Annotated in this window: 59 protein-coding genes, 1 tRNA gene and 1 pseudogene (2 of these 61 cut by a window edge); 28 read left to right on the top strand and 33 right to left on the bottom strand. The window is 74.2% G+C overall.

Features of this window, described 5'->3' with window-relative positions; translation table 11 throughout:
• Positions 1-499, top strand: partial view of a DUF433 domain-containing protein gene (locus tag DQ239_RS16420; protein ID WP_158544862.1) — the 3' portion only. The gene continues 188 nt to the left of window position 1, outside the view; the window shows 499 of its 687 coding nt (coding positions 189-687); its start codon lies off the left edge, out of view; the stop codon is at positions 497-499.
• 3 nt (positions 500-502) lie between these two features.
• Positions 503-940, top strand: a complete 438-nt coding sequence (locus DQ239_RS16415) for a hypothetical protein (RefSeq protein WP_113835488.1) — start codon at positions 503-505, stop codon at positions 938-940.
• Between the two features lie 73 nt (positions 941-1013).
• Here the strand turns inward: DQ239_RS16415 and DQ239_RS16410 are convergent, their stop codons facing one another.
• Both DQ239_RS16410 and DQ239_RS16405 read right to left on the bottom strand, forming a co-directional pair.
• Positions 1014-1370 carry a carboxymuconolactone decarboxylase family protein gene (locus tag DQ239_RS16410; protein ID WP_113835487.1) on the bottom strand — a complete coding sequence of 119 codons (357 nt, stop codon included), beginning with the start codon at positions 1368-1370 and terminating at the stop codon, positions 1014-1016.
• Between the two features lie 15 nt (positions 1371-1385).
• Positions 1386-2117 carry an SDR family oxidoreductase gene (locus DQ239_RS16405; protein ID WP_113835486.1) on the bottom strand — a complete coding sequence of 244 codons (732 nt, stop codon included), beginning with the start codon at positions 2115-2117 and terminating at the stop codon, positions 1386-1388.
• A gap of 338 nt (positions 2118-2455) precedes the next feature.
• On the opposite strand from DQ239_RS16405, the gene DQ239_RS16400 reads away from it, so the two are divergent.
• The 3 genes from DQ239_RS16400 to DQ239_RS16390 all read left to right on the top strand — a co-directional run bounded on the left by DQ239_RS16400 (position 2456) and on the right by DQ239_RS16390 (position 5247).
• Positions 2456-3421 carry an alpha/beta hydrolase gene (locus tag DQ239_RS16400; protein WP_113835485.1) on the top strand — a complete coding sequence of 322 codons (966 nt, stop codon included), beginning with the start codon at positions 2456-2458 and terminating at the stop codon, positions 3419-3421.
• A gap of 170 nt (positions 3422-3591) precedes the next feature.
• Positions 3592-4473, top strand: a complete 882-nt coding sequence (locus DQ239_RS16395) for a helix-turn-helix transcriptional regulator (RefSeq protein WP_113835484.1) — start codon at positions 3592-3594, stop codon at positions 4471-4473.
• Between the two features lie 117 nt (positions 4474-4590).
• Complete coding sequence (locus DQ239_RS16390; RefSeq protein WP_113835483.1) at positions 4591-5247, top strand: hypothetical protein; 657 nt, start codon at positions 4591-4593, stop codon at positions 5245-5247.
• Positions 5248-5385: 138 nt separating this feature from the next.
• Here the strand turns inward: DQ239_RS16390 and DQ239_RS16385 are convergent, their stop codons facing one another.
• The 3 genes from DQ239_RS16385 to DQ239_RS16375 all read right to left on the bottom strand — a co-directional run bounded on the left by DQ239_RS16385 (position 5386) and on the right by DQ239_RS16375 (position 8607).
• On the bottom strand, positions 5386-6015 hold the full coding sequence (locus DQ239_RS16385) for a response regulator transcription factor (RefSeq protein WP_113835482.1): 630 nt from the start codon (positions 6013-6015) through the stop codon (positions 5386-5388).
• A complete protein-coding gene (locus tag DQ239_RS16380; protein ID WP_113835481.1) occupies positions 6012-7367 on the bottom strand; it encodes an ATP-binding protein in 1356 nt (451 codons plus the stop codon). The genes DQ239_RS16385 and DQ239_RS16380 overlap by 4 nt, the downstream gene beginning before the upstream one ends.
• A 187-nt stretch (positions 7368-7554) precedes the next feature.
• Complete coding sequence (locus DQ239_RS16375) at positions 7555-8607, bottom strand: hypothetical protein (RefSeq protein ID WP_113835480.1); 1053 nt, start codon at positions 8605-8607, stop codon at positions 7555-7557.
• 181 nt (positions 8608-8788) lie between these two features.
• Between DQ239_RS16375 and DQ239_RS16370 the strand changes: the two genes are divergently transcribed.
• Entirely contained in the window at positions 8789-9280 is a 492-nt protein-coding gene (locus DQ239_RS16370; protein ID WP_147252148.1) for a hypothetical protein, read from the top strand.
• 33 nt (positions 9281-9313) lie between these two features.
• Here DQ239_RS16370 and DQ239_RS16365 read toward each other — a convergent pair whose 3' ends face one another.
• Complete coding sequence (locus DQ239_RS16365) at positions 9314-11134, bottom strand: potassium channel protein (protein ID WP_199583073.1); 1821 nt, start codon at positions 11132-11134, stop codon at positions 9314-9316.
• Positions 11135-11146: 12 nt separating this feature from the next.
• Positions 11147-11533 carry a DUF6394 family protein gene (locus DQ239_RS16360; protein WP_113835478.1) on the bottom strand — a complete coding sequence of 129 codons (387 nt, stop codon included), beginning with the start codon at positions 11531-11533 and terminating at the stop codon, positions 11147-11149.
• 118 nt (positions 11534-11651) lie between these two features.
• Here DQ239_RS16360 and DQ239_RS16355 point away from each other — a divergent pair, with 118 nt between their 5' ends.
• Positions 11652-12809: an MFS transporter gene (locus tag DQ239_RS16355; protein ID WP_113835477.1), complete on the top strand. Its 1158-nt coding sequence runs from the start codon at positions 11652-11654 to the stop codon at positions 12807-12809.
• Between the two features lie 50 nt (positions 12810-12859).
• Here DQ239_RS16355 and DQ239_RS16350 read toward each other — a convergent pair whose 3' ends face one another.
• The 5 genes from DQ239_RS16350 to DQ239_RS16330 are packed head-to-tail and all read right to left on the bottom strand — an operon-like array spanning position 12860 to position 17879.
• The gene (locus DQ239_RS16350; protein WP_113835476.1) at positions 12860-14104 is read right to left on the bottom strand and encodes an ABC transporter substrate-binding protein; all 1245 of its coding nucleotides are present in this window, start codon (positions 14102-14104) and stop codon (positions 12860-12862) included.
• A complete protein-coding gene (locus DQ239_RS16345; RefSeq protein ID WP_113835475.1) occupies positions 14101-15330 on the bottom strand; it encodes a branched-chain amino acid ABC transporter permease in 1230 nt (409 codons plus the stop codon). Before DQ239_RS16345 ends, DQ239_RS16350 begins: the two co-directional genes overlap by 4 nt.
• Positions 15323-16213 carry a branched-chain amino acid ABC transporter permease gene (locus tag DQ239_RS16340; protein ID WP_113835474.1) on the bottom strand — a complete coding sequence of 297 codons (891 nt, stop codon included), beginning with the start codon at positions 16211-16213 and terminating at the stop codon, positions 15323-15325. The genes DQ239_RS16345 and DQ239_RS16340 overlap by 8 nt, the downstream gene beginning before the upstream one ends.
• Positions 16210-17076 carry an ABC transporter ATP-binding protein gene (locus tag DQ239_RS16335; RefSeq protein ID WP_113835541.1) on the bottom strand — a complete coding sequence of 289 codons (867 nt, stop codon included), beginning with the start codon at positions 17074-17076 and terminating at the stop codon, positions 16210-16212. Before DQ239_RS16335 ends, DQ239_RS16340 begins: the two co-directional genes overlap by 4 nt.
• A complete protein-coding gene (locus DQ239_RS16330; RefSeq protein WP_113835473.1) occupies positions 17073-17879 on the bottom strand; it encodes an ABC transporter ATP-binding protein in 807 nt (268 codons plus the stop codon). The genes DQ239_RS16335 and DQ239_RS16330 overlap by 4 nt, the downstream gene beginning before the upstream one ends.
• Positions 17880-18032: 153 nt before the next feature.
• Here DQ239_RS16330 and DQ239_RS16325 point away from each other — a divergent pair, with 153 nt between their 5' ends.
• The 4 genes from DQ239_RS16325 to DQ239_RS16310 all read left to right on the top strand — a co-directional run bounded on the left by DQ239_RS16325 (position 18033) and on the right by DQ239_RS16310 (position 21385).
• Complete coding sequence (locus DQ239_RS16325; RefSeq protein WP_113835472.1) at positions 18033-19112, top strand: NAD(P)-binding domain-containing protein; 1080 nt, start codon at positions 18033-18035, stop codon at positions 19110-19112.
• A 123-nt stretch (positions 19113-19235) separates the two neighbouring features.
• Entirely contained in the window at positions 19236-20165 is a 930-nt protein-coding gene (locus DQ239_RS16320) for an ABC transporter ATP-binding protein (protein ID WP_113835471.1), read from the top strand.
• A complete protein-coding gene (locus DQ239_RS16315; protein WP_113835470.1) occupies positions 20162-20992 on the top strand; it encodes an ABC transporter permease subunit in 831 nt (276 codons plus the stop codon). The genes DQ239_RS16320 and DQ239_RS16315 overlap by 4 nt, the downstream gene beginning before the upstream one ends.
• Positions 20993-21040: 48 nt before the next feature.
• Complete coding sequence (locus tag DQ239_RS16310) at positions 21041-21385, top strand: hypothetical protein (RefSeq protein ID WP_113835469.1); 345 nt, start codon at positions 21041-21043, stop codon at positions 21383-21385.
• On the opposite strand, the gene DQ239_RS16305 is transcribed toward DQ239_RS16310, so the two are convergent.
• Positions 21342-22556, bottom strand: a complete 1215-nt coding sequence (locus DQ239_RS16305) for an MFS transporter (RefSeq protein WP_233489378.1) — start codon at positions 22554-22556, stop codon at positions 21342-21344. The genes DQ239_RS16310 and DQ239_RS16305 overlap by 44 nt on opposite strands.
• Before the next feature lie 70 nt (positions 22557-22626).
• On the opposite strand from DQ239_RS16305, the gene DQ239_RS16300 reads away from it, so the two are divergent.
• On the top strand, positions 22627-23154 hold the full coding sequence (locus DQ239_RS16300; protein ID WP_113835468.1) for a DUF488 domain-containing protein: 528 nt from the start codon (positions 22627-22629) through the stop codon (positions 23152-23154).
• 94 nt (positions 23155-23248) lie between these two features.
• Here DQ239_RS16300 and pruA read toward each other — a convergent pair whose 3' ends face one another.
• Positions 23249-24874, bottom strand: a complete 1626-nt coding sequence (gene pruA, locus DQ239_RS16295; RefSeq protein WP_113835467.1) for an L-glutamate gamma-semialdehyde dehydrogenase — start codon at positions 24872-24874, stop codon at positions 23249-23251.
• 11 nt (positions 24875-24885) lie between these two features.
• The gene (locus tag DQ239_RS16290) at positions 24886-25812 is read right to left on the bottom strand and encodes a proline dehydrogenase family protein (protein WP_113835466.1); all 927 of its coding nucleotides are present in this window, start codon (positions 25810-25812) and stop codon (positions 24886-24888) included.
• Between the two features lie 148 nt (positions 25813-25960).
• On the opposite strand from DQ239_RS16290, the gene DQ239_RS16285 reads away from it, so the two are divergent.
• Positions 25961-26599, top strand: a complete 639-nt coding sequence (locus tag DQ239_RS16285) for a biliverdin-producing heme oxygenase (RefSeq protein ID WP_113835465.1) — start codon at positions 25961-25963, stop codon at positions 26597-26599.
• The gene (locus tag DQ239_RS16280; protein WP_113835539.1) at positions 26596-28944 is read left to right on the top strand and encodes a SpoIIE family protein phosphatase; all 2349 of its coding nucleotides are present in this window, start codon (positions 26596-26598) and stop codon (positions 28942-28944) included. Before DQ239_RS16285 ends, DQ239_RS16280 begins: the two co-directional genes overlap by 4 nt.
• A 3-nt stretch (positions 28945-28947) precedes the next feature.
• Here the strand turns inward: DQ239_RS16280 and DQ239_RS16275 are convergent, their stop codons facing one another.
• From DQ239_RS16275 to idi, 4 genes are all read right to left on the bottom strand, one after another.
• Positions 28948-29217 carry a hypothetical protein gene (locus DQ239_RS16275; RefSeq protein WP_233489376.1) on the bottom strand — a complete coding sequence of 90 codons (270 nt, stop codon included), beginning with the start codon at positions 29215-29217 and terminating at the stop codon, positions 28948-28950.
• 10 nt (positions 29218-29227) lie between these two features.
• Complete coding sequence (locus DQ239_RS16270; RefSeq protein WP_113835464.1) at positions 29228-30001, bottom strand: SDR family oxidoreductase; 774 nt, start codon at positions 29999-30001, stop codon at positions 29228-29230.
• A gap of 70 nt (positions 30002-30071) precedes the next feature.
• On the bottom strand, positions 30072-30896 hold the full coding sequence (locus DQ239_RS16265) for a polysaccharide deacetylase family protein (protein ID WP_113835463.1): 825 nt from the start codon (positions 30894-30896) through the stop codon (positions 30072-30074).
• Positions 30897-31035: 139 nt separating this feature from the next.
• Complete coding sequence (gene idi / locus DQ239_RS16260) at positions 31036-31578, bottom strand: isopentenyl-diphosphate Delta-isomerase (RefSeq protein ID WP_113835462.1); 543 nt, start codon at positions 31576-31578, stop codon at positions 31036-31038.
• A gap of 95 nt (positions 31579-31673) precedes the next feature.
• Here idi and DQ239_RS16255 point away from each other — a divergent pair, with 95 nt between their 5' ends.
• The 6 genes from DQ239_RS16255 (at position 31674) to DQ239_RS16230 (ending at position 37479) form a co-directional block, all read left to right on the top strand.
• Positions 31674-32510 (top strand): alpha/beta fold hydrolase, encoded by an 837-nt coding sequence (locus DQ239_RS16255; protein ID WP_113835461.1) that lies wholly within the window; start codon positions 31674-31676, stop codon positions 32508-32510.
• A 42-nt stretch (positions 32511-32552) separates the two neighbouring features.
• The gene (locus DQ239_RS16250) at positions 32553-33914 is read left to right on the top strand and encodes an MFS transporter (RefSeq protein WP_113835460.1); all 1362 of its coding nucleotides are present in this window, start codon (positions 32553-32555) and stop codon (positions 33912-33914) included.
• 195 nt (positions 33915-34109) lie between these two features.
• Complete coding sequence (locus tag DQ239_RS16245) at positions 34110-34694, top strand: helix-turn-helix domain-containing protein (RefSeq protein ID WP_113835459.1); 585 nt, start codon at positions 34110-34112, stop codon at positions 34692-34694.
• Positions 34691-36079: an MFS transporter gene (locus tag DQ239_RS16240; protein ID WP_113835458.1), complete on the top strand. Its 1389-nt coding sequence runs from the start codon at positions 34691-34693 to the stop codon at positions 36077-36079. Before DQ239_RS16245 ends, DQ239_RS16240 begins: the two co-directional genes overlap by 4 nt.
• Positions 36051-36320: a cytoplasmic protein gene (locus tag DQ239_RS16235; protein WP_233489373.1), complete on the top strand. Its 270-nt coding sequence runs from the start codon at positions 36051-36053 to the stop codon at positions 36318-36320. Before DQ239_RS16240 ends, DQ239_RS16235 begins: the two co-directional genes overlap by 29 nt.
• 43 nt (positions 36321-36363) lie before the next feature.
• Positions 36364-37479, top strand: a complete 1116-nt coding sequence (locus tag DQ239_RS16230) for an NAD-dependent epimerase/dehydratase family protein (RefSeq protein ID WP_113835456.1) — start codon at positions 36364-36366, stop codon at positions 37477-37479.
• Between the two features lie 7 nt (positions 37480-37486).
• On the opposite strand, the gene DQ239_RS16225 is transcribed toward DQ239_RS16230, so the two are convergent.
• From DQ239_RS16225 to DQ239_RS16215, 3 genes are all read right to left on the bottom strand, one after another.
• A complete protein-coding gene (locus DQ239_RS16225) occupies positions 37487-38167 on the bottom strand; it encodes a PaaI family thioesterase (RefSeq protein ID WP_113835455.1) in 681 nt (226 codons plus the stop codon).
• Complete coding sequence (locus DQ239_RS16220) at positions 38160-39314, bottom strand: acyl-CoA dehydrogenase family protein (protein ID WP_113835454.1); 1155 nt, start codon at positions 39312-39314, stop codon at positions 38160-38162. Before DQ239_RS16220 ends, DQ239_RS16225 begins: the two co-directional genes overlap by 8 nt.
• A 128-nt stretch (positions 39315-39442) precedes the next feature.
• Complete coding sequence (locus tag DQ239_RS16215) at positions 39443-40297, bottom strand: aldo/keto reductase (RefSeq protein WP_113835537.1); 855 nt, start codon at positions 40295-40297, stop codon at positions 39443-39445.
• A gap of 59 nt (positions 40298-40356) precedes the next feature.
• On the opposite strand from DQ239_RS16215, the gene DQ239_RS16210 reads away from it, so the two are divergent.
• The gene (locus tag DQ239_RS16210; protein ID WP_233489371.1) at positions 40357-40962 is read left to right on the top strand and encodes a histidine phosphatase family protein; all 606 of its coding nucleotides are present in this window, start codon (positions 40357-40359) and stop codon (positions 40960-40962) included.
• Positions 40963-41013: 51 nt separating this feature from the next.
• The gene (locus DQ239_RS16205) at positions 41014-41526 is read left to right on the top strand and encodes a GNAT family N-acetyltransferase (RefSeq protein WP_113835452.1); all 513 of its coding nucleotides are present in this window, start codon (positions 41014-41016) and stop codon (positions 41524-41526) included.
• Between the two features lie 12 nt (positions 41527-41538).
• Here the strand turns inward: DQ239_RS16205 and DQ239_RS16200 are convergent, their stop codons facing one another.
• Positions 41539-42654 (bottom strand): EAL domain-containing protein, encoded by a 1116-nt coding sequence (locus DQ239_RS16200; RefSeq protein WP_113835451.1) that lies wholly within the window; start codon positions 42652-42654, stop codon positions 41539-41541.
• Between the two features lie 136 nt (positions 42655-42790).
• Here DQ239_RS16200 and DQ239_RS16195 point away from each other — a divergent pair, with 136 nt between their 5' ends.
• Positions 42791-43411, top strand: a complete 621-nt coding sequence (locus tag DQ239_RS16195) for a TetR/AcrR family transcriptional regulator (RefSeq protein ID WP_113835450.1) — start codon at positions 42791-42793, stop codon at positions 43409-43411.
• Between the two features lie 27 nt (positions 43412-43438).
• Here the strand turns inward: DQ239_RS16195 and DQ239_RS16190 are convergent, their stop codons facing one another.
• Complete coding sequence (locus DQ239_RS16190; protein ID WP_113835449.1) at positions 43439-43933, bottom strand: DUF427 domain-containing protein; 495 nt, start codon at positions 43931-43933, stop codon at positions 43439-43441.
• A gap of 4 nt (positions 43934-43937) precedes the next feature.
• Positions 43938-44168: a DUF3618 domain-containing protein gene (locus tag DQ239_RS16185; RefSeq protein WP_113835448.1), complete on the bottom strand. Its 231-nt coding sequence runs from the start codon at positions 44166-44168 to the stop codon at positions 43938-43940.
• 87 nt (positions 44169-44255) lie between these two features.
• Between DQ239_RS16185 and DQ239_RS16180 the strand changes: the two genes are divergently transcribed.
• Positions 44256-44336: transfer RNA gene (locus tag DQ239_RS16180), tRNA-Leu, on the top strand.
• 27 nt (positions 44337-44363) lie between these two features.
• On the opposite strand, the pseudogene DQ239_RS21020 reads toward DQ239_RS16180, so the two are convergent.
• The 4 genes and pseudogenes from DQ239_RS21020 to DQ239_RS16160 form a co-directional block, all read right to left on the bottom strand.
• Positions 44364-45548, bottom strand: a pseudogene (locus DQ239_RS21020) (low temperature requirement protein A).
• Positions 45549-45710: 162 nt separating this feature from the next.
• On the bottom strand, positions 45711-46361 hold the full coding sequence (locus tag DQ239_RS16170; RefSeq protein WP_113835447.1) for a dihydrofolate reductase family protein: 651 nt from the start codon (positions 46359-46361) through the stop codon (positions 45711-45713).
• Between the two features lie 68 nt (positions 46362-46429).
• Positions 46430-48412, bottom strand: coding sequence for a bifunctional diguanylate cyclase/phosphodiesterase (locus DQ239_RS16165; RefSeq protein ID WP_113835446.1), 1983 nt, complete (start codon positions 48410-48412; stop codon positions 46430-46432).
• A gap of 194 nt (positions 48413-48606) precedes the next feature.
• Positions 48607-49527, bottom strand: coding sequence for a hypothetical protein (locus DQ239_RS16160; protein ID WP_113835445.1), 921 nt, complete (start codon positions 49525-49527; stop codon positions 48607-48609).
• Positions 49528-49644: 117 nt separating this feature from the next.
• Here DQ239_RS16160 and DQ239_RS16155 point away from each other — a divergent pair, with 117 nt between their 5' ends.
• Positions 49645-49833, top strand: a complete 189-nt coding sequence (locus DQ239_RS16155) for a hypothetical protein (RefSeq protein WP_147252147.1) — start codon at positions 49645-49647, stop codon at positions 49831-49833.
• 3 nt (positions 49834-49836) lie between these two features.
• On the opposite strand, the gene rdgB is transcribed toward DQ239_RS16155, so the two are convergent.
• Both rdgB and rph read right to left on the bottom strand, forming a co-directional pair.
• Positions 49837-50439 (bottom strand): RdgB/HAM1 family non-canonical purine NTP pyrophosphatase, encoded by a 603-nt coding sequence (rdgB, locus tag DQ239_RS16150; RefSeq protein WP_113835443.1) that lies wholly within the window; start codon positions 50437-50439, stop codon positions 49837-49839.
• A complete protein-coding gene (gene rph, locus DQ239_RS16145; protein WP_113835442.1) occupies positions 50436-51158 on the bottom strand; it encodes a ribonuclease PH in 723 nt (240 codons plus the stop codon). Before rph ends, rdgB begins: the two co-directional genes overlap by 4 nt.
• Before the next feature lie 76 nt (positions 51159-51234).
• Here rph and DQ239_RS16140 point away from each other — a divergent pair, with 76 nt between their 5' ends.
• The 3 genes from DQ239_RS16140 (at position 51235) to DQ239_RS16130 (ending at position 52757) form a co-directional block, all read left to right on the top strand.
• Complete coding sequence (locus DQ239_RS16140; protein WP_113835441.1) at positions 51235-51639, top strand: YjbQ family protein; 405 nt, start codon at positions 51235-51237, stop codon at positions 51637-51639.
• Positions 51640-51701: 62 nt separating this feature from the next.
• Positions 51702-52193 carry a thioredoxin-dependent thiol peroxidase gene (bcp, locus tag DQ239_RS16135; RefSeq protein WP_113835440.1) on the top strand — a complete coding sequence of 164 codons (492 nt, stop codon included), beginning with the start codon at positions 51702-51704 and terminating at the stop codon, positions 52191-52193.
• A 132-nt stretch (positions 52194-52325) separates the two neighbouring features.
• Positions 52326-52757 (top strand): GNAT family protein, encoded by a 432-nt coding sequence (locus DQ239_RS16130; protein ID WP_199583083.1) that lies wholly within the window; start codon positions 52326-52328, stop codon positions 52755-52757.
• Positions 52758-52857: 100 nt separating this feature from the next.
• Here the strand turns inward: DQ239_RS16130 and DQ239_RS16125 are convergent, their stop codons facing one another.
• Together DQ239_RS16125 and DQ239_RS16120 are read right to left on the bottom strand one after the other, a co-directional pair.
• Entirely contained in the window at positions 52858-53808 is a 951-nt protein-coding gene (locus tag DQ239_RS16125) for an ATP-dependent DNA ligase (RefSeq protein WP_113835439.1), read from the bottom strand.
• Between the two features lie 103 nt (positions 53809-53911).
• A protein-coding gene (locus DQ239_RS16120; RefSeq protein ID WP_113835438.1) for an MBL fold metallo-hydrolase crosses the window boundary here: on the bottom strand, positions 53912-54634 show its 3' portion. 21 nt of this gene lie beyond the right edge of the window; the window shows 723 of its 744 coding nt (coding positions 22-744); its start codon lies off the right edge, out of view; it ends in the stop codon at positions 53912-53914.

The raw sequence follows: 54634 nt of genomic DNA, 5'->3' as shown, positions 1-54634 counted from the left end.
GGCCAACCTGCTCAAGGGCTACCGCCGTGACGCCAACGTGCCCATGCGCGAGCTTCGGACGTTCATCGAGAAGCTGCGCGACAGCCTGGGCGTGCCCTACCCACTGGCGCATCAGAAGCCATACGTCACCAGCGGCCGGCGTCTCGTCATGGAAGCTCAGCGCCAAGCCGATCTCGCTGGCGACTGGTGGCTGGTCGGCGAAGCCAGCGGTCAGCTCGCTCTCCTGCCTGCCGCTGATGCGTTCTACAGACAAGTCGTCTGGGACAACGACCTGGCCGCTGGCTGGCGCATCGCCGGGGCGGACTCCCCCGTCCTCGTCGACCCTGACGTCCGCTTCGGGCGCCCCCAGGTCGGAGGCGTGAGCACCGAAGTGATCTGGGAGCACAACCGCGCTGGCGAGAGCGACGAGGAGATCGCCGAGGCCTTCGATCTCAGCACCGCCCAGGTGTGGGGTGCCCTGGCCTACGAGCTGGACAGCCGGGTCAAGCGAGCGGCGTAGGCGGTGCCGCCGCGCCCAGCCGACGTCCGGTTCTACTTCGACGAAGACGTACTCGGCTTGGCCAAAGTGGTCGGCGCCCTTCGCCCGGAGGTGACCTATCCCGGCGACCTCGGCGCCGTGATGTTCCGTCGCGAGCGCCCGCCCTGCCCCATCGCGGCAGGAGCCAAGGACCCCCAGTGGATCCCGATCGTCGCCCAACAGGGCTGGGTGATCGTCACCCGCGACTCGAACATCCAGCGGCGGCGCGCTGAGGTGGTGGCCGTTCGCGACAACGGCGCCCGCATGGTCGCCATTGCCGGCCCCGATGCTCGGGGGACGTGGGAGCAACTCGAAGTGCTGATGGTCAACTGGCGCCGCATCGTGGTCTGGGCTGACGAGCCGGGACCGTTCATCTACAGCGTCACGCGTACGGGTACGCCGCGACAGATCGACCTGGGGTAGGCCGAGGCGTGTGCGGGGCGCCTCGACCTACCCAGGACGGACTCGCGGTCGCAGCCGCTCTAAGGACGGGTGCTCACGCCTCCGGTCGATCCCGGTCCGCGGCGAAGACCTGCTTGGCCACGAGCGTCGCGGACACGGCACGGGGCCAGCCGGCGTAGAAGGCGAGGTGCGTGATCGCCTCGACCAATTCGGTCTCGCTCAGCCCGTTGGCCTTGGCGAGCTCGAGGTGTCCCACGAGCTGCTCGGTGCTGCCGTTCGTGACGAGAGCGGCGACGGTGATCAGGGAGCGGTCGCGGGCGGCCAGCTCGGGCCGTGCCCAGACGTCGCCGAAGAGCACGTCGTCGGTCAACTCGGCCAGCTTGGGGGCAATGTCTCCGACGAGGCGCTGCGCGGCCGAGGGTTCGGGTGCTCCCTCAGGAGTTGTGCTCACGGTGTCTCCAGCGGGTCAGAGCGCCTGGGCGCTCGGACGGACGAGGATCTCGTTCAGCGAGACGCTGCGCGGACGCGACAGCGCGAAGGCGATGACCTGCGCGACGTCATCGGGGCTGATGGCGGTGGCCGCGTAGAACTGCTCGACGCCCTGCTTGGTGGCCTCGTCGGTGATGTGGTTGGTCAGCTCGGTTGCGACCGCACCGGGCTCGATCACGGTCACCCGCACGTCCGGCTGCAGCTCCTGGCGCAGCGCCTCCGACCAGCCGTTCACGCCCCACTTGGTGGCGTGGTAGACCGCGCCGCCGGCGTGCGCGACCCGGCCGGCGACCGAGGAGAGGTTGACCAGGTCCCCGCCGCCGGGGCGCAGCTGGTCGAGGAACACCTCGGTCGCGGTCATCGCGCCGAGCAGGTTCACCTCCACCATCTGGCGCTGCTCGGCGCGCTGCTCGGAGGTGAACGACGCCAGCAGCATCACGCCGGCGTTGTTGATCAGGACGTCGGCGCCACCGAGCTCGTCGGCGACGCGCTGCGCGGCGGCGACGAGGGAGTCGCGGTCGGTGACGTCGGCGGCGATGGCGATCGAGCCGTTGCCGAGCTCGTCGGCCAGCGCCTGGATGCGGTCGGCGCGGCGGGCCAGCAGCGCGATGCGGTAGCCGTCGGCGGCCAGCGCGCGGGCGGTCGCCGCACCGATGCCCGAGGAGGCGCCGGTGATGACCGCGACGCGGCCGGAGGAAGGGGTGCTCATGAGGAACTCCGTGTGCTCGTGGGGAACGACAGACGCCTCCGCGGCCCTCAGCGGAGCCTCGCTCGGTGCGTCGTGAGCTCCACCATGCGCGCCCGTCCAGGGGCGTGCGAGGCCCTGTAAGAGGGGGATCAGCAGGGCCCCTCATGCGCCCCGCGTCGCGCCTAGCGTCTGTTGCACGGTCCGTCCGGACGACGGCCGCTCACCGCCGACCGGCGGTGGACGTCGGTGACTCCCGCAGCCACCACACCGGTTCAAGCGCCGTCGCGGCCTCACCCAATGCGACCGCTGACCCGCACGGAGCCCTCCCGCAGCTCCCTCACCAGAACAGGAACGTCCCCATGCCGCTCCAGCCTGACGGTCTGACCTTCGTCCTCTCCCCGAAGGTCGATCGCACACGCGTCACCTACACGAACCGCTACGGCATCACCATCGCCGCCGACCTCTACACCGCGAAGGACCTCGACAAGAGCGTCCAGCATCCCGCCCTCGTCGTCGGCCCCAGCCACGGCGGCGTGAAGGAGCAGATGTCGGGCTTCTGGGCCAACCAGCTCGCCGAGCGCGGCTACGTCGCTCTCGCGCACGATCCCTCCTACAAGGGCGACTCCGGCGGCGAGCCCCGCTTCGTGTCCTCGCCGGAGATCTTCATGGAGGACTTCAGCGCCGGCGTGGACTTCCTCGGCACCCTCGACTACGTCTCCCGCGAGCGCATCGGGCTGGTCGGCATCTGCGGCTCGGGCGGCTTCGGTCTCGGCGCTGCGCGCATGGACACCCGCATCAAGGCCGTCGTCACCGCCTCCATGTACGACATCGGTGAGAACTACCGCAACGGGTGGCAGCACTCGTGGAGCGACGCCGACCGTCACGCCGAGGCCGAGCGCCTCAACGCGCAGCGCTGGGCCGACGTCGACGCCGGCACGGTCAGCTACGACCCGGTCTTCCCGCCCGAGGTCCCCGAAGGTGTGGAGCTGGACCCGGTCACGAGCGAGTTCTTCGACTACTACGTCAAGAGCAACGACCGCGGTTACCACCCCCACTCCCAAGGCGGACACATCGCCGTCAGCCACCTCGGCTACATGGGCTACGGCGGCCTGCGCTACCTCGAGGACATCGGCCCCCGGCCCGTGCTGATGATCGTCGGCGAGCAGGCCTTCTCACGCTGGTTCTCCGAGGAGGCGTTCGAGCAGCTGGGCGAGCCGAAGGAGCTCGTCGTCGTGCCGGGCGCGCGGCACATCGACCTCTACGACCGCCTCGACCTCATCCCGTTCAACCAGGTCGACGAGTTCTTCACCAAGAACCTGTCGTAGGTCGTCTGCCCCTGAGTGGGTGCCTGTGCTCGGCGCCTACCCCAGGGAGATCGGGCCGCCCGATCCCTAAGGTGCAGGTCCCCACGCACGTCCAGCAACCAGACTGGTACCGAGCCGTGCCGTCCCTCGCCCACGCGGGATGCGCGACCGGTGAGAAGGAGAACTGAACTGTGGACGCCGCAGCCGACATCGCCGAGTTCCTGGCCAGCCGCCGGGCGCGGATCACCCCCGAGCAGGCCGGGCTGCCCAGCTACGGCCAGCGCCGGGTGCCCGGCCTGCGGAGGGAAGAGCTCGCGGCTCTGGCTGGAGTTTCTGCCGATTACTACCGGCGGCTGGAGCGCGGCCAGGTGACCGGCGTGTCCGAGCAGGTGCTCGAGGCGCTGGCGCGGGCGCTGCAACTCGACGATGCCGAGCGCACCCACCTGTTCGACCTGGTCCGGGCCACCAGCCCGGTCGCCCGTCGGCGCTCCCGCCCGGCAAGCCGGCGCATCCGCCCAGTCGTGCAGCGCCTGCTGAACCAGATCCAGGCGCCGGCGCTCGTCGCCAGCGTCCACGGGGACCTGCTCGCGGCCAATCCGCTCGGCCGGGCGCTGTACGCGCCGATCTTCGACAGCCGCGAGCAGCCCGCCAACTTCGCCCGGTTCACCTTCCTGGACCCCGCCGCCGCCGACTTCTACCCCGACTGGGCGCAGCTGGCGTCGGAGAGCGTCGCCTCCCTGCGCTCGCGGGCGGGGAGGAACCCCTACCAGCGGGACTTGCAAGACCTCATCGGCGAGCTGGCCACCCGCAGCGACGAGTTCCGGGTCCGATGGGCCGCCCATGACGTGCGGTTCCACCGCACGGGCCACAAGCGGCTGCACCACCCGATCGTCGGCGACCTGGAACTCGACTACGAGACGATGGCCCTCGAGGCCGACGAAGGCCTGGGCATGACCCTGTACGCCGCCGAAGCCGGCTCACCCTCCCAGCACGCTCTGGACATGCTGGCCAGCTGGACGGCGACCGCCGACCCGCTCGGGCGGCGCCCGGTCGGCGAGGTCCGCGACCTGTAAGGCGACCGCGCGGCACGTGACCGCATCCGGCCACCTGGCGTCAGCCGGTGAGATGTCGGATCTGTGCATCCACCAGCTGCGTGTCCGGCTCGGCTGCCGATCCCCGAGGAGCCACCCATGACCGCGGACACCCTGCTCGGCGTGTGCGCCCTCACCGCGACCGCGATGGTCGCGCTGGTGCTTGTCGCCGAGTCCGGCCTGCTAATCGGCATCGCCCTGCCCGCCGGTTCTCTGGTGCTCGGGCTGGGCGTCCTGGCCGGCGCGGGGAACGTGTCGCTGCCGCTCGCTGCGCTCAGCGTCGCCGTCGCCACCGTGCTCGGTGCAGCAGTCGGGCACCACACGGCCCGCCGACGGTCCGGCGACGCGTCGTCCACCGGAGTCCTCGGCCGCCGCTTGCCGCAGCGGGTCACCCGCCTGGCGGACCGGACCATGACGCCGTGGCGGGAGGCCATCGCGCGCCGGCCGGTCCGAGCTGCGGCAGCGGCTCAGTTCGTCGTCGGCGCCCGCACCCTCGCGCCCCGTCTCGCCGCCTCCGAAGGTGTTCCGCTTGCGACGATGCTGCGTGGCACGGCACCGGCGGCCGTCGTCTGGTCCACTGCGCTAATCGCGACCGGCGCACTCGCCGGCGCCGCCCTGCCGCTGATTCGCGACATCCTCACCGTCGCCGGCATCCCGCTGGCTGTGGCCGTGGCCGGCTGGCCACTCGTCCGCTCTCGCGCCCGGCGCGGGCCGGGGCCCCGGAGATCACAGGGGTTGTCCGACCGTCCGGTCTAGACCCCGCGGATGAGCCGTGACAGGAAGCGGATCGCGCCTTCGACGCGTGACTTGACCGCCCGGAGCGTCGAGAGGTCGAGAGGTAGGACGTGCAACCCTTAATCAGCGGGTTCGGGTTTCGACTCCTCGAGGCCCCCACTACGTCGCCTCGCTGCCCAGGTGCGCCCGGGCCCACAGGGCCGCGGAGGTCCGGTCGGACACCCCGATGCGCTGGAAGACATGGCTCAGGTGCGCCTTCACCGTTCCTTCGCGGATGCCCAGCCGGGTCGCGATCTGCTTGTTCGCCAGCCCCTGCGAGACCAGGCGCAGGACCGCGCGCTCTCGGTCGGTGAGCTCGGGGCGGGCCGCGAGCACCGGACCGCTGCGGAGGACCTCCCGGGCGACGCGGGGGTCCAGCGGGGACTCCCCCCGGGCCGCTGCCCGCAGGGCCTTGAGCAGGTCGTCCGGCTCGCTGTCCTTGAGCATGTAGCCGACCGCGCCGGCCTGGAAGGCGTCGACGATGCGCTCCCGGTCGGAGAAGGACGTGAGCACGAGGACGTAGGACGCCGGACTCAGGGCGAGGACGCGACGGGTGGCTGTCACCCCGTCCACCCGGGGCATGGACAGGTCCATGAGCACGACGTCCGGCAGCGTCCGCGCCGCCAGGTCCACGGCGACGTCCCCGTCCGGGGCGAGCCCGACGACCTGCATGTCCTCGGCCGCATCGATCACCCGCGCGAGCCCGGCCAGGACCACGCGGTGGTCGTCCACGACCAGCACCCGGATCATCTCGGCAGCACGAGCCGGAGCTCCGTTCCCTGCCCGGGCGCCGAGGTCACCGCGAGCGTGCCGCCGAGCACCTCCGCCTCGTCGGCGAGCCCGCGCAGGCCCAGGTGACCGGCCGCGACGGGTGCCGCCGGGTCGAAGCCGTCGCCGTCGTCGCGGACGGTCAGCGTCACCCGGCCGCCGGCGGGCCGGACGGTCAGCCGGATCTCGGTCGCCCGACCGTCGTGGACGGCGTTGCGCACCGCCTCGCGGGCGGCCCGGTACAGCGCGACCTCCAGGTGGTCGGGGAGCTCCAGGTCGTCCGGCAGGTCGAGGTGGACCTGGACCCCGCGGGCCCGGACGGGGTCGACGAGGTCGAGGAGCGCGGCCCGCAGACCGGAGCTGCGCAGGTTCGCCGGATAGAGGTCGATGAGCAGCGACCGCAGGCTGCGGACGCTGGTGCGGATGCTGGCCTCCGCGCCGTGCAGGTCCTCGGCGGCGTCGTGGTGCCCCGCGGCCCGGAGCGGGCCGGTGCCCGCGTTGATCAGGTAGCTGGCGCCGACGAGGTCCTGGACGACGCCGTCGTGCAGGTCTCGCGCCATGTGACGACGCTGGTCCTCGACCGCCTCCGCGCTGCGCCGCGACATGCGGGCGCGCTCGCGCTGCAGCCAGTGCAGGTTGGCCGAGGCGAGCCAGAACTGCAGCACCGCGAGGAGGCCCAGCGCCACGAGCCCGACCGCCGTGAACGACAGCAAGATGTCGCGCTGGCGCTGCTCGAGGATGTCGTAGCGGACGTAGGCCTCGAAGAGCATGCTCTCCCCGCCGTCGGTGCTGACGGCGGTGTAGACCTCGAGGAGTCGCGTGTCGCCGCCGCTCCGCTCCAGCCGGTTCTCCTCGGCGCTCAGGTCGCTGACACCGGTCCGGGAGCCCTCCGCCGCCCGGAGGACGTCGAGCAGCGCCTCGGCCAGGGGGAACGTCTGCCCGATCAGCTCCGCCTCGTCGCTGTAGACGATCCGCCCGTCCCCCGTCCAGAGCTTGACCCGCTCCACCGCCGTCTGCGGCAGGAGGTGGCCGCGGACGGCGTCGTCGAGAGCGGCGAGCGCCTCCGGGTCCCCGGCCAGCAGGCGGTCGCCCGTCGGCTCGACGAGGGTGCGGGCGACCGACTCGTTGAGCGTCCGGATGTCGATGAGCACCTCGTGCCGGGCCAGGCGGGCGCTCGCGAAGTACCCGCCGGCGACCACGACGGCGAGGATGACCAGGGTCCCGACCGTCATCCGGACGAGCACGCGGCGCGCGACGTTGGTGTCCCCCAGCGTGCGGCGGCCGTCCGCGAGCACGACGGTCCGGAGCTCGCTGACGTCGAGGTGGGCGCTCACGGAGTCCTCGGGGTCGGCCTCGGGAGGTGGCGCTGAGGCAGAGAAAGTGTGGCCTGCGTCACAGCCGTTGTCGAGGGTGTCGATCACCGGCGTCCTCGCAGTCCGACCCCGACCCGGGCGCGGATGAGGCTCCTCGCACCGCAGCGGAGGAGCCTCATCGCGGGTGTCACGCAGCGGGGGTCATCCGTCAGGGCGCGGTCAGCGGTGCGGAGACCGGCAGGCTCGGCGGGGTCAGCCGGTTCGCCGCCGGCACCGGGGACGGGAAGCCGAGCACGGCCAGCCGCCCGCGGACCTGGTTCTGCGCCTGGCAGTTCTGCGTGCAGTTCGTCGGCGGGTTGGCCACCTCGACGGCGTCCTCACCGGTGACGAAGCCCATCCGACCGCCGCTGGCGACGTCCCAGATCGACTGCCGGCCGCAGTGGTCGACGTCGGTGACGTACCGGCCGGCCGGATCGCAGTCCGGCTGGTCGATCCGGGTGGCGACCTGGGCGCTGTCCCGGGCGACGAGGTTGCGGGCGCCGGGGCCATCGCTGGCGATGTTGACCCGGGGGCTCACCTGGACGCAGAACTGCCCGGCCGGCCCGGTGGTGGCACTCGTGCACCCGGAGCCGAGGAACTGACCGATGCGGGCGCGGAAGTTCGGGTTGTCGAAGTACAAGGACTGCCCGCCGAGGGTGTGCACGATGCGGGTGCGGGTGCCGTCACCGCGCTCGGGCTCCATCTGGAAGATCCCGCCCTGCGCGCAGTCCTTGCTCTGGATCTTCATCGACAGCCCGGCACCCGTCCGCTCCAGCTCGATCGCCTCCCGGTCGAACTGGACGGAGATCGCGCTCGTGAGCCGCAGCCCCCGGTGGTCGGGGACCTTGCTCTCCCACACGACCGTGGGGGTGGTGACCATCTGCTCCCGGTTGGGCGCCCCGGTGAACAGGTGGTCGAAGACGGCGAAGTCGCTCGCCCGGACGGTGAACTGCTGGTGCCGGCCCCGCACCACGAAGCGGTCCCCGAGGCTGGCGGCCGTGATCGTGGCCCTCAGCCGCGTGCCGTTGCGCCCGTCGGCGACGACGGCGTTCGTCGTCGCGTTCACCAGCTGGTACCCCCCGCCCTCGCAGGCCTTGGACGACGCTGCCTGAGCCGGCGCCGCGAGCGCGATCACCCCACCCAGCAGCAGGGTGAGCGCGACCAGCCCCGCACGGACGCGGTGGGTGAGGTGCGGTCTGCGGCGACTGCGCCGTGCGGTCATGGGTCCTCCCGGGGTGTGGTGGGTGTGCACGGGAACCCTGGGAGGCCGCTGATCGCCGTCGCCAGTGAGCGTTGGGCCTAGGTCGCTCGACCTACGACGTTCGCTTACGGACCGCCGCAGGCGGCGGGATGGCCGCGTCCGGCCGGCGGGTATTGGATCGGGGACGAGCAGAGGAGGGCAGGTGCCTGTTGTCCGCGTGACCTGGATCGAGCCACCGGACGAGCTCGCCGGCGTGGTGGCCGAGGTCGCCGGCGCCGCGCTGGCCGCCGGTGTGGTCGAGCCGCGCGCAGGCACGGGGTTCCCCGGGCCACCCGGGCGGTACCGCCTCCTGCCCGAGGAGCTCTGGCGCACCATGGGCGCCGACGACCCGGTCCCGGTGTTCCTCCACGAGTCCTACGAGGCCGGCCTCGAGCGGTGGACGAGCATCCTCCCCGACGCGGCCGCGGAGGTGGCGATCGTCGCCCGGGTCCGCGACGCCGTCATGCACCTCGTGCAGACCAGGCTGGCGGCCGATCCCGAGGCCTTCTCGGCGAGCCCGACCGTGACCACGACCGAGCCCTCCCCCCGGGGCATGGTCGTGGTCGGCCGCTCCGTCGTCCTGCAGCCCAGCCGCCGGCGGCACCGCCCGGCGTCACCCGCAACCGGGAGCACGGACTGCGGCCGGGCGCCCTGATCCCGTCCTGGTCCGGTCGGCCGGCCCCGTGGGTCAGCGCAGGCTGGTCGCGTCGGCGACCGGGGTCCGCGTGAGCTTCCGCCAGATCCAGCTGGCCGGCACCCGCCGGTCGTGGACGACGTACTCGAGGACCGACGGGACAAGCAGCGTGGTGCCCAGCGCCCGGCGCGCGCCCGGGCGACCGGCCAGCAGCAGCTCGTCCCCGGGAGCGAGCACGAAATCTCCCTCGGGAGCGAGCGTGACCTCGCCGTCCCGCAGCACCATCAGCGGCACGGCGTGCAGGTGCTCCTCCCGGTCCTCCGGGTTGCGCAGGAGGTCGCCCAGGCGCGCGGACCCCGACGCGAGCCACCCGGCGAGCGCCGGCGCCTCCGTGCGGGTCAGCCGCACCTTCCACATCGCCTGCAGGCGGGTGCCGCACATCTGGGTCAGCCGGTCGATCAGGGCGGCCGCCCACGCGTCACCGCGCGCGGGCATCTCCCGCAGGAACCGCCACAGCAGCGGGGTGGACAGCTGCGCGTAGACCTCGTGGGCGATCAGCTCGCTCGGCACGAGCCGGGCGTCGATGCGCATGGACGCGAACAGCGGCGCGCTGGCCGGGCGGTTCTGCCGCGCCGCGATGAACAGCGAGGACGTGCTACGCCGGGCCGCGGCGACCAGGGACAGGTTGGTCGTGTCGTTGTCCGTGCCCGCGACGAGTCCGACGGCACGGTCGAGGTCGGCCTGCGCCAGGGTCCAGGGGTCCGACCCGTCACCGACGAGCAGTCCGGGGTCATCGACGTCCTCCGGGGAGTCGTCGATGACGGTCACCTCGAGACCCGCGGCCCGCAGGTCGGTGGTCAGCTCCCGGCCCATCCGGCCGTAGCCGCAGACGACCCAGCGTCCGTCCCGGGGCGGTGTGCCGCGGGCGCCCAGCTCCCCACCCGGACCGCTCTCCAGCCAGGTCAGCAGCTGGTAGGACGCCGGCGCTCGCAGCGCCAGCCGCAGGTGGTCGCCGAAGCGGTCGAACGGGTTCACCAGGCCGGGATTGCCGAAGGCCTGCATCCGCTCGGCGAGCACGCGCGAGGTGACCCGCGCGATCACCGGGAGCTCCGGACGCAGCAGCGCCGCCGCCATCACGATGGCGAGGTTGGCCTCCTCGTCGTCGGTGAGGGCCACGACCGCCTCGCACGACGGGTGGTCCAGCCCGGCGACGGCGAGGTGCCCCGGGTCGCGGGCGTCGGCGGTCAGCCCGGGCACATCGGCGTGGTACGAGTCCTGCTCCAGGCCGTCGATCCGGTCCGCCACCTTGTCCAGGACGACGATCCGCCGTCCGAGTTCGTCGAGCGAGTGCCCGAGGAGTTCTCCCGTCTGCCCGTAGCCGGCGATCAGCACGAAGGGCTCCCGCAGCCGGGACACCTTGCGGCTGAAGTGCTGCAACGCCAGGGCCGAGCGGAAGGCGCGGTCCTGCAGCAGCGCCAGGAGGGAGCCGATGGCGTAGGCCCAGCCGATCACGGTCAGGTAGATCGAGATGGTGACCCACATCCGCTGGCTGTAGGTGAACGGGTACGGCAGCTCCCCGAAGCCGATCGTCGACGCCGTGTAGCTCATGAAGTAGAAGGCGTCGAAGAACCCCATCCGGGTCGGCCGGCCGGCGGGGTCCACCCCGGGGATGAGCGTCAGCCCGAGCACGCTCACGGCGAAGATGACGATGAGGACGATGAGCGGCGTCCGCATGCGGCGCAGGATGAGGAAGATCGTCGCCGTCGCCTGCGCGGAGGACGCGGCCGCGACCCGGAGCGTGGCCCGGCGGTCGCGCCGCTCGTCGTCCTCGGTGTCGAAGAGGGACTTCCAGATGAGGAGCAGGGGGTTGCCCACGACGGCCTCCGGTCACCCGCGGTGGAAGGACGCCGTCTCCACGACGAGCAGCACGACCGACACGAGGTTGGCGAGCAGCGCGCCGCCCGACAGCGAGACGACGCTCGCCGTCCAGCCCGCGTCCATCCCGGCGGTGGACACGTACTCGGCGTAGCCGTAGGCCAGCGCGGCGGCGACCAGCTGGAGGACGGCGACCAGGCTCGTGGCCAGGTGGAAGGCGCCGATCTGCGTGCGGTCGCCGAACTTGAGCACCGTCGCGATCAGGTTGACCACGACCGCGGCGAACAGCTCGTACGGGTTGTGCAGCACGGGATCGTCGATGTCGCCGATGAAGAACCCGAAGTTCAACGTCGCCGCGAGCACGACGAAGAAGCCGAAGACCACCTTCTCGAGGTTCACCGCGCCTCCCTCCCTCGCGTCGTCGCACTGATCGTGGTGGCCGGGCGCCCGGTCCGCGCGTCGAGCGACGATCCCGGCATCGCGCGCGGTCGACGTCCGCCGTCCGTAGGGTGCCCCGGTGGCGTGGAAGCGGGCGGCGTTCGCCCTGTTCGCGGTGGCGGCAGGCACCAACGTCCCGACGCCGCTGCTGCTCGTCTACCAGGAGCGGCTGGGCCTCTCCCCCGAGGTGCTCACCAGCCTGTTCGGGGTCTACGCCGCCGGCCTCGTGCCCGCGCTGCTCGTCGCCGGCCCGCTGTCGGACCGCCTCGGCCGCCGCCGGGTCGCGCTGCCCGGAATGGTGCTCTCCGCACTCGCGTCGGTGGCCTTCGCCGCCGCGGGCGACGCCCTGGCGCTGCTCTTCCTCGCCCGCTTCGCGCAGGGCGTCGTGAGCGGCATGGTCTTCAGCGTCGGCAGTGCCTGGCTCGGTGAGCTGTCGAGCGCCTCCGGGGACGGCGCCGGCGGTCGGCGCGCGGCGTTCGCCATGACGGCGGGCTTCTCGCTCGGCCCGCTCACCAGCGGGCTGCTCGGCCAGTACGGGCCGGCGCCCACGGTGCTCCCCTACCTGGTCCACGTGGTGCTGGTCGGCATCGGGCTGGTGCTCGCCGTCGGGCTGCCCGAGACCGTCGACCTCCGGCGCGCCGGTCCCCGCGGGCCCGACCGCCCGGCCGGCGCCCCGCTGATCCGTCGCGGCGACGGCCTCCTGGTGGTCACGGTGATGGCGCCGGTCGCGGTGTGCGTCTACGCGTTCCCCTCGACGGTCATCAGCGCGGTGCCGCTGCTCGTGGACCTGCCCTACGGCGGGGTGGCGGTGACCGGCGTCCTGGCCGGGGTCACCCTCGGCGCCGGCACGCTCGTGGCCGGCCTGCAGCGGCGGCTGCTCGCGTGGACCGCCGTCGTCGGCGCCGGTCTGGGCGCGCTCGGCTTCACCGCCGCCGTCGCCTTCGCGACGACGGAGGCTCTCGCCTGGCTCGCGGTCGCCGCGCCGCTGCTGGGCGCCGGGGGCGGGCTGAGCCTCGCCGCCGGGCTGACGCTCACCGCCCGGCTGGCCGCACCGGCCCGGCTCGGCGCGCTGACGTCGCTGTTCCTGGCCTGCGCCTACCTCGGCTTCGCCGCGCCGTTCGCGATGGCCGTCGCCGCACGCGCGTCGTCCGCACCCGTGCCGCTGGCGGTGGCCGCCGCGCTCACCGCGGCGCTCGCGCTGCGCCTCGTGCCGGTCGCCCGCAGCGGCCGGCTGTAGACGACGACGGCGCCCCCTCCCGAGGGGAGGAGGCGCCGCCGTGTTCTTCGTCAGCCGGCGATGTCCGCGGCGAACTCGCCCTCGAAGGCGTCCTGGGCCACCTTCGCCCCACCCGGCTCGTCGGCCGGCACGAGGACGAAGCTCTCCAGGCTGGGCGACTTGCCGTTCTCGAAGCCCCGGATCGGGACGACGAGGCCGCCGGTGTCGACGTCCTCCAGGCCGTCGAACGCCTCCACCAGGCCGGCGCGGGTGAGGTCACCGTTCTCGCACGCGGCGTCCAGCACCTGGTTCATCAGGGTGGCCATGCCGTAGCCCACGAGCACGCCCAGGCTGGGCGTCACGTCGGGGTAGGCCTGCTGGTAGGCGTCCAGCAGATCGGCGTGGTCGGCGAAGGACGAGACCGGCGAGGCGACGTAGAGGTGCGTCTTGAGCCAGTCCGCCGTGGGACCGTCCAGCAGACCCGGCGCGAAGACCGGGTTGTTGCCCAGCATGGGCACGTCCAGCCCCTGGGCCTGCGCCACCGCCGCCACCGACGTCGTCTGGGCGGGGGCGACGGTCAGGGCGATCGCCTTGACGCCCGCCGCCTTGAACTGGGTGACCTGGGCACTCATGTCCGTGTCGGTGGACTTGATCTGGGCCTCGACGATGTTCAGGCCCTTGGCCTCCGCGACCGCCTGCGAGCCGGCCAGTCCGTTGGCTCCGTACTCGCCCTCGAAGTAGATGTGCCCGACGGTGTCCCCCTCCTTCAGCAGGCCCTGCTGGAGCAGGTAGTCGTAGCCGTTGGAGATCTCCACGTCGTACGTGGCGCCGACGACACCGGTGCCGGGGATCTCGGTGAGCGTCTTGGACCAGGCCGAGGGGAAGTTGACGATCTGGTCGGACTCGTACTCGGGCGCCAGCGCGGTGTTGATGGGCGAGCCGATGGTCTGCTGCATCGCGAGGATGCTGTCCTTCATCCCGCTGTAGAGCTGGACACCTGTCTGCGGCACGTAGCCGGTGTCCTGGACGTCGAGCTCCACGTCGTAGGTGTCGCAGACCTGGTTGTCCTCCCAGTACAGCGTGTTGGCGTTCGTGAGGTCCTTGCCGAGCGCGGCGAACACGCCCGTCAGGTCGGTGAGGACGCCGAGCTGGATGGTCGTGCCCTCGACCCCGACGTCGGTCTGGACATCGGCGGCGTCGCCTCCCCCGCCGCCTCCTCCGCTGGACTCCGGAGCCTTGGTGCTGCACCCCGCGGTGGCGGCGAGCAACACGGCTGCCAACGCTGCCGCGCTGCGCGAGACCGGACCGAGATTCATGACGTGCTCCCTTGGGCTGGTGGGTCGGACGGAACAGAGGTGGTGGAGTCGCTGGTGGCCGATGCGGACCGGTCGGCCGGGCCCCCGCCGGGGTCGCGGCCCCTCCGGCGGAACCGCGCAGCCAGGCCGGCCAGACCGGTCGGCTGGAAGAGGACGACGAGGATGATCGCCAGCCCGAACAGGTAGCGGGCCGCCTCGCCCGGGGCCAGGCCTCCCTCACCGGCTCCCCCGACCAGCGGGAGTGCATCGGCGTACCGCTGGAAGACCAGCGGCAGCGCGCTGACGAAGAGCGCGCCGAGGGCGGCGCCGCCCACGGAGCCCAGCCCGCCCAGCACGATCATGGCCAGGTAGAGGACCGACAGCTCCAGCCCGAACGACTCCGGCGCGATGCTGCCGATGGACAGGGCGTACATCACCCCCGACAGCCCCGCGTACATCGAGCTGACGAGGAAGACGCGGCCCTTGTAGCGCTGCACGTTGACGCCCATCACCGAGGCCGCGACCTCGCTGTCGCGCAGCGTCTCCAGCGCCCGGCCGGGGCGGCTGCGCAGCAGGTTGCGCGCGAACACGTAGGCGGCCAGAGCCAGGGCCAGACCGAGGTACCAGAGCCGCTCCGCCTCGCGGAAGGGCACCTCGAGGACGAACAGGTCGGGGTCGGTGTTGCCGAACGTGAACCCGAACAGCGAGAACTCCGGCGTCGAACGGCCGTTGAACCCGCCGGTCACCTGCGTCCAGCTGTTGAGCACGTGCTGGCCGATGAAGACCAGCGCCAGCGATGCGACGCCGAGGTAGATCCCGCGCAGCCGGGCCGCGATCGGGGAGAACAGCAACCCCGCGAGACCGGCCAGCAGGACCCCGGCGACCATGCCGACCAGCGGCGGCCACCCGAGCCCGCGGAGGTCGGCCAGCCCGATGCCGCCGGACTCGCCCGCCACGAACGTGTACGTGACGGCGCCGACGGCGAGGAAGAACGCGTGCGCCAGGGACAGCTGGCCGGTGGTCCCGACCAGCAGGTTCAGCCCGATCGCGCCGACGATCGCCCCGGCCACGGCGAAGCCGGTGCGCAGCCAGAACTCCTCGACGTAGAGGGGCAGCGCGAGCAGCACCAGCAGCGCGACGGCGAGCAGCAGCGGGCGCAGGTACGACCGGCGGGGAGCCGGTGCGGTGCGGCCGGCCCTGCGGGTCGCACCCCGGGTGGCGGTGGCGGTGGCGGTGGACTCAGACACGGGTCAGCTCCCGGGTGCCGAAGAGGCCGGACGGCCGGACCAGCAGGACCGCGATCATCACGATGTACGGGACGACGTCGCCGAACCCACGGCCCAGGAACAGCAGGTCGTCCTGGTAGCCGGCGGCGAGGGACTCGGCCACGCCGATGAGCAGCCCGCCCACCAGCGCGCCCCCGGTGGAGTCCAGCCCGCCCAGGATGGCGGCGGGGAAGGCGCGCAGCGCGACCGTGTACGCCGACGGGCTCACCCCCGGTGTCGGCGAGCCGACGAGGAACAGCGCCGCGACGCCGGTCAGGATGCCCGCCACGACCCACGCCAGCGCCGAGACCCGGCCCAGCCGGATGCCCATGAGCGCGGCCGTCTCGCCGTCCTCGGCCGACGCGCGCATCGCCACGCCCCAGCTGGAGAACTTGAAGGCCAGGAAGAACAGCGCGATGAGCAGGCCGGCCACGATGATGGCGATCAGCCGGTTCTCGCTGATGCCGACGTCGCCGATCTGCACCGAGTCGCCGCCCCACGGGTGCGGCACGTTGAGGATGTCGGAGCCGATCCGCCGGATCAGCTCGGTGAGCAGGATGATGTCGACGCCGATGGTCACGATCGCGAGGCTGATGACCGGCGCACCGCGCAGCCGGTTGATGATCAGCCGCTCGATGACGAACGCGGCCAGGGCCGTGATCGCGATCCCCACCAGGGCCGCGAGGTAGAAGCCGAGCGGGTCGGACAGCCGGGCGATGGCGTACGCCCCGAGCAGCAGCAGCGAGCCCTGGGTGAAGCTGACGACCTCGCTGGCCTTGAAGATGACCACGAAACCGAGGGCGATGAGCGCGTAGATCGCACCCAGGGAGATGCCGTTCAGGAGCAGCGACAGGAACTGGGTCACGACGTCGTCCCGGGGGTCTCGGAGGGGTGGGCAGCGGCGGCGGCCTCGGCGGCCTCGGAGGGGTCGATCTCGTCGCCGGAGCCGAGGTAGGCCCGGATGACCTCGGGATCGCTCTGCACCTCGGCCGGGGTGCCGTCGGCGATGCGGCGGCCGAAGTCGAGGACGGTCACCCGGTCGGCCAGGGACATGACCATGCCCATGTCGTGCTCGACGAGGATCACCGAGATCCCCAGCGCCGAGCGGATCTCGAGAACCGCCTCGGCCATGCGGTCGGTCTCCTCGGCGTTCATGCCGGCGACCGGCTCGTCGAGCAGCAGCAGCCGCGGCTCGGTGCACAGGGCCCGGGCGACCTCGACCCGCTTCTGGTCGCCGTAGGAGAGCACGCCCACCGGGGTGTGCAGCTTGTCGCCGAGGTCCAGGAACTCGGCGATCTCGGCCACCCGCCCGCCGTGCACCCGGCCCTCGCGGGTGGCCCGCGGGAGCCGGAGGCCCGCGGCGACGAACCCGGCGCGGGTGAGGTGGTGGCGTCCGAGCATCAGGTTCTCGGCCACGCTCTGAGCCGGCGACAGCGCGATGTTCTGGAAGGAACGGGCGACCCCGATGCCGGCGATCTGGTACGGCCGCATCCGGTCCAGCCGGTGCTCGCCGAACCGGACCTGGCCCTCGGCGGCCTTGTAGACGCCGGACAGGACGTTGAACATCGTCGACTTGCCGGCGCCGTTGGGCCCGATGATCGCGTGGATGGTGCCGGGCTCGACCGTGAACGAGACCTGCGACAGGGCCGTGATGGCGCCGAAGCGGACGGTGACGTCCTCCACGAGCACCGGGGGGACGTCCGAGCGGACGTCCGCGGCCGCGCTCACGCCGTCCACCGCGAGAGCTTCCGGCCCGACGTCGCGCGTCGCCGGGGTGCGGCACCGGCGGTGGCGTCGCCGTCGTGCCCGTCGTGGCCGAGGTAGAGGCGCTGCACCTCGTCGGTCTGCGCCAGCTGCCGGGCCTCCCCCGACAGCGACACCTCGCCGACGTCGAGCACGTAGGCCAGGTGGGCGACGCCGAGCGCCATGGTCGCGTTCTGCTCCACCAGCAGCACCGACGTGCCCTGCCGGTTGATCTCGGCGACGACCTCGCCGATCTGGCCGATGATCCGCGGCGCCAGCCCGAGGGAGGGCTCGTCGAGCAGCAGCACCTTGGGCTCGGCCATGAGCGCCCGGCCGATGGCGAGCATCTGCTGCTCGCCCCCGGACAGCAGGGCCCCGCGCTGCGACCTCCGCTCGCGCAGGACGGGGAACAGGTCGTAGACGCGGTCCTGGGCCCGGGCCTTCGCGGCCTTGTCCCGGCTGGCCATGCCCCCGGCGCGCAGGTTCTCCTCGACGGTGAGCCGGCCGAAGATCCGCCGTCCCTCCGGTACCTGGACCAGGCCCATGCGGACGGTCTGCGCGGGGTCCCGGGTGCCGATGTCGGTGCCGTCGAAGCGGATCGCGCCGGACTCGATCCGCCCGCGGTGCAGCCGCAGGGTGCCCGAGATGGCCCGCAGCAGCGTCGTCTTCCCGGCGCCGTTGCTCCCGAGGACGGCGACGACCTCGCCGTCGGGGACCTCCATGGACACGCCGCGGACCGCCTGCACGGCACCGCCGTAGGTCACGTGGACGTCCTCGATGCTCAGCACGGGCACCCTCCCTCTGGCTGTGATCCAGACCACATGCGGGGGACTCTAGGGGCAGGGTCACCCATTTCGCGGAACCGGTGCTCACGGTTCGATCACGTCTTGCGGGCCGCCCACCTCGGGGAAGGCGCCGGAGCCACCCGTCGTTGACCGGGCGTGCAGGTCTCCCGCGAGCTCGACGTCGTCGTCATCGGCGCGGGCCAGGCGGGGCTGTCCACCGCCCACGGGCTGCTGCGCCAGGGCTTCGCGCCGGGCACCGGGTTCGTCGTCCTGGACGCCGACGACGCACCGGGCGGCGCGTGGCAGCACCGCTGGCCTTCGCTCACCCTGACCACCACCCACCGGGTGCACGACCTGCCCGGCCTGGCCTTCACCCCCGACGACCCCGCCGCGCCCGCCGTCGAGTCCGTGCCCGCCTACTTCGCGGAGTACGAGCGGCACTTCGACCTGCCCGTGGTGCGGCCGGTCCGGGTCACCGCCGTGCACCGCACCGACGACGGCCGGTTCCGCGTCGAGAGCGACGCCGGGACCTGGACCGCACGTGCGGTGGTCAACGCGACCGGCACCTGGACCCGCCCGTTCGTGCCCCGCTACCCGGGGCAGGACCGGTTCCGCGGGCGGCAGCTGCACACCGTCGACTACCGCACCGCCGAGGAGTTCCACGGCCGGCACGTCGTCGTCGTGGGCGGCGGCGCCTCGGCCACCCAGCTGCTGGGCGAGATCAGCCGGGTCGCCTCGACCACCTGGGTCACCCGCCGGGAGCCGGTGTGGCGCGACGACGTCTTCGACGCCGACGCCGGTCGCGCCGCGGTCGCCCTGGTCGAGGAGGCGGTGCGCGAGGGCCGCCGTCCGGGCAGCGTCGTCGGCGTCACCGGGCTGCTGACCTCCACCCCCTACGTGCGCGACGGCCTCGACCGCGGCGTGCTGCAGCGCCGGCCGATGTTCGACCGCATCACCCCCGACGGCGTCGCCTGGGACGACGGCACGACCGTCCGCGCCGACGTCCTCCTCTGGGCGACCGGCTTCCGCGCCGCCGTCGGCCACCTGGCCCCGCTGCACCTGCGCACGCCGGGCGGCGGCATCCGGATGGACGGCACCCACGTCGCGGGCGAGCCGCTGCTGCACCTCGTCGGCTACGGCCCGTCGGCGAGCACCATCGGCGCCAACCGGGCCGGTCAGGCCGCCGCCCGGGAGCTGCGCCGGCTGCTCCGCCCGGACCTCGCCCGCACCGCATGACGAGGGCATGCCCGTAGGGGGAGGTTCAGGGTCCGCTCAGGGCGCTCCCCGATGTGCCGGGCACCCCCGCGCCGCGAGGCTTCCGGCCATGACTCCTCCGATCCCGTCCCCGGGCCCGCGGCCATGATCACCGTCTCGGGCCTCACCAAGACGTACGGCGGCACGGTCGCCGTCGACGACGTCTCCTTCACCGTCGCCGACGGCCGGGTGACCGGCTTCCTCGGCCCCAACGGCGCCGGCAAGTCGACGACGATGCGCATGCTGCTCGGCCTCGACCGGCCGACCGCCGGCAGCGTGACCGTCAACGGCCGCCGCTACCAGGACTCCCCCGCCCCGCTCCGCGAGGTCGGCGCCCTGCTCGAGGCCAGGGCGCTGCACCCCGGCCGCTCCGCCCGCGACCACCTGCGCTGGCTGGCCGCGAGCAACCGGATCCGCACGAGCCGGGTGGACGAGGTGCTGGAGCTCGTCGGGCTCGCGGCGGTCGCCGGCACCCGCGTCGGCGCCTTCTCCCTGGGCATGGGGCAGCGGCTGGGCATCGCGGTCGCGCTGCTGGGCGACCCGCCCGTCGTCGTCCTCGACGAACCGGTCAACGGCCTGGACCCCGAGGGCATCCGCTGGGTGCGCACCCTGGCCCGGCAGCTGGCCGCCGAGGGGCGCACCGTGTTCATCTCCAGCCACCTCATGTCGGAGATGGCGCTGACCGCCGACCACCTGGTGGTCATCGGCCGGGGCCGGATCCTCGCCGACTGCTCGATGCGCGACTTCATCGCCGAGCACGCCGCCTCCTACGTGCTGGTCCGCTCGCCGCAGCACGGGCAGGTCGCCGACCTGCTGCGCGGTGCGGGCGCGGAGGTCACCCCTGTCGACGGCGAGCTGCACGTGCAGGGCCTGGACGCCGCGGCCGTGGGCGAGCTGGTCGGCGACAAGGGCCTGTACCTGCACGAGCTGACCCTGGTGCGCTCCTCGCTCGAGGACGCCTTCATGACGCTGACCGCCTCGAGCGTCGAGTACGCCGCCCGCCCCCGGACCGAGCTGGCAGGAGCCTCCCGATGACCGTCACCGCCACCAGCAGCACCGTCACGCTGGACCCGCGGCGCAACGTACCGGGGACGCGGCCGGGCTTCGGCTCGACGCTGCGCGCCGAGTGGATCAAGTTCTGGACGGTCCGCTCCACGACGTGGTCGGTCGTGATGCTGTTCGTGCTGGGCGCCGGCATGACGGCGCTCATCTGCGCGACCAACGCCGAGTGGCTGGCCAGCGGCGAGGCCGACGAGGACCCCGGCTCCTTCCTCACGTTCGGCATGACGTTCGCCCAGATCACCGCGATCGTGCTCGGCACGCTGGCGGTCACCAGCGAGTACGGCACCGGGATGATCCGGGCGACCCTCGCCGCCACCCCGCGCCGCGGCCGGGTCCTCGCGGCGAAGGCCGTCGTCCTGACCGGCACCCTGTTCGTGGCCGGCACCGTCACCGCGTTCGCCGGGTACTTCGCCGGCAACTGGTTCCTCGACCGGGAGGGCGTGGGCCTGGCCCTGAGCGACGACGGCGTGCTCCGCGCGATGCTCGGCGGCGGTCTCTACATGGCCGGGCTGGGGCTCTTCGCCGCCGCCGTCGGGCTGCTGGTGCGGCACACCGCCGCGGCCCTGTCGGTCGTGCTGGCGCTGGTCTTCGTGCTCGGGAACATGGCCTTCCTGCTGCCCGGCGCGTGGGGCGAGTGGATCGCGAAGCTCATGCCGGGCAACGCGGGCTCCTCGGTCGCCGTCCCGGTCAACTTCAACCCCGAGGCGCTGGCCCCGTGGACCGGGTTCGCCGCCTTCGCCGCCGAGACCGCCGTCCTCCTGGTCGTGGGCTGGTTCGCCTTCCAGCGCCGCGACGCCTGAAAAACACCCCCTGCCCCCCGGCCGCCCCGGCCGGGGGACAGTGGTGCGGTGACAGCTGCAGACCCGGCCGCCGAGGGGCGCCGCCGCGCCGACGACTTCCTGACCCTGCTGACGGCGGAGGACCCCGCCGCCGACGCGCTCCTCGCCGACCTCACCGAGGTCCGCGACCTCGTCTTCCTGGGCGCCGGGCTCACGGCGATCGCCCGCGCCGAGGGCCGGGCGCTGCCCACCGCGCAGCGGGCGCAGGCCAGCACCCGCCAGACGAACCTCGGTCAGCTGCGGGACCGGTCCCGCGGCGACGTCGAGGGCCTGCGCGCCTGGCTGCGGAAGTCCGGTGAGGAGATCCTCTTCATCCGGTCGCTGCACGCCGCCGCGCAGCAGCTCCCGGGCTGAGGTCCCGGGAGCGGCTCGGCCGGGCCGCCGCCGCGGCCACGGGCAGCAGCGCGGCGAGCGCGGCCGCGACCACCACGTAGGTCCAGTCCAGGCCGATGCCCGCGGCCACCAGGCCGAGCGCCAGGGCACCGGCGGCCGTCCCGGCGTCGAAGAAGGCGTTCCACATGGCGCTGGCCGCCGTCGTCCCGGACTCGCCGGCACGGGTGAAGGACGTCAGGAGCGTCAGGTTCTGGACGGCGCCGAAGCCGGTGCCGAACACCGCGGCACCGGCGAGCACCCACGCGTCGCCGGCTACCAGCCCGAGGGCGATGGCGAGCAGCCCGACGGCCACGAGCACGACGGCGAGCGGCAGCAGCAGCCGGACGCCCAGCCGGTCGGCGAGCATCCCCGCGCGCCAGCGGCTCACCGCGCCGGTCGCGCCGAACAGCAGCAGCGCCGCGGTGGCCAGCGCGCCGTCCGGCCGCTCGATGGGCAGGAACGTCACCACGCCGCCGCCGGCCATGGTCACCACGAACAGGACCGCGGACGGCGCCACGGCCGCGAGCACCGCGGCACGGTTGGTGCCGGCCGCCCCGGCCCCGGGCTGCGGCCCCACCTGACGCATGAGCAGCGGCACCAGCGGGATGCCCAGCAGCGGCGACGCCCCCAGCCAGGACAGCGCCGCCACCGAGTCGCCCAGCACCAGCGCCACCCCGCCGGGCACCGCGACCAGGTTGGGGACGGCGATGGCCAGGCCGTACAGCCCGATGGACTCCCCGCGCCGCTCGGGCGGGGCGACCTGCGCCGACAGCGTGGCACCGAGCACGGTCAGCACGGCGAAGCCCGCGCCCCGGACGGCGGACAGCGCGCTGATCCAGGCCACGCCGTCGTCGAGCGCGTACAGCGGCGACGGGATCCCCATGGCCGCGAGCCCCACCGCGAGCACCGGGCCGACCCCGAACCGGGCGGTGAGCGCCGGGACGGTCGCCTGCACGGCGATCGTGCAGACCAGGAACACCGCGGTGACCACCCCGGCGGTGCTCTCGTCGGCCCCGCCCCGGACGGCGTACACGGGCAGCGAGGCGAGGGTCAGGCAGTAGCTGGCGAACCCCAGGAACGTCACCCCGATCAGGGCCTGCATCCCCCGCGACCGCCACAGCGACGTCCGCACCTGCGTTCCTGCCTCGCTCACCTGCAGAGGATCTCAGAGGACTCCGCTCCTCCCGGACGACGGCGCCGGGTGGGTGCGGTAGGCAGGAGCGGTGCCGCTGCTCACGGTGGGCCACGGCCCGCGCGACCGCTTGGCGCTCGGCGCCGCCCTGGTCGACGCCGGGCTGGGCCTGCTGGTCGACGTCCGTCGCTTCCCCGGCAGCCGGAGCAACCCCGACGTCCGCCGGGAGGCGCTCGAGGAGTGGCTGCCACCGCTGGGCATCGGCTACCGCTGGGACGCCCGGCTCGGTGGCCGCCGCAGCCTCCCGGCGGACGCCCCGGTCAAGGACGGCTGGTGGACCGTGCGCCAGTTCGCGGCCTACGCGGCGCACACCCGGACGCCGGAGTTCGCCGCCGCCCTCGACGAGCTGCTGGCCGCCGCCGCGACGGCCACGGTGGCCGTGATGTGCAGCGAGAGCGTGTGGTGGCGCTGTCACCGGCGGCTCATCGCGGACGTCGCCGTCCTGGGCCGGGACGTGCCGGTGACCCACCTGATGCCCGACGGCCGCCGGGCGCCGCACCGTCCCTCCGAGGGTGCCGTGGTCGGTGCCGACGGCCTCGTCCACTGGCCGGCTCGCTGACGGACGACGCGTCCTCCCTCACCGCAGCGCGTCCTCCCTCACCGTCCACCGCCGGGTAGGACGCGCTGGGATCAGGTGACCTGATCCCAGCGGCCTAGCGCATGTGTGGGTAGCGGTGGTCGGTCGCCGGGACGAACGTCTCCTTGATCGACCGGGTGCTCGTCCAGCGCAGCAGGTTCTGCGCGGCGCCGGCCTTGTCGTTCGTGCCCGACGCCCGGCCCCCGCCGAACGGCTGCTGCCCGACGACGGCGCCGGTGGGCTTGTCGTTGACGTAGAAGTTGCCCGCGGCGTGGCGCAGCACCCGCTGCGCGAGCGCGATCGCCGTGCGGTCCTGCGCGATGACCGAGCCGGTGAGCGCGTAGGGGGCGACCGATTCCAGCTGCGCCAGCACCGCGTCGTAGCCGGCGTCGTCGTACACGTGCACGGCGAGCACCGGCCCGAAGTACTCCGTGGTGAAGACGTCGTGGCCCGGATCGGTGCCCTCGACGATCGTCGGCCGCACGAAGAAGCCCTCGCTGTCGTCGGCGGTGCCACCGGCGATCACGGTCAGCGCGTCGTCGTCCCGGATGCGGTCGAGCAGGCCGGCCAGCCGGGAGAACGCCCTCCGGTCGATGACCGCACCCAGGAAGTTCGACAGGTCGGTGACGTCGCCCATCGGCAGCGACTCGGTGACGCCGACCAGCTCGTCCCGCAGCCGCGCCCACACCGAACGCGGCACGTAGGCCCGCGACGCCGCCGAGCACTTCTGCCCCTGGTACTCGAAGGCGCCCCGCACCAGCGCGGTCCGCAGCACGTCGGGGTCGGCCGAGGGGTGCGCGACGACGAAGTCCTTGCCGCCGGTCTCGCCGACGATCCGCGGATAGGCCCGGTAGCCGGCGATGTTCTCGCCGACCGTCCGCCACAGGTGCTGGAACGTCGCGGTGGACCCGGTGAAGTGGATGCCGGCCAGGTCGCGGTCGGCCAGCGCGACGTCGGACACGGCGGCACCGTCGCCGGTCACCATGTTGATCACCCCGTCGGGCAGCCCCGCCGCCTCGAGCAGGCGCAGCACGAAGTGCGCCGCGAACTGCTGCGTCGGCGACGGCTTCCAGACCACCGTGTTGCCCATGAGCGCCGGCGCGGTGGGCAGGTTGCCGGCGATCGCGGTGAAGTTGAACGGCGTGATCGCGTAGACGAAGCCCTCGAGCGGCCGGTGGTCGACCCGGTTCCACACGCCCGGCGAGGAGACCGGCTGCTCGGCCAGCACCTGCCGGGCGAAGTGCACGTTCCAGCGCCAGAAGTCCACCAGCTCGCAGGCGGCGTCGATCTCGGCCTGGTAGGCGGTCTTGCTCTGCCCGAGCATGGTGGCGGCGTTCAGCGTCTGCCGCCACGGGCCGGCGAGCAGGTCGGCGGCCTTGAGGAACACCGCGGCGCGGTCGTCGAAGGGCAGCTCCTGCCACGCGGGCGCGGTCTCCCGCGCGCAGCGGACCGCCTCCTCGGCGTCGGCGTGGGTCGCCTGGGCCGAGGTGCCGAGGACGGCGGCGTGCCGGTGCGGCTGCACGACGTCGAACCGGTCACCGCCGGCCATCCGCTGCCGCCCGCCCACGGTCAGGGGCAGCTCGACCGGCGTCGCGGCCAGCTCGGCCAGCCGGCGTTCCAGCGCCGCCCGCTCGACGGATCCGGGTGCGTGGTCGAGGACCGGCTCGTTGCGCGGCTCGGGCACGCGGGTGATGGCGTCCATGGCGGCACCTCTCAGGACCAGGTGATCAGCGAGCGGAGGAAGAAGCCGACGTTGGCCGGACGCTCGGCCAGCCGGCGCACGAAGTAGCCGTACCAGTCGGCGCCGTAGGGCACGTAGGCCCGGACGGTGGTGCCCGCGGCGGCCAGCCGGCGCTGCTCGTCGGGCCGGATGCCGTAGAGCATCTGCACCTCCCAGGAGTCCGCGCGGCGGGAGTGCTGGGCGGCCAGCTCGTGCGCCAGCGCCACCATCGCGGGGTCGTGCGAGCCGACCATCGGGTGGCCGGGGCCGGCCATGAGCACGCGCAGGCAGCGCGCGTAGGCGGCCGTGACGTCCCTCCTGCGCCGGTGCGCGACGGCCGCCGGTTCGTCGTACGCGCCCTTGACCAGCCGGACCCGCGATCCGGGCGTCGCCAGCGCCACGGCGTCGTCCTCGCTGCGCCGGAGCATGGCCTGCAGCACCGCGCCGGTGCCCGGGTGCTCCCGCCGCAGCTCGGCGAGCACCGCGAGGGTCGAGTCGACGGTGCCCGACTCCTCCATGTCGAGGGTGACGGTCGTGCCGAGGGCCGACGCCGCGTCGGCCACCGGCCGCACCAGCCCGAGGGCGACGTCGTGGCCGCCGGGGAGCCCCTGACCGAAGGCGGAGAGCTTCACCGACAGCTCCGCCGCCCCACCCAGGCGGAGCGGAGCCAGCGCCTCGAGCGCGCGCAGGCAGGCGTCGCGGCTGCGGACGGCCTCGGCCCGGTCGGTCACGTCCTCGCCGAGGTGGTCGAGGGCGACCGCGATGCCGTCGGCGGCGAGCCGGTGCAGCACGACCAGCGCGTCGTCGAGCGTCTCGCCGGCGACGAACCGGTCGACCACCCGCCGGGTGGCCGGGGTGCCGACGAGGGCCCGGCGCAGCCCCGGCCGGCGGGATGCGGCGATCAGGGCCTGCTGCAGCAACGGACCCCCCTCCCGGGTGCCTGCGCGGGCACCCGGAACGCTAGGGACTCCGCCCGGCCGGGGCCAGGGGCGCGGACCCGGCCGGCGCGTCCGCCCCTCCCGGGCGCCGATCCGCGGGCTGCCACCCGGTCGCCTACGATCGACCGCGATGGCTGCCGGTGACCAGGCTGCTGCGCTCCGGAACGAGCGCGGCGCCGACAACGATGTGCTGCGCCTGCTCCGGACGGGCACCGCCGCCGAGCACGAGGACGTCGAGCGCACCCTCGACCTGCTCGACCCAGCGCTGACCCGGCACCGCCTCGCCCGGGTGCTGGACGCGATGCACGGTTTCTGGCGCGCCGCCGAGGCCGGCCTGGACGACTGGGCCGGTCGCTACCCGGCGGACGCCGCGGGCGTGGACTGGGCGCGTCGCCGCCGCGCGCGCCTCTTCGCCACCGACCTCCGGGGGCTGGGCGCGCCGCCGTCCGACGCCGCCCCGCTGCTCCCCGCCGTCCGGGACACCGACGAGGCGCTGGGCCGGCTGTACGTGCTGGAGGGCTCGACCCTCGGCGGTGTCTTCATCGACCGGCACCTGGCCGCCCTGCCCGAGCTGGCCGGGGTCACCGTGCGCTCTTTCTCCCCCTACGGCAGCGAGACCGGTGCCATGTGGGCGGCGTTCCGCCGGACCACCCGCGCCCGCATCTCCGCGGGCGGGGACGCCGCGGTCGTGCTCGCCTCGGCGCGCACGACCTTCGCCGCCCTGGCCGGCTGGTGCCGGCCGGCCGCGGTGCCCGGCGTGCCGGCATGACCGACGCCGCGGAGATCGACTTCGTCGCGCCGGGCGCTCCGATCGACCTCGACAACTGCGCGCGCGAGCCCATCCACGTGCCCGGCAGCATCCAGCCCCGGGGCGTGCTGCTCGTGGTGAGCGACCCCGACCACGTGGTCGAGCAGGCGTCGGAGAACCTCGAGGAGCTGACCGGGGTGTCCTGGCAGCAGTCGCTGGGCCGCCCGCTGACCGACGTCCTCGGCGTGGCCGCCGCGGACGCGGTGATCCGCTCCGCGAGCGCGTTCGGCGACCTGCGCGAACGCAACCCCGTCGAGCTGATCCTCGACGTCAACGGGTCACCCGAGCCGGTGGACGCCGTGCTGCACCGGGCCGTCGTCGAGGGCCACCGGGCGGCCGGCCGCGGCGGGGCGACCGGGGGAACGCCCACGACGAGCCTCGTGGTGGAGCTGGAGCCCGCCCGCGGTCCGCGGCCCTTCTCCTTCCCGAACACCTACCAGGCCGTGCGCGGCACGGTGGCCGAGCTCAACCGCGCCGCCACGCTGCAGGAGCTCTACGACATCACCGCCCGGGCGGTCCGCGAGCTCACCGGCTTCGACCGGGTGATGGTCTACCGCTACGACGCCGACTACAACGGCGAGGTCGTCGCCGAGAGCAAGATCGACGAGCTCAACTCGTTCCTGGGCCAGCACTTCCCGGCCTCGGACATCCCCGCCCAGGCGCGGGCCCTGTACGAGAAGAACTGGATCCGGCTGATCTCCGACGTGGCCTACGAGCCCTCGCCGGTCCGGCCGGCCGACCACCCGGCCAGCGGTCGCCCGCTGGACATGACGTACTCCACGCTGCGCAGTGTCTCGCCGATCCACATCGAGTACCTCGGCAACATGGGGGTCCGCGCCTCCATGTCGATCTCGCTGCTGCGCGACGGCAAGCTGTGGGGGCTCATCGCCTGCCACCACTACAGCGGCCCGCACGCCCCGCCGTACGCCACCCGCGCGGCGGCGGAGTTCCTCGGCTCGACGCTGTCGCTGCGCCTGGTCGACCGGGCCCAGGAGGACGAGGTGCGCCGGGCGCTGCGGGTCCGGGCGACCCTCACCGCGCTGACCGCGGCCGCGCGGGACGAGGACCGCCGGCTCACCGATGCGCTGCTCGGCTCCCCCGGCGTGCTCGACCTGCTGCCCGCCGACGGCGTCGTCCTCCGGCTCCAGGGCGTGACCGGAACCGGCGGGGCCGGCGTCCCGGGAGAGGTCGCCGACGCCATCGCCGCGTGGGCGGCCGGCACCGGCGACGACGTCGTCGCCACCGACTCGCTGCAGCGGGACGCGCCCTCCCTCGATGCGCCCCAGGACGTCGCCTGCGGCGCGCTCGTCCTGCCGCTGCCCGACGGCCAGTACCTGCTGTGGCTGCGGGGCGAGGCCGTGCAGCACGTCGACTGGGGCGGCGATCCGCACAACAAGGCGATCGCCGAGCGCGAGGGCGACGAGGTCCGGCTGAGCCCCCGGAAGTCCTTCGAGCGGTGGCGGGAGGTCGTCCGCGGCCGCTCGCAGCCGTGGACGGCGGAGGAGGTCGCCGAGGCCGCCGAGCTCCGCACCCACCTGCTGGAGGCGCTCTACGCCCGGTCGCGCAGCGTCGTGCGGGCCGCGGAGACCCTGCAGCGCAGCCTGCTCACCGAGCCGGTGCAGCCCGAGGGCTCCGAGCTCGCCGTGCGCTACGTCCCCGCCGCGCGGGAGGCGCAGGTGGGTGGCGACTGGTACGACGTGTTCGACCTGCCCAACGGCTCGACGCTCCTCGTCATCGGTGACGTCGCCGGCCACGACAGCCACTCGGCGGCCACCATGGGCCAGCTGCGCGGGCTGCTCCGCGGCATCGCCTTCTCGGGCAGCAGTGACCCGGCCACGATCCTCACCCGGCTCGACCTCGCGATCGACGGGCTCGGGCTCGGTGCGCTGGCCACCGTGCTGGTCGGCCGGCTCGAGCGGCCCGAGGACGACGGCGGCGGCCGGCTGCTGCACTGGGCCAGCGCCGGTCACCTCCCTCCGCTGCTGCGCTCCCCCGACGGCTCGGTCCGGCCGCTGGACGCGCCGCGGGCCGGCCTGCTGCTCGGCGTCGACCCGACCCGGCCGCGCACCGGGCAGCAGGTGCTCCTGGAACCCGGCAGCACCGTGCTGCTCTACACCGACGGCCTGGTCGAGCGCCGCGACCAGGTGTTCGACGACGGCGTCGCCTTGCTCGCCGCGGCGCTGGGCGAGCTCCGGGACCTGCCCGTCGACGGGCTGTGCGACGCGCTGCTCACCCGGCTGCTGCCCGACGGCGCCGAGGACGACGTCGCGCTGGTCGCCGTCTGCCTGCGTCCCTGCCCCGGCTGAGGGTCAGTCGTCCAGGTCGGGCGCCGCGAACAGCGGGGTGAGCCCGTCGTCGGGGTCACCCGGGACGTCGGCCCGGTGGGTGCGGACGTCGAGGATGGTGTCGCGCACCGGGATCTCGGGGAGACCGCGGGCATCGCGCTCGAGCGCGGCCAGCAGCCGTTCCTCGTCGGGGGCGAGATCCCCCGGCCCCAGCCGTCCGCCCGGCCCGTAGCCGTCCGAGCCCGCCGCCGTCCAGTCGTCGGGGTCGCTGCCGTGTGGTCCGGCCATGCTCATGCCATCCACCTCACCGGGGGAAGTTCGGCTCGAGCCGGGGCACGATCTGCATCTCCGGCACGAACGCCGACGGATGCAGCAGCACCAGCGTGCGCACCATCTCCGCCACCGCGGCCGGCGGCATCATCAGGTGGGACGGGATGCCCCACTGCTCCATCATCGGGGTGTCCATGGCCGCCGGGATGACCGACTGCACGCGGCAGGGGAACGGCCGCTCGGTGCCGTCGTCGGCCCGCGTCGCCTTCTCCCGCAGCTCGCGCTGGATGCACCGCGTGGCGTTGAGGAAGCCGGCCTTGGACCCGTTGTAGGCGATGGCGCCGCTGCCCGACGTGATGGCCGAGAGCGACACGATGTGCACGACGTCGGCGGTGCGGCCCTCCGGCAGGTGCTGGACCCGCTTGGTGAACTCGCTGGTCAGGAAGATCGGACCCTCGAAGTTCACCGCCTGCACGCGCCGGAAGTCGGCGAGGTCGATGTCGGTCACGTAGCCCGGCCGGTCGATGCCGGCGACGTTCACCAGGATGTCGAAGCTGTCGCCGTGGCTGTCGAAGAGGCCACCGACGACGCTGCGCCGGCTCTCGTCGTCGGTGACGTCCAGGGCGAGGACCTCGGCGCTGCCGCCGCCGTCGGCCACCAGGCCCCGGGTGTGCTCGCTTCCGGCGGCGTCGATGTCCGCGATCGCCACGTGCGCCCCGGCCTCGGCCAGCGCCAGCGCCGTCGCGCGACCGAGCCCGCTGGCGGCGCCGGTGACCAGTGCGACGCGCCCCTTGAGCGACTCCTGCATCGTTCCTCCAGTCCCGCCGTCGGTGCTTCCCGACAGCCTCGCGGAGAACGCGCGCGGTCGCAGCCCGGGATCAGCCGCCGACGGAGCCGCTGGCGGACACGCCCTGGAACGGGGGGCGCGGCGCGGCCCAGACGTCGGCCATCGTCACCGTGCGGAGCCGGCGCTCCTGGATCAGCTCCAGCAGCTCGCCGTACACCGTGGTGACCGTGCGCTGGTTGGCGTGGCCCACGACGATGGCCTGCGGCAGGAACCACTCCCGGGCGTAGCCGACCAGCTCGGCCCCGGTGAGCACCCGGGAGTCGCCGAGCGTGCCGTTCCACATCGCGATGGTCGGGTGGCCCAGGTCGGCGGCGATCCGGTCGGTGCGCTCGTCGTGGGACCCGAAGGGCGGCCGGAAGAACGGGGTGTCGACGCCGAACGTGTCCGTGATGAAGTCGCGGTTGCGGGCGATCTCCTCGGCGGCCTCGGCGTCACCGAGCGTGGTGATGTCGGGGTGGGACCAGGTGTGGTTGCCGAGCGCGACCTGCCCGGAGTCGACCAGCGGCCGGAGGACGGCGGCGTTCTCCTCCCACGACCGGTAGCAGCCGTTGGGGAAGAGGGTGAGCCGGACGTCGGCGTCCTTCGCGAAGGCGGCGAAGGCGGCGACCACCTCGCTGCTGGTGCCGTCGTCAATCGTCAGCGCCAGCCCGTTCCCCGCGCCCGGGAGCTCGGTGACCACGCCGGTCGGCGGGAGGAGGGTGCGCGGCACGTCGGCGACCGCGGCGGCCGGCGACGTCGTGGTCGGCGCGGCGAGCGGCACGTCCTGCCCGGCGCGCGTGCCCGTGACCGCACCCCGCCCGGTGGCGGCCACGGCCAGTCCTGCGGCGAGGGTCAGCAGGAACCGTCGTCGGTCCATGCCGGCGACGCTAGGCAGGGCACCGCGGCTCCCCCGTGCAGGCGGACGACGACGCGCCGCAGCCGTTCGGAGCGCATCCGCGGGGCTGCGCTGGGTGACGACGGCCCCTCACCGAGGGTCCCGCAGCCACTACCCGCGGTCAGGCGGTGGGCACCAGCCCGGCGTCCTCGATCAGCCGTGCCTGCTCGCGGCACCACGGTGACCAGGCGTCGCCCTCGGTCTCCTGCCGGCGCCGGAACGCGGCCCAGTCGAGCACCTCCCACGCCCCCACCTCGGTCGGGTCGGGGGCGGGCGTGCCGGCGTAGCGGCCCAGGTAGACGGGGCAGATCTCGTTCTCTACGACGCCGCGGAACTCCGCCCGGTAGCGGTAGCCGGGCAGCGCCGGGCGCAGCTCGCTCACCTGGAGGCCCAGCTCGAAGGCGGCCCGGCGGGCGATCGCGGCGCCGTCGTCCTCGTCCGGCCCGGGGTGCCCGCACACGGTGTTGGTCCACATGCCCGGGAAGGTCTGCTTGCCCTCGGCCCGCCGGGTGACCAGCAGCCGGCCGTCGTCGTCGAACAGGTACGCGGAGAAGGCCCGGTGCAGCGGCGTCTCCCCGTGGTGCACCAGCGGCTTGGGCAGGGTGCCGACGGCGCGGCCGTCGTCGTCGACCAGCACGATGAGCTCGGCGGGAGGGGAGGTCACCGCCCCATCGTCCCCGACCTCGGCCCCGCGCGCCGCCGCCCTCCCGTGACCGGGCACCGGCTGCGGGGCCGGCCGTCCCGGGGCACAGTCGTCGGATGGACAGCTTCCGCCGCGACGGCCTCACCTTCGACGTCCGCGACGCCGGCCCCCGGGACGGCGAACCGGTCGTCCTGCTGCACGGCTTCCCCCAGGACTCCGCCGCGTGGGACCAGGTCGCCCCGGCACTGCACCAGCACGGGCTGCGCACCCTGGCGCCGGACCAGCGCGGCTACTCCCCCATGGCCCGCCCGCGGGGCCGCAGCCACTACACCCTCCGCGAGACGGTGGGCGACGTGCTGGCCCTGCTCGACGCCGCCGGGCTGGAGAGCGCGCACGTCGTCGGCCACGACTGGGGCGGCATCGTCGCCTGGGGTCTGGGCGCCTGGCACCCCGACCGGGTCCGGACGCTCACCGCCCTCTCGGTGCCGCACCCCGGGGCGATGGCGAAGGCGATGGTCACCAGCGACCAGGGCCTGCGCTCCTTCTACGTGGGCGTCTTCCAGCTGCCGGTGCTGCCGGAACGGCTCCTGCTGGCCGGGAACGGGGCGCTGCTGCGCCGCACGCTCCGCTCCGGCGGGCTGGACGAGGCGCTGGCCGACCACTACGTCCGGCGGATGCAGGAGCCGGGCGCGCTGTCCGCGGCCCTGGGCTGGTACCGGGCGCTGCCCCTGGCCGGCCGCGACCCGGTCGGGACGGTGCGGGTGCCGACCCTGCACGTGTGGAGCACCGGCGACACCTTCCTGGGCCGCAGGGCGACCGAGACCACCGAGCAGTTCTGCGCCGGCGACTACCGGCTGGAGGTCCTCGACGGGGTGCCGCACTGGATCCCCGAGCTGGCCGCCGAGCGCGTGGCCGAGCTGGTCACCGCGCACGTGCGCACGGCGGCGGCCTGAGCACCGCGAGCCACCGGGCGCGGTGCTCGGCAGACTGACCGCATGACGGCGACGACGTCCCCGACCTCCCGGGCCGAGCGGCTCGACCGGCTGCCCTGGACCCGCGAGCACGGCCGGCTGGTCGTCGGCTCGGGCCTGGGCTGGGCGCTCGACGCCATGGACGTCGGCCTCATCTCCTTCGTCATGGCGGCGCTCGCGGCCCAGTGGGCGCTCACCTCCACCGAGCTGTCGTGGATCGGCTCCATCGGCTTCGCCGGGATGGCGCTGGGCGCGACCCTCGGCGGGCTGCTGGCCGACCGGTTCGGCCGCCGCCAGGTGTTCGCGCTGACCCTCCTGGTGTTCGGCTTCGCCACCGGGGCGGCCGCGCTGTCGTGGTCGGTGGGCGCGCTGCTGGTGTTCCGCTTCCTCATCGGGCTGGGCCTGGGCGCCGAGCTGCCGGTCGCCTCCACGCTGGTCAGCGAGTTCGCCCCGGCCCGCGTGCGCGGGCGGGTGGTCGTGCTGCTCGAGGCGTTCTGGGCGGTCGGCTGGACCCTCGCGGCCCTGATCGGCTACTTCGTCGTACCCCGCAGCGACGACGGCTGGCGGTGGGCGCTGGCCCTCGGCGCGCTGCCGGCCCTCTACGCCGTCGTCGTCCGCCGCGGGCTGCCGGAGTCGGTGCGCTTCCTGGAGCTGCGCGGCCGCACCCGGGACGCCGAGGCGACCGTGCGCCGCTTCGAGGAGGCGGCCGGCGTCGAGCCCGTCCCCTCCCCCGACGCCCCGCCCGCCACCGGCCCGGCACCGGGGCTCGCGGCCGTCTGGGCACCGGGCACCCGCGCCCGCACCGCCGCGCTCTGGACGGTGTGGTTCAGCATCAACTTCTCGTACTACGGCGCCTTCATCTGGCTGCCCACGCTGCTGTTCGACGACGGCTTCTCGCTGGTCAAGTCCTTCCAGTACACGCTGATCATCACGCTCGCCCAGCTGCCCGGGTACGCCGCCGCGGCGGTGCTCATCGAGAAGTGGGGCCGCCGCCCGACGCTCGCCACGTTCCTGGTCGGCTCGGCCGTCGGGGCGGTGCTGTTCGCCTCCGCGGACGGCGACACCGCCGTCCTGGTCACCGGCATGGTGCTGTCCTTCTTCAACCTCGGCGCCTGGGGTGCGCTCTACGCCGTCACGCCGGAGACCTACCCGACGGCGCTGCGCGCGACCGGCGCCGGCTCGGCCGCCGGGTTCGGCCGGCTCGCCTCGATCGCCGCGCCGCTGTGCGTGCCGCCCCTGGTCGACGCCGGCGGCACCGGGCTGGTGTTCGGCACGTTCGCCGCCTTCTTCGCCCTCGGCGCGCTGGCCACGTGGGGCCTCCCCGAGCGGCGCGGCCGGGCGCTCGAGGACGACGTCGCGACTCCGGTGGGCACCGCCGCCCGCTGACACCCGCCCCCGCCCGCCCCGCCTGCCCTCCCCCGCCTGCCTCCCCGCCCCGCTGCCCCCGTCGCCGAGTGCGGGGTTGCGGTCGCCCTGTGCGGCGTGTCGGCGCGTGTCGGCGACCGCAACTCCGCACTCGCCCGCACCGGCACGTGCAAAGGTCCCTTTGCAAAGAAACCTTTGCAATTTATCGTCGGCGTCATGACCGGTGCGCCGCCTCCCGGCGAGGCCATCGACGTCCGCGACCTCCGGGCGCTGCGGGCGCTCGCCCACCCGCTGCGCATGAGCCTGCTCGGCGCCCTGCGCAGCGACGGGCCGTCCACGGCGAGCCGGCTGGCCGAGCGGCTCGGCGAGAGCAGCGGGGCGACGAGCTACCACCTCCGCCAGCTCGCGGGCTTCGGCTTCGTCGAGGAGCTTCCCGGGGAGGGCACCGGCCGCGAGCGGTGGTGGCGGGCGATGCACCGCAGCACCCGGTGGGACACCGACGAGCTGCTCGACCAGCCCGGCGGCCGGGAGGTGGTCGACGAGCTCACCGACCGGATCGTCGCCCACCAGCGCCGGATGCTCGCCGCGTTCGCTGCGGAGCGGGAGTCCACCGACGAGGAGTGGCGCGCCGCCGCCTCGCTCAACGACTGGGCGCTGCGCCTGTCCCCGGCGCGGGCCCGGGAGCTGATCGGCGAGCTCAACGACGTGGTCCAGCGCTGGCGTGACGAGCACGAGGAGGACGGCCAGCCGCTCGTCCACGTGCTCCTCGACCTCTTCCCGCTGCGGAGCTACCCGCTGTGACCGGCGTCCTGAGCCCGGAGGCGGCGCGACGGCGCTTCGTCGGCCTCACGGTGCTGCGCTGGCTGCCCGTCGGGGTCGCCGTCCCCGTCTCGGTGCTGCTGGCCACCGAGCGCGGGCTGTCCCCCGCCGACATCGGGGTGACCGTCGCCGTGTACGGCGCCGTCGCCCTCTTGCTGGAGCTGCCGACCGGCGGCCTGGCCGACGCCATCGGGCACCGCCCGGTCCTGGTGCTCTCCGGCGCCTTCACGATCGCCGGGCTGCTCACCATGGCCCTCGCGGACAGCCTGGTCTGGTTCGTCGCCGCCTGGACGCTCAAGGGCGTCGCGCGGGCCCTGGACTCCGGCCCGCTCGAATCCTGGTACGTGGACACGGTCCACCGGACCGAGCCGGGCAGCGACCTCACCCCGGGGCTCTCCCGGGCGGCGGCCGCCGACGCCGCCGGCCTGGCGGTCGGCGCGGTGGTCGGTGGCGTGCTGCCCCTGCTCGTGGACCGCAGCGGTGCCGCGGCGCTGGCGCTCCCGCTGTTCCTCGCCGCCGGCTGCGGCGTCGTGCACGTCGTCGCCGTGCTGCTGCTCGTCGTCCCCGTCCGGACGCCGACGGCGTCGGGAGCCGCGGCGCTGCACAGCGGCGTGCGCGAGGTGCCCGTGGTGATCCGCGCGACGGTGCGGCTGGTGCTCACCGACCCGCTGCTGCGCCTGCTGCTGGTCGTCTCCTTCCTGGTCGGGCTGGTGCTCACCGCGCTGGAGCTGCTCGGCCCCCTGCACCTCGCCGACCTGGCCGGCTCGCCCGAGGCGGGGTCGGCGGCCTTCGGCATCGTCACCGCGGTCTCCTTCGCCGCGGCGGCGGTGGGCTCGCTGCTCGCCCCGGCGCTCGGCCGGGCGACGCGCGGCTCCGTGGTCGTCTCCAGCGCGGTGACGTCGGTGCTGGGGGCGCTCGCGATCGCGGGGTTCGCCCTCGCCCCGGCCGTCGTCGCGGCCGCCGTCGCCTACGTGACCTTCTACCTGCTCAACGGCGCCGCGTGGCCGCTGCGCCAGCAGTTGCTGCACGACCGGACGACGGCGTCGCAGCGGTCGACCACCCTCTCGGCGAAGTCGCTGGCGCTGATGCTCGGCGGGCTGGTCGGCAACCTGCTGCTCCCCCGCCTGGCCGAGGGGGCCGGGCTGCCCGCGGGACTGCTCGCGGGTGCCGGCAGCATGCTGCTGCTGGCCGTGGTGTCCCTCGGTCTGCGCGCCGGACGGGACGCCGGCGCCCCTGGCCGGGAGGCACCGGCCGGAGGACAGTCCGCGCATGACCCTGGATCCCGTGATGACCAATCCGGATCACTACCGGGTGGTCTTCGAGAACGAGCGCGTGCGGGTGCTCGAGTACACGGACGCGCCCGGTGACCGCACCACCGAGCACGAGCATCCGGACAGCGTCATGGTCACGCTGAGCTCCTTCCGCCGCCGGCTGCACGCCGGCGACGCGTACCGCGACGTCGACCTCCCGACCGGTCTGGCCCGCTGGCTCCCGGCACAGCGGCACTCCGGCGAGAACATCGGCGACACCGCGAGCCATGCGCTGTTCGTCGAGCTCAAGGACGGCGGCCCCGCGCGACCGGACGAGGCGCGGCTCGGGCCGGAGTGACCGCCGGCCGGTTGGTGCCCGGCCGCCCGGGTAGCGGCAGGCCATGGCTGACTTCACCCCCGGGCACCTGCAGGGCGCGACCGTCGCCGTCACCGGCGCGAGCGGCAACGTCGGGACGGCGCTGCTGCGCCGGCTCACCGCGCCGGACAGCGGCGTCGCGGAGGTGCGCGGGCTGGCCCGCCGGGTGCCGCCGCAGGTGGCGCCCTACGACGGCGTCCGGTGGTTCTCCGCCGACCTGGCCGACCCCGCGGACGGCAGCGTCCTGGCGGAGTTCGTGGACGGTGCGGACGTCGTCATCCACCTCGCCTGGGCGCTGCAGCCCGGACGCAAGCCCGACCTTCTGCACGAGGTGAACGTCGACGGCTCCTGGCGGGTCGCCCGGGCCGCCAGTGCCGCCGGGGTGGGGCAGTTCGTGCACATGTCCTCGATCGGCGCGTATGCGGCGGGCGCCGTCGGCCGTCGGGTGAGCGAGGACTGGCCGACCACCGGGGTCCCGAGCGCCCAGTACAGCCGGGACAAGAGCGAGGCCGAGCGCGTCGTGCGCCAGGTCCTCGCGCACCGCACGTCCACGGTGCTGTCGGTCGTGCGGCCCACGCTGGTGCTCCAGCCGGAGGCGGGCAGCGAGATCGGCCGCTACTTCCTGGGCCCGCTGCTGTTCGCCGCCGCCCGGCAGATCCCCGGCGCGCTGGCCCGGTTGCTGCCCCTGCCGCTGCCGACCGTGGCGGTGTCCTTCGTGCACGCCTTCGACGTCGCCGACGCCCTGGTCCGCATCGTCGACCGGCAGGTCCCCGGGCCGTTCAACATCGCCGCCGAGCCGCTGCTCGACGCCGCCGGTATCGCCGAGGCGCTGGGCACCCGCCGGATCCCGGTGCCCGCGATCGCGCTGCGCGTGCCGCTCGCGGCCGCCTTCGCCGCGCACCTGGTGCCCACCGAGCCGGGCTGGCTGGACATGGGCACGTCGCTGCCGGCCATGGACACCACCCGCGCCCGCACGCTGCTGGACTGGACGCCCGCCCACCGCAGCGACGACGTGCTGCGCCAGTTCGTCGCCGCGCTCGGTGCCGGCACCGGCGCCCCCGGCCCGCTGCTGCGGCCGGCCTCCGGTCCCGAGCTCGACCCGGCCGGCGACCCGGCGAACGTCCCGGGGCCGCGCGACTGACCACGGGTCAGCCGCGGCTGGTCCAGGCCCCCACGTCGCGCCCGGTGCGGGCGAACACCTCCGACGCGCGGTCGGCGCGCAGGGCGACCAGCGTCGCCTCGCCCTCGGCCAGCGTGACCTCCGGGGTGTCCTCGGCCACCACGCGGGCGGTGGCGGTGGCCCGCCGGCCCTCGACCGAGACCAGTTCGCCGGTGACGACGAGCGGCACGCCGAGGTGCGCCGGGCGGCGGTACGTGACGGCCAGCGAGGCGGTCAGCCCGCCGTGACCCGCCGCCCGCGCGGACCGGGCGAGCACGTGGTCGAGCAGGGTGGCGACGACGCCGCCGTGCACCAGCCCGGGCGGGCCCTCGTGCTGCTTGCCGACCGTCACCCGGCCGACGCAGCGACGCTCCTCCGGCAGGTCCTCGACGACCATGGGCGGCGCCACCGGACTGCCGGGGCCGTAGACCGGGCTGTACCAGCGCTCGCCGGTCGCCGGGTCGTCCACGGTCGCGATCTCGTGCACCTCGCGCAGCTCCTCCGACAGCAGCGCGGTGAGCTCGCGGGCCGCCCGGGTCGCGTCGCCGAGCCGGTCCGACGGCACCTCGGTGCGGACGGCGGCGTCGACCAGCTCGCGCAGCGCCTGCCCGAGCTCGGCGACGGCGTCCCGGCGGATGTGCCTCTCCTCGGCCGACAGCTCGTCAGCCACGAGGCATGCCGGCCTCGCGCAGCAGCGCACCGCCGATGATCACCCGCTGCACCTCGCTCGTGCCCTCGTAGAGCCGGTAGAGCCGGGCGTCGCGGTAGAAGCGCTCGACCGGCGTCGTCCGCAGGTACCCCAGGCCGCCGTGCACCTGGACGGCCTTGTCGACGGCGCGGCCGACCATCTCGGTGCAGAACAGCTTCGCCGACGACGGGCCGACCGAGGTGTCCTCGCCGGTGTCGTAGCGGGCGGCGACGTCGCGGACCATGCTGCGGGCGGCCAGCAGCTCGGCGTGCATGTCGGCGAGCATCGCCTGCACCAGCTGGAAGCGGCCGATCGGCGCCCCGCCCTGCTTGGCCGTGGCGGCGTAGGTTACCGACTCGTCGAGCACCCGCTGGGCCATGCCGACGCAGAGCGCGGCGATGTGCAGCCGGCCGCGGGAGAGCACCGTGAGCGCCTTGGCGTAGCCGCGCCCCTCCTCGCCGATCAGCGCCTCGGCGGGCACCCGCACGTCGTCGAAGAAGACCTCGGCGGTCCAGGCGCCGGACTGCCCCATCTTCTTGTCCTTGGGGCCGACGGTGACCCCCGGCGTGGAGGTCTCGACGACGAAGCTGGAGATGCCACGGCCGCCTTTCTCCTCCGGGTTGGTCCGGGCGAACACGACGAAGAGGTCGGCCAGCGGCGCGTTGGTGATGTAGCGCTTGCTGCCGTTGATGACCCACGAGTCGCCGTCGCGGCGGGCCGAGGTGCGCAACGTCGACGGGTCCGAGCCCGCCTCGGCCTCGGTCAGGGCGAAGGAGCCGATGAGCTCGCCGGCCGAGAGCCCGGGCAGGTACTTCTTCTTCTGCGCCTCGTCGCCGAAGCGGGCGATCACCTGGCCGGAGATGCCGTTGTTGGTGCCGAACAGCGAGCGGAACGCCGGCGTGGTGTAGCCGAATTCGATCGCCAGCTCGACGTCCTCGCTCATGGTGACGCCCAGGCCGCCGTACTCCTCGGGCAGCGCGTAGCCGAACAGACCCATCTCGGCGATCCGGGCGCGCAGCTCGTCGGGGATGCGGTCCTCGTCCTCGATCTGCTCCTCGAGGGGCACGACGCCCTCGCGCACGAGCTGACGAACGGCGTCCTTGATCTGACGGAAGTCCTCGGCGTCCATGGGGACATGCTGGCACGTGGCGGAGCCCACCCGCCGTGGGCCGCCGGGGCACGCGAACCATGCGCACTCGTGGTGATCAGCGGTCGATGACCACGAGTGCGCATGGTTCGCGCACGTGCCTCCCCGGATCAGGCCAGGGCGTCCAGCCGGGCCATGTCCTCGGCGGAGAGGCGGACGCCGGCGGCACCCAGGTTCTCCGTCAGGTGGTCGACGGACTTGGTGCCCGGGATCGGCAGGATGACCGGCGACTTCTGCAGCAGCCAGGCCAGCGCCACCTGGGACGGCGTGGCGTCCAGCTCGCGGGCGATGTCGGCGACCGGGCTGTCGGGGGCGGCCAGGTCACCGGTGGCGATCGGGAACCACGGGATGAAGGCGATGCCCTCGGCGGTGGCGTAGTCGAGCACGTCCTGGCTCTGCCGGTTGGTGAGGTTGTACAGGTTCTGCACGCTGACGATCTCGGTCACCTCGCGGGCGGCCTTCAGCTCCTCGACCGACACCTCGGAGACGCCGATGTGCCGGACCTTGCCCTCCTCCTTGAGCTCCGCGAAGGCGCCGAGCTGGTCGGCCAGGGGCACCTCGGCGTCGATGCGGTGCAGCTGGATGAGGTCGATGCGGTCCAGCTTGAGGTGGCGCAGGGAGAGCTCGACCTGCTGCTTGAGGTAGGCGGGGCGCCCGACCGGCGTCCAGATGCCGGGGCCCTGACGGGTCAGCCCGGCCTTGGTGGCGATGACGAGGCCGTCGGCGTAGGGGTGCAGCGCCTCGGCGATGATCTGCTCGCTGACCTCGGGGCCGTAGGAGTCGGCGGTGTCGATGAAGTCGACGCCCTGCTCGACGGCGGCCTGCACCACGCGGACGGCGGCGGCGCGGTCGGCCGGCTCACCCCAGACGCCAGGGCCGGGGAGCTGCATGGCGCCGTAGCCGAGCCGGTGCACGGGGAGGTCCCCGCCGATGGTGAACGTGTCGCTGAGTTCTGCAGTGGTCATGCCCAGGGCCAGCACGTCTGGGCAGGCAGGTGTTCCCGGCACCGTGTTCGATGGTCGGCGTGGGCGGTGCAACGGGTGGCGGGGCCGGGCAGATCGTCGTGCTGCGGCACGGGCAGACGGAGTGGAGCAGGAGCGGGCAGCACACCGGGCTGACCGACCTGGAGCTGCTCCCCGAGGGCGAGGAGCAGGCCCGGGCCCTGCGCTCGCGGCTCGGCTCCCGGGAGTTCGCCGCGGTGTGGGTGAGCCCTCTCCGGCGCGCCGCCCGCACCGCCGAGCTCGCGGGCCTGACCGTCACCGGCTCCGATCCCGACCTGCTCGAGGTCGACTACGGCGGCTACGAGGGGCGGACGACGGCGGAGATCAGCGCCGAGCTCGGGCGCGGGTGGTCGCTGTGGGCCGACGGCACCGTGCCCGGGGAGACGCCGGGCGAGACGCTGGACCAGGTGGCGGCGCGGGTGGACCGGGTGCTCGACCGGGCCCGCGCACGGCTGCCCGAGGGGGACGTCGCACTGGTCGCCCACGGTCACGTGCTGCGGGTGCTCACCGCCCGCTGGCTGGGGCTCGCCCCGCAGGCCGGCGCGCTGTTCGCGCTGCCCGCGGCGGCCTACGGCGTCCTCGGGCACGAGCACGACCGGCCGGTGCTGACCGGCTGGGCGCTCACCTGACCGCTCGCGGACTGCGCACGGCAGCGCGCTCCGCCGGATTACGGTTCCCCCGTGCACCTGGAGAGCGAGCGGCTGCTGCTTCCGCCTCTCGCTCCTCGGCACGCGGCGGCACTGGCTGTCGTCCACGCCGACGAGGAGGTCGCCCGCTACATCGGCGGCGCGCGGCTCGACGCCGTCGGCACCGCTGAGCAGGTTCTCCGCTTCGCCGAGGTCTGGGCGGAGCACGGGTTCGGCCAGAGCGCCGTGATCGAGCGGACCTCCGGGGCCCTGGTCGGCAGGTGCGGGCTGCACCCGTGGCCGGCGTGGGGTGAGGTGGAGCTGGGCTTCGTGCTCGCCCGCGAGGTCCAGGGACGCGGCTACGCGACCGAGGCGGCCACCGTGTGGCTCGACACCGCCTTCGGCGTCCTCGGTCTGGATCGGCTCACCGCCGTCATCCACCCCGACAACGGACCCAGTCGTGCGCTCGCCGCCCGGCTCGGCTTCACGGTGCATCGCACCGACGTGACACCGGCCGGCGTTCCGGTGCTGGTCCACGAACGGCTGGCACGCCGTCCAGGTCCCTGACCGTCCCCGCGGTCAGCGGGAGCGGGTGACGACGACCGGCTGGAAGCGGCTGGCCGGCTCCTGCGCCGGCTGCTCCCGCCGGACGGGCCGGCCGAAGAGCCAGCCCTGGCCCAGGTCGGCACCCAGGGCGGTGACCTCCTCGGCCAGCTGCTCGGTCTCGACGCCCTGGGCGACGACGACGGCGCCGAGCTGGTGGGCCCGGTCGATGACGGCCCGGAGCACCGCGCGGGCGCCCGCGTCCGGCAGCCCCTGCACGAGCCCCTTGTCCAGCTTCACCACCTCGGGCCGGACGGCGGCCAGCAGCGACAGGCTCGAGAAGCCGGCGCCGACGTCGTCCAGCGCGACCCGCCAGCCCAGCGACCGGTGGTGCTCCAGGACCGTGACCAGGTGCCCCCGGTCGGCGATCGCGTGGGACTCCCCGACCTCGAAGACGAACTGGTGCGGCGCCAGTCCCGAGGCGTGGGCCGCCTGCTCGGTGCCGGCGAGGCACACCTGGGCGCGGTAGACCGACCTGGGGTCGGAGTTGATGAACAGGTCGTGGTCGCCGATCCAGGGCAGCGCGCCGGCGATGGCGGACTCGCGGCCGATGCGGTCGAGGCGGTCCAGCCAGCCGGCGGACTCGGCCACGAAGAACAGGTCGCCGCCGCCCACCTCCCGGCCGTCGACCGTGCCGCGCAGCAGGGCCTCGTGCGCGACGACGGAGCGGTCGGCCAGGGTGACGATCGGCTGGTAGGCCGACCACAGCTCCGCCTCGGCCAGGACACCGACCTCGACCGTCACGCCCCGGCGGGCGAGCTCGACAGCCAGCGTGGGCGCGGTGAGCAGCCGGGCGGTCCGCGCGGCGCCGTCCAGGGGCGGGTCGGTGGCCACCCGCACCGCCTCGAGCTCGGCGTCGGTCATCTCCCGGGCGAGCCGCTGGAAGAGCCGCTCGACCCCCCGTCCGCCCCGGGGGTCGAGCACGTCGACCAGGTGCGTCGTGCTGATGACGTCGAGGTCCAGGGCCGCCGCGGTGCGCGCGACCGTCGGCAGCGCGTGGCCGATGGAGGTGGCGAACAGGACCCGCGCGGCGACGCCCGGCACGTCCCAGTGCGTGCGGCAGCCGCACGCGTCCCCGCAGATGGTTCCCACGCCAGCAGGATGACCCACCGCGGGCCGGACCGCCGGAGGCGCGCGCGGCGCGCCCCGAGCCGGAACCGGCGACTTTCAGCGGACTCTCAGGTCGGCGTCGCGAATTACGAGACTTGAGTCCCTTAAGGTCTCGGCCATGTTAGCTCCCGTTGCTCCCGACATCCGCCACAGTCGCGGTGGTCGGCCGCGCGACCCCAGCCGGGACGGTGTCATCCGGGCCGCGATCCTGCGGCTGCTCGCCGACGTCGGCTACAGCGCTCTGACCATGGACGCCGTCGCCAGCGAGGCCGGCGTGGGCAAGGCGACGATCTACCGCCGCTGGCGGACGAAGGAGGAGCTGGTCGTCGACACCGTCTCCGAGCTCAACGCCGTCGAGGCCGAACCGGTCGACACCGGGTCGGTCGAGGGCGACCTGCGCGCCCTGACGCACGCGATGGTCGGCCTGGTCACCAGCCCCGCCGGCGCCGCCACGCAGGCCCTGCTCTCCTCGATGCACCACCAGCCGGCGCTGGCCCAGGCGTTCCGCGACGGCCCGCTGGCCGTGTGGCACGTCGCGTTCGACCAGATGTGGGCCCGCGCCGAGCAGCGCGGCGAGGTCCCGCCCGGGATCGCGCGGTCGCTGGTGGCCGAGGCCATCAGCGCCCCGGTCGTGCAGCGCTGGCTGGTCAACGGCGAGCCGGTCGACAGCGCCCTCGCCGACGCGGTGGTCGACGAGGTAGCCCTCCCTCTCCTGCGGGCGCACGGCGCGCGGGTCTGACTCCCCGGGAGTGCCCCCGGCCCGGGCTCACCAGCCGAGCGTGCCGGGGGCGCCCTTGAACGGTCCGACGACCTCGTCGGTGATCCAGCCGCCGTAGAAGTCCCCCGGCTGCGGGCGGACGACCTCGCCGTCGACGGTGACGCGGTCCAGCCGGCCGGGGTAGAAGGCGACCGCTCCGGCCAGGTGCGCATAGCCCGGGGACGGCGACTCGTAGGACCAGCCGACCGAGGGCGCGCGCCGATCGCCGACGACGACGTCCCAGTAGGTCGCCTGCCCCTTCCACTCGCACCACGACCCGCCCTGCCCGCGCTCGAGCAGGTGCGTGGCCAGGTCGTCGCCCGGCACGTAGTAGGTGGGCGGGTGGCTGGTCTCGCAGACCCGGATCGCGCGCCGGGTGTCGGCGACCACCTGCCCGCCGAACTCCACGAGCACGTGCCGCGGGGTCACCAGCGCCGAGGGCGGCCGTGGGTAGTCCCAGACGGACTCCTGGCCGGGACCCACGGGATCGCGGCGGACGGGCATCCGGTCAGTCGTTGCGGTGCCGGACCCGCTGGACGACGACGACGGTGACGAGCAGGCCCACCGCGCCGACGGCGGCCATGCCCACGGGGGTCTGCAGCCAGCGCACGACGGCGTCTTGGCCCTTGGCCCGCAGGCGCTTCGGGCTCGTCCGGTAGGTCAGCTGGTCCAGCGTGGCGGCCAGCGACTCGCGGGCGGCGTCGATCTCCAGCTGGATCTGTCGTGGGTCGCGAGGCACCCCGACAGCCTGCCAGACGTCGCCGCGGTCAGCCCCTCCACCGTCCGGCCACCACCCGGCCGGGTGCTCCTAGACTCGCAGGACCTCGCGGGAGTGGTGTAACGGCAGCCACGCCAGACTTAGGATCTGGTGCCTCCGGGCGTGCGGGTTCGACTCCCGCCTCCCGCACGAGATCGGCGTGCAGCGCCACCTGTCTCAGTGGTGGTGCAGCTCTGCGCGCACCGCCGCTCGAGCGTCGGCATAGCGGATGACCTCGAAGGTGATCAGCGCGACCAGGATCCCCGCGAGGACGCCCAGAGCCGCCAGGGCCGGCGCCCGACCGAGGACGAGCGGGGCCAGCAGGACGGCGAGCGCGACCACCGCACGCGGGCGGTTGATCGAGCCGATGTTGCGCAGCCGGAAGGCCAGGTGGGCGATCAGGTAGGCGGCCACCCCGCCGTACATCGCCCACAGCGCTGGCGTGGGCAGCGGGTCGGTCAGGCTGTGGTGCGAGGCGTCGCCGACGTACTCCGCGACCTTCTTCAGACCGAGGGCGAGGTAGATGACGCCGGCCACCATGGGGAAGTGCAGGTACGTGAAGGAGTCCCGCGCCAGCCGGACCCGCTCGACGCCCTGCCGACGGCTCAGCACGCGTTCGGCGACCGGCGCGACGACGTCGAAGTACAGCCACCACAGCGCGACGCTGACGGCCAACCCGAGCAGCGCTGCCGCGGCGATCGGCACGGTCAGCGGGAGTTCGAGGACGCCGACGCCCACGGCGATGATCGACTCCCCCAGCGCGATGATCACGATGAGGCCGTGCCGCTCGGCGAAGTGCACCGGTGAGGGCAACCGCCAGCCGGTGCCGGAGGCCTAGATGCCCGAGTAGTCGACGACCAGGGCCAGCGCCCACAGCAGGGTCTGCGTCGGCCCCCCGATCACCGCCCCGGCGACGAGCAGCGTCACCGCGACGCTGACCGGCACGGCGGTGCGCATCAGCTGCCGGCGCAGTTCGGCGTCGCCCAGCGCCGCGACCGCGTACACGGCGAGGTGCAGGAGCCGGGCCAGGGCCAGCGCACCGGCCAGCACCACCGGCGCGCTGATGCCGCCGCCCTGGTCCTCCCACGCCTCCGGGATGGCGAGGGCGACCAGGAACATCGCGGCCATCGCGGCGATCACCGCCGCGCGCACCACCCCTTCGTCGGCGTGCGCCTGGTTGCCGAGCCACGCGTAGCTGCACCACACGAACCACAGCAGCGCGAGCAGGACGAGGCCGCGCAGGACGCCGCGCGGTCCCAGGTCCTCGGCCATGAAGGCGGTCACCTGGGTGATCGCGAAGACGAACACCAGGTCGAAGAACAGTTCGACCGTGGTGACCCGGTGCCCGTCCGCCGTGGGCACGACCCCGTCACCGAGCCGTCGCCGTCGACCGGTCGGACGATGCGCGTCGGTCCGCTCGGTCACGGCGTCCCCTCCCTCGGCCTCCCCGGCCGGCGCCGCCGGGCGACCGGCCCATCATGGCCGGTCGCCGCCTCCGGGGACAGGCACCCGGTCCCGCGGCCGTCAGTCGCCGGCCTGTACGCCCCGGCCGGGCCGGCTCATGTCCCCGGTTCCCGGCGTGCCCTCGGCGAGCCCGTAGCGCAGGTGCACCGTGCCCGACGGGCTCGTCGCGGCCGGCTCCAGCAGCTGGAGGTTCGTCGGCACCGCGCCGTCGGCGAACACCTTCTTGCCGACGCCGAGCACGACCGGGTGCAGCCAGAGGTCCAGCCGGTCGAAGAGCTTCTCCCGCAGCAGGGTCTGCACCAGGTCCAGGCTGCCGACGACCTTGATGTCCTCGTGCCGCTCGCGGATCTCGCGCACCGCGGCGGGGAGGTCGGCGCCGAGCTGCGTGGAGCCCGCCCACGACAGGTCCGGCGTGCCCCGGGAGGCGACGTACTTGGGACTCGTGTTGAACAGGGTCGCGATGTCGCCGTCCTCACCGCCGGCGTCCTGGTGCGGCCAGAAGCCGGCGAAGATGTCGTAGGTCCGCCGGCCCAGCAGCAGGGCATCCGTGCCCTCGTACGCGGCGCCGACCTGCGCGCCGGCGACCTCGTCGAACAGCGGCGCCTGCCAGCCGCCGAAGGGGAAGCCGCCCTCCTCGTCCTCCTCCGGACCGCCGGGCGCCTGCCCGACCAGGTCGAGGGTCGCGAACGTCTCGATCGTGATGAGGCCCATGGCGTCCTCCCGGAGCGCTGGTCGTCCTGGTCGAGGGGTAGACCGCCGGAGGATCACGAACTCACCGTTCAGGTCGCGACCGCGCTCCACTCCCTGTCGATCCACTGCTCGAACTGCTCCGCCGGCATCGGCCGGCCCAGGTGGAAGCCCTGCGCCAGATCACAGCCGGCCGCCCGCAGCGCGCGCCACGTGGCCTGGTCCTCCACCCCCTCCGCGACGGTGGTCAGGCCCAGGTGGTGTCCCAGGTCGATGACCGAGCGCACGATCACCGCATCCCCGACGTCGCTGGTCATCTGCGCGACGATCGAGCGGTCGATCTTGAGCTGGTGCACCGGGAGGCCCTTGAGGTGGGCCAGCGAGGTGTAGCCGGCGCCGAAGTCGTCGATGGAGAGGGTCACCCCCGCCGCGGCGAGGCGGCCGAGGATGTGCCGCGCCCGGACCGGGTCGGCCATGATCGCGCTCTCGGTGACCTCCAGCTCGAGCGCGGACGCCGGCAGACCCCGCGTGGCGAGGCGTTCGAGGACGTCGTCGACGAAGCCGTCGTCCACCAGGTTGCGCGCCGACACGTTGACCGCGACCTGCAGGTGCCGGCCGTCGGCCGCCCAGCGCGCGCACTGCGCGAGCGCCGAGTCGATGACGTACCGCGTCAGCGCGTGGATCAGCGGCGTCCGCTCGGCCAGCGGGATGAACACTCCCGGCGGCACCAGACCCCGTTCGGGGTCCTGCCAGCGCACGAGCGCCTCCACACCGCACACCTCGCCGGTGGAGGTGACCTTGGGCTGGTAGTGCAGCACCAGCTCACCCGCCTCGATGGCACGGCGCAGGTCGCCGAGCAGTCCCAGCCGCTCGGGGCTGTGCGAGTTCAAGCCGGCGTCGAAGACGCACACGCCCAGGCTGCGGTCCTTCGCCGCGTACATCGCGATGTCGGCGTCGCGCAGCAACGCGCTGACGTCGGTGCCGTCGACCCCGGCGAGGGCGATGCCGATGCTGGCGTCGACGTCGAGCGTCGCGCCGTCCGCCTCGATGCTCGGATCCAGCGCGGCCTGCACGCGGGCCGCCAGCTGACGCGCGGCGTCGACGTCGTCCACCCGTGGGAGGAGGATGGCGAACTCGTCGCCGCCCAGGCGCGCCACGGTGTCGGTGTCACGGACCGCTGCCCGCAGCCGGTCGCCGACCGCCTCCAGGACGATGTCGCCGTAGGCGTGCCCGAGCGTGTCGTTGATCTCCTTGCAGCGGTCGAGGTCGATGAGCATGAGCGCCACCGTGCCGACCCCGTCCTGCGCGGCAGCGAGCGCCTCCTCGGCGCGCAGACGCAGCAGCGTGCGGTTCGGCAGCCCGGTGAGCGCGTCGTGCAAGGCCTGGCGCCGGTTCTCGTCCGCGCGTGCGGCGGCCTCGCGCCGGCTGCGGACGAGGACGGTGGTGCACCACGCCACGAGGAGCAATCCCGCGCCGAAGGCTGCCGGCGTCACCCACAGCAGCAGCTCCTGCAGCCGGCGCAGGCCGCTGAGGGCCTCGTCGGCCCGCTGCCGGTGCTCGCGGCTCTCCTCCTCCACGACGTCCTTGATGGCGTCGAAGTACGCGTCGACGTGCGTGTCCTCGTACTCCTCGGTCGCCTCCGGTGTCACGCGGGCGACGACGAGGAGATCGGCGACGGCCGCCTCGTAGCCGTCCTGCAGCGCCATCCACTCGTGCGCCGTCGCGGATTCCAGGCCGTGCGTGGCCGAGCTGATGTGCTGGAGGGCCTCCCGCGTCGCGGCCACGGCTGCCCAGTACTCGGCCTCGGCCTCGGCGCTGTCCTCCTCGGCGCGCTCGTCGGTCAGGGCCTCCTGGTCGGCCAGCGAGGCCTCGGCCTGGTCGGCCCACTCCGAGACGTCGACGCTGAGCTCGGCCTTGGCCGCGGCCGACGCGTTGCTGACCGATGCCGTCACGGAGAAGACGGCCAGTGCGGCGAGGACGACGACGAGTCCTGCGGGTGCCGCGTGCGTCGAGAGGACGGAGCGACGGCGGCCGCGGAAGCGGTCGGGAGGTCCAGCAGCGGGGCGGTGAGACATCGGCGGTCCTCCAGGTGGTGCAGACCGCCTCGTGCGACCGTGCGATGACTACATCGACACGTCGCCCTGCTTGCTGTAGCGCCCAGCGGATGTCGGAGTCGCGCACGACGGTGATCAGCGCCACCGGCCCGGCCCGGCACTGCGGTGGTCAGCCACCGGGACGCGGGCCGGCCGTGACCCCAGGGACGTGGAGATCAGCCGAGTTCGACCCGGAGGTCCAGCTCCGCCGACGGCGCTCCGGGGTCGTCGTCGTCGACCACCGCGAGCAGGTGCACGGTGCCGCCCTCGAACGCGCGCAGCGCCAGCCCCTCCACCTTGTGCACGTGCCCGTCGACCTCCGGCAGCGGTGCGACGGCGACCACCGTGTCGTCGTCGACCAGGGCGAGCGCCGTGGCGACCACCGGCCCGTCGTCGACGGCGTTGGGCGTGTCCTCGGCGGCGGCGCTGAGCAGCATCCGGCCGTCCGGTAGCGCGACGGCGTCGGTCACCGCGAGGCCGACCCCCTCGACGTCGCCCAGGTCGTAGCGCAGCGGCCGGGCGACCGGCACCTCCGCCGCGCCGGCCCGCCCGAGCACCGCGGCCACCAGCGCCTCCAGCGGAAGGTCCACGCCGGCCGAGGGGATGCCGGCGGCCAGGTTGCCCCGCTGGAACCAGCGCACGCGGTCCCGGTGGCGGGCGGCGCCTTCGAGGTTGAGCTGGTCCAGCGGCAGGCCCAGCAGGCCGGCGGTGCGCTCGTAGAGGGGTGACAGGTCGGCGGCGGTGGCCACCGGCTCGCCGTCCAGCAGGCGGACCAGGACGCCGCGCATGCGCCGCGGTGAGGAACCGGACCCGAGCAGCAGCACCGCGGGCGCGCCGTCCACCTCGGCCGGGCAGGCCACCTCGAGGTCGGGCTTGAGGCGCTTGGTGCCGGCGGCCTCGGAGAACCGGTCCAGCCCCTCGATCGGCGGCAGCAACCGCACCGGCACCACCGACCCGGGCCGGCGCCAGGCGGCGATGGTCGCGTCGTCCTGCGCCACCAGCCATCCGTCGCCCAGCGGCGCGACCGCCGAGGCGGCGGTCACCGGGGTGCCGTCGTCGAACCGCAGCCGTCGGCCCCCGTCCACGCGCACCCGCATGGCCCTCACTGTGCCCGGCTCCGGTCGCCGCTGCTCGGCGGTCCGGGCTCACCCGTCGGGGTGACGTCGGCCCGGGACCCGCTCCGGCGCGGCGCCGGGCACGCCGAACCGCCGGGTATGAGCAGCACCGCCATCGCCGCCGGACGCCACCGCGCCCCCGAGGGTCCCGACACCGTGGAGACGATCGCCTCGCTCGCCGACGTCGACCGCCGCGGCCGGCACGCCGAGCGCGGCGAGGACCTGCCGATCTACGAGACGCTGCGCGCCGAGCTGGCCGCGGTCGACTGGTTCAGCCTCGGCCGCTGAGCATCAGCCGAGCAGCTCGGCGATGACCGGCACCAGCGCGGCGAACGCCTGCCCGCGGTGGCTGCGGGCGTCCTTCTCCCCCGGTGACAGCTCCGCCGAGGTGACCTCGAGGCCCTCGGGCACGAACACGGGGTCGTAGCCGAACCCGTTCGTGCCGCGGCCCTCGCGGATCACCGTGCCGCGCCACTCGCGCTCCAGCACCCGCTCGGTGCCGTCGGGCAGCACCAGCGCGGCGGCGCACACGAACGCCGCGCCCCGCCGGACGTCGGGCACGTCGGACAGCTGGGCCAGCAGCAGCGCGGTGTTCGCGTCGTCGTCCCCGTGCCGGCCCGACCAGCGCGCCGAGAGGATGCCGGGCATGCCGTTGAGCGCGTCGACGGTCAGCCCCGAGTCGTCGGCCACCGCCGGCAGCCCGGTGTACCGGACCGCCTCGCGGGCCTTGAGCAGGGCGTTCTCGGTGAAGGTCGCCCCGGTCTCGGGCGCCTCCGGGTACTCCTCGACGTCGGCCAGCCCCACCACGTCCACCCCGGGGACAGCGGAGTGCAGCAGCCGGCGCAGCTCGGTGAGCTTGCCCGGGTTGCGGGTGGCCAGCAGCAGCCTGCTCATCGGGCCAGCGCGGCGGCCTGGATCTGCGTCAGCTCCGCGCAGCCCTTGACCGCGAGGTCGAGCAGGGCGTCTAGCGTCGGGCGGTCGAACACGGCGCCCTCCGCCGTGCCCTGCACCTCGACGAAGCTGCCGTCGCCGGTGCAGACGACGTTCATGTCGGTGCCGGCCTTGACGTCCTCCTCGTAGGGGAGGTCCAGCCGCGGCTCGCCGTCGATGACGCCGACGCTCACCGCGGCGACCGACTGCACGAGGGCGTTCGGCTTGGCCAGCTTCTTGCGGTCCCCGAGCCAGGAGACGGCGTCGGCGAGCGCGACGTAGGCGCCGGTGATGGCCGCCGTCCGCGTACCGCCGTCGGCCTGGAGGACGTCGCAGTCGATGGCGATGCTGTTCTCCCCGAGCGCGCCCAGGTCGATCGAGGCGCGCAGCGAGCGGCCGATGAGCCGGCTGATCTCGTGCGTGCGGCCGCCGATCTTGCCCCGCACCGACTCGCGGTCGCTGCGGGTGTGGGTGGCGCGCGGCAGCATGGCGTACTCGGCGGTGACCCAGCCGAGGCCGGACCCCTTGCGCCAGCGCGGCACGCCCTCGGTCACGCTCGCCGCGCACAGCACCCGGGTGCGGCCGAACTCGACCAGCACCGAGCCCTCGGCGTGGTCGAGCCAGTTGCGGGTGATGGTCACGGGGCGGAGCTGGTCGGCCGCGCGGCCGTCGGGACGGGTCACGGAATCCGAGCGTAGTGCGCGGCCCCGGGCGGCCTGCCGCCGTGCGGCCGTCGGCCGTCCCCGACACGATGCCCTCATGCGTTCCGAGCTGCGTGCCGTCCGGACCGGCGGCGTCCCGGTCGTCGTCGACCTGACCGACGAGTGCGCGGAGTTCGTCCGCTCGGAGGCCGACGGGTTGTTGCACGTGTTCGTGCCGCACGCCACCGCCGGCATCGCGCTGGTCGAGACCGGCGCGGGCAGCGACGACGACCTGCTGGCCCAGCTCGACGTGCTGCTCCCCCGCGACGACCGCTGGCGGCACCGCCACGGCAGTCCCGGGCACGGCCGCGACCACGTGCTGCCGGCGTTCGTGCCGCCGCACGCCACGGTCCCGGTGCTGGAGGGCCGGATGCAGCTGGGCACCTGGCAGCGCATCTGCCTGGTCGACACCAACACCGACAACCACCAGCGGCAGGTGCGCTTCTCGTTCCTGGCCGGCTGATCGGCGGACGGCCACGCCGACCGGCTGCATCGCCGTCCCCCGGACACGGCAGGATGCCGTGCATGACCGACAGCACCGACACGGCACCCGTCCGCCTCACCCCCGGCGAGCCCGCCCCGGAGTTCACGCTGTCCGACGCCGACGGCTCGCCGGTGTCGCTGTCGTCCTACCGGGGCCGCCGGGTGATCGTCTACTGCTACCCGGCAGCGCTCACCCCGGGCTGCACCACGCAGGCCGTCGACTTCACCGCCTCGGCCGGCGACCTGGCCGAGGCCGGGCTGGACATCATCGGCATCTCCCCCGACCCGGTGGAGAAGCTGCAGCGCTTCCGGGAGAAGGAGGACATCCGCATCACGCTGGTGTCCGACCCGGACAAGCAGGTGCTCACCTCCTACGGCGCGTTCGGCCCGAAGAAGCTGTACGGCAAGCAGGTCGTCGGGGTCATCCGCTCCACGTTCGTCATCGACGCCGAGGGACGGATCGAGAAGGCCGCCTACAACGTCAAGGCCACCGGGCACGTCGCCAAGCTGCGCCGCGACCTCGGCCTGGACTGAGTCTCGGCGTCCGGCGTGCTCCTTCCCCCGTGGCCGGAGCGGGCCCCGGCGCACGGCGACGTCGTCCTGCGCCGGTTCACCGACGCCGACGCCGGGCTGGTCCGCGAGCTCGCCACCGACCCCTAGGTCCCGCTGGTCAGCACCATCCCCGCCCGGGCCACCGAGGCGCAGGCACGTGACTGGATCCACCGCAACCAGCGGCGGCGGGAGGACGGCGTCGGGTTCTCCTTCGCCATCGCCGAGGCCGCCACCGACCGGGCGGTCGGGCAGGTCGGCCTGTGGCTGGCCGAGCTGCCGGCGGGGCGCGCGTCGGCCGGGTACCTCGTGGCGCCCGCCTCCCGGGGACGGGGGTACGCCCGCTCCGCGCTGCTCACGGTGACCACCTTCGCGTGGACGGTGCCCGGACTGCACCGGGTGCAGCTCTACGTGGAGCCGTCGAACGAGGCGTCCGTGCGCACCGCCCGGGGCGCGGGCTACGAGCCGGAGGGGCTGCTCCGCAGCTACCTGGAGATCGGTGGCCGGCGCCGCGACATGCTCGTGTTCGGGGCGGTCCGGCCGGCCTGAGCCGCGCCGCCCGTGCCCGTCCGCGCGGTGTGGTGGCCGACCTCGCCGTCGACCCCGTGGTCGGCTGCTGCACCGCGAGGTCGAGGCCGTGGCGCGCGGGTCACTCGCCGGCGGCCTCCGCGGCGCGCTTGCGGCGCTTGCCCTCGTGCATCGCCTGGACGCGGGCGACCGGGATGGTGTGCCCCTGGGCGACCAGGTCGGCGGGCAGCGCCTGCGGGACGGGCAGCGCCGCCGCCCACGGGTCGTCCCCGCCCAGCAGCCCGGGCGCCGTCGTGACGGTGAAGTCGGCGGGCCGGACGTCGCCGAGCCGGTCCCACGGCACCGGGAAGGACACCGGCAGCCCGGGCCGGATGCGCGGGCTGTAGGCGGCAACGACGGTGCCCTGCCCCGACCGCGTGGAGTCGACGAACACCCGCCCCGCCCGGTCCTCCTTGAGATAGGCGGTGGTGGCCCGCTCCGGGTCGAGGGCGGCGGTGCGGGCGGCCAGCGCGCGCGTGGCGGCGGCGACGTCCTCGAACGACGACCCGGCCACCGGGACGACGACGTGCACGCCCTTCGAGCCGCTGGTCTTCACCGCCCCGGTGAGGCCCGAGTCCTCCAGCGCCCGGCGCACGAGGCCGGCCACCGCGACGACGGCCGTGAAGTCCGCGCCCTCCGGTGGATCGAGGTCGAGCACCAGACCGGTCGGCTCGGCCTCGTCCACGCAGAGGTTCGGGACGTGGAACTCGACGGCGCGCTGGTTGGCCAGCCAGATCAGCGTGCGCCGGTCGTCGCAGAGGACCTGGTGCACCTCGCGGTGGGCGCCCGCCGCCCACACCGGCACGGTGCGCACCCACGCCGGGGCGCCCTTGCTCACGTTGCGCTGCATGAACGGTGCCTGCCCGGGACGCACGCGCATGACCGACAGCGGCCGTCCGACCAGCCCGGGGACCAGGCGGTCGGCGACGTCCGCGAGATAGCGGACCAAATCGCCCTTGGTCACGCCCAGCCCGTCGCCCAGCGGCGCGTCCAGGCTGCTCAGGGCGACGCCGTCCAACTCCTCGGTGGCCACGCCGCCACGCTGCCCGCCACCGGCGTCCGGGGCAACCGCTCGTCCCCCGGTCGGGCACTGCAGCCGCCCCGGACTTTCTGTACCGAAAGTCCGGGACCGGCTGTCAGAGGTCGTAGACGCCGGAGGGCGCCACGAGCTCGGTCTCGGGGAAGACGGAGCTGGCGGCGGCGAGCTGGGCGATGCGGTCGACCCACGGAGGGATGTGGGTAAGCAGCAGCCGGCCCACCCCCGCCGCTGCCGCGTGCTCGGCGGCCTGCCGGCCGGTGAGGTGCAGCCCCGGCGGCTGGTCGGGGTCGCCGTCCGGGTGGGCCGCCTCGGCGAGCAGCACGTCGGCGCCGCGGGCCAGCTCGACGACGCGCTCGCTGGCCCCCGTGTCTCCGGTGTAGACCAGCGAGCGCCCGCCGGCGGTGAGCCGGATGGCGTAGGTCTCGACGGGGTGCGCGGTGCGCGCCAGCGCCACCTCGAACGGGCCGATCGTCAGCGCACCGGACCCCACCGGCACGAAGTCGAAGACGTCGGTGAGCCCGTCGCCGTCCAGGTCGTAGGCCATCGCCAGCCGCCGCTCGGCACCCACCGGCGCGTACAGCGGGACCAGCCGGCCCGGCGAGCGCTTCGAGTACCGGTGCCACACCACGAACGGTGCGACGTCCAGGCAGTGGTCGGCGTGCAGGTGCGAGAGGAAGACGGCGTCGACCGAGCCCGGGTCGATCAGCCCCTGGAGCGCACCGAAGGCGCCGTTGCCCAGATCCAGCACCAGCCGGAAGCCCTCGTGCTCGACCAGGTAGCTCGACGCCGGGGAACCGGGACCGGGACCGCTGCCCGAGCA

Source organism: Blastococcus sp. TF02-09 (assembly GCF_003319105.1).
Taxonomy (GTDB): domain Bacteria; phylum Actinomycetota; class Actinomycetes; order Mycobacteriales; family Geodermatophilaceae; genus Blastococcus.
This window is presented reverse-complemented; position numbering and strand designations above follow the sequence as displayed.

Excerpts from the sequence above, each read along its gene's own strand:
- DQ239_RS16375 (WP_113835480.1), bottom strand. The coding sequence starts at position 8,607 with ATGACCGCACGGCGCAGTCGCCGCAGACCGCACCTCACCCACCGCGTC.
- DQ239_RS16165 (WP_113835446.1), bottom strand. The coding sequence starts at position 48,412 with ATGTCTCACCGCCCCGCTGCTGGACCTCCCGACCGCTTCCGCGGCCGC.
- DQ239_RS16215 (WP_113835537.1), bottom strand. The coding sequence starts at position 40,297 with ATGACCACTGCAGAACTCAGCGACACGTTCACCATCGGCGGGGACCTC.
- DQ239_RS16195 (WP_113835450.1), top strand. The coding sequence starts at position 42,791 with ATGTTAGCTCCCGTTGCTCCCGACATCCGCCACAGTCGCGGTGGTCGG.
- pruA (WP_113835467.1), bottom strand. The coding sequence starts at position 24,874 with ATGGACGCCATCACCCGCGTGCCCGAGCCGCGCAACGAGCCGGTCCTC.
- DQ239_RS16285 (WP_113835465.1), top strand. The coding sequence starts at position 25,961 with ATGGCTGCCGGTGACCAGGCTGCTGCGCTCCGGAACGAGCGCGGCGCC.
- DQ239_RS16160 (WP_113835445.1), bottom strand. The coding sequence starts at position 49,527 with ATGCGGGTGCGCGTGGACGGGGGCCGACGGCTGCGGTTCGACGACGGC.
- DQ239_RS16390 (WP_113835483.1), top strand. The coding sequence starts at position 4,591 with ATGACCGCGGACACCCTGCTCGGCGTGTGCGCCCTCACCGCGACCGCG.
- DQ239_RS16255 (WP_113835461.1), top strand. The coding sequence starts at position 31,674 with ATGGACAGCTTCCGCCGCGACGGCCTCACCTTCGACGTCCGCGACGCC.
- DQ239_RS16320 (WP_113835471.1), top strand. The coding sequence starts at position 19,236 with ATGATCACCGTCTCGGGCCTCACCAAGACGTACGGCGGCACGGTCGCC.
- DQ239_RS16350 (WP_113835476.1), bottom strand. The coding sequence starts at position 14,104 with ATGAATCTCGGTCCGGTCTCGCGCAGCGCGGCAGCGTTGGCAGCCGTG.
- DQ239_RS16190 (WP_113835449.1), bottom strand. The coding sequence starts at position 43,933 with ATGCCCGTCCGCCGCGATCCCGTGGGTCCCGGCCAGGAGTCCGTCTGG.
- DQ239_RS16275 (WP_233489376.1), bottom strand. The coding sequence starts at position 29,217 with ATGAGCATGGCCGGACCACACGGCAGCGACCCCGACGACTGGACGGCG.
- rdgB (WP_113835443.1), bottom strand. The coding sequence starts at position 50,439 with ATGAGCAGGCTGCTGCTGGCCACCCGCAACCCGGGCAAGCTCACCGAG.
- DQ239_RS16220 (WP_113835454.1), bottom strand. The coding sequence starts at position 39,314 with ATGGACGCCGAGGACTTCCGTCAGATCAAGGACGCCGTTCGTCAGCTC.
- DQ239_RS16155 (WP_147252147.1), top strand. The coding sequence starts at position 49,645 with ATGAGCAGCACCGCCATCGCCGCCGGACGCCACCGCGCCCCCGAGGGT.
- DQ239_RS16230 (WP_113835456.1), top strand. The coding sequence starts at position 36,364 with ATGGCTGACTTCACCCCCGGGCACCTGCAGGGCGCGACCGTCGCCGTC.
- DQ239_RS16140 (WP_113835441.1), top strand. The coding sequence starts at position 51,235 with ATGCGTTCCGAGCTGCGTGCCGTCCGGACCGGCGGCGTCCCGGTCGTC.
- DQ239_RS16315 (WP_113835470.1), top strand. The coding sequence starts at position 20,162 with ATGACCGTCACCGCCACCAGCAGCACCGTCACGCTGGACCCGCGGCGC.
- DQ239_RS16400 (WP_113835485.1), top strand. The coding sequence starts at position 2,456 with ATGCCGCTCCAGCCTGACGGTCTGACCTTCGTCCTCTCCCCGAAGGTC.
- DQ239_RS16385 (WP_113835482.1), bottom strand. The coding sequence starts at position 6,015 with ATGATCCGGGTGCTGGTCGTGGACGACCACCGCGTGGTCCTGGCCGGG.
- DQ239_RS16265 (WP_113835463.1), bottom strand. The coding sequence starts at position 30,896 with ATGGACCGACGACGGTTCCTGCTGACCCTCGCCGCAGGACTGGCCGTG.
- DQ239_RS16405 (WP_113835486.1), bottom strand. The coding sequence starts at position 2,117 with ATGAGCACCCCTTCCTCCGGCCGCGTCGCGGTCATCACCGGCGCCTCC.
- DQ239_RS16250 (WP_113835460.1), top strand. The coding sequence starts at position 32,553 with ATGACGGCGACGACGTCCCCGACCTCCCGGGCCGAGCGGCTCGACCGG.
- DQ239_RS16270 (WP_113835464.1), bottom strand. The coding sequence starts at position 30,001 with ATGCAGGAGTCGCTCAAGGGGCGCGTCGCACTGGTCACCGGCGCCGCC.
- bcp (WP_113835440.1), top strand. The coding sequence starts at position 51,702 with ATGACCGACAGCACCGACACGGCACCCGTCCGCCTCACCCCCGGCGAG.
- DQ239_RS16280 (WP_113835539.1), top strand. The coding sequence starts at position 26,596 with ATGACCGACGCCGCGGAGATCGACTTCGTCGCGCCGGGCGCTCCGATC.
- DQ239_RS16245 (WP_113835459.1), top strand. The coding sequence starts at position 34,110 with ATGACCGGTGCGCCGCCTCCCGGCGAGGCCATCGACGTCCGCGACCTC.
- DQ239_RS16170 (WP_113835447.1), bottom strand. The coding sequence starts at position 46,361 with ATGGGCCTCATCACGATCGAGACGTTCGCGACCCTCGACCTGGTCGGG.